Origin of the sequence: Erwinia phyllosphaerae, from assembly GCF_019132875.1 — a bacterium.
Classification (GTDB): domain Bacteria; phylum Pseudomonadota; class Gammaproteobacteria; order Enterobacterales; family Enterobacteriaceae; genus Erwinia; species Erwinia phyllosphaerae.
Genome location: NZ_JAHSPF010000016.1, coordinates 1 through 57,671 on the forward strand (window position 1 = coordinate 1; position 57,671 = coordinate 57,671).

Sequence of the window (57,671 nt, forward strand, 5' to 3'; positions counted from 1 at the left end):
ATACTAAAATACTAAAATACTAAAATACTAAAATACTAAAATACTAAAATACTAAAATACTAAAATACTAAAATACTTTCACATATTTGTGCGAGGCTTAATCAATAAATTATAATTGATTTATCGCACATAAAATGAATTAAAGACATTATGAATAGAATGCAAATCGAAGAACTACTTTTAAAATATATTTTTACATCCAATGAAATCTATCTGATACGTCAGTAGGCTGAGAAGGAAGGTTACCCGTACAAATGGCTTTTTTCCCAGTTAAAGAAAAGATTTCAGTTGCATTAATAATAACAGTTAATCTTTTGAATAGACTCCTTTATACTATTATTGGTGGTGCGCAAGGAAACACTGTCTCTTATTCAATTACGCTTGTAGCTGGCATTGCCATTCTGTATTTTTTATTACTTTGAAGCCTGCATATAAAGGATTTTAATTCTTGAAAAAAACATTATCATACTTTATAAAACACGTTAATAAAAACTTTGACTTCCCCAAGCGAAGAATCGCACCACCTCTTTTTCAAACTGCAATACATTCACCACAGGATACATCCATATAATGTAATATTGGATAAGGCATGCTTTCCATCATCCATGGAAGCTCCTCAGAAAATTTCAAATCTAATGTTAAAATAATTCAAACAGATTTATCATCAAAAGGAGACCACTCAGCTTCATGAAAACGCTCGTCCCAACCTTAACCAGTTTTCTCTGCATATTGTTTGGCAATTTCAATAGCTTCACTTTCAGTCATCATATCTGAACAACCCATTTCTACTTTGTAGTAAGATATCCCCCTTATGCTTTTGGAGGGTATCTAAATCTATTTAAAACGAAAATTATTTAAATATCCACACTTTCTAAATATGAATTTATTTCGTCAGCAAAATCGATGAATGTTGATCCAACCAAAAAATCACCCCTTTTAGGTCTGTGTTCTTTAAATATACCGACAGATTTTAGAGATACTTCCCCGCTCTTTTTATTAATGATCAACTGTGCAATTACACTTCCACTCATACCGGCAAGAGAAGTAACGGTTTTATTAGTACTAACATCTTCGAAACAAATATTTTTTTCCTTACCGTCAGCAACAAAATGGAAGTAAATATCTTCGGTTTCTCTTTCATATAAAAAGCCATGAAAGTTGATATTAAAGGGTGACAAGCCTTTTTCAGGGCGTAGTTTATGCAACTTGTTAGCTTTTGATGGATATCCCATGATTACAAATGAGGATGTTTTCTCATATTTTTCATTATCACATCTATTGTTAAAAAGTATACTTTGGGGTATTTCTTTTATAATTTCTTCAGGCATGGGAATAATAGCGTAATCTTGATCATCATTGAAATAAATTTCTAAGTGCTCAAATTTAAACTTTTTCCCGTCAATAGAAATGAAAGAAAAATCACTCTGTTGCATATCCTTTATTACGTGGGAGGCAGTAACAATGCATGGTATTTGACCACTTAACAGGCAGAGGAACCCACTGCCAATCAGAAAAGCCTCTTGTTTGTGATGAGGTTGAGTAATAAAAAATGATACGAGTGAACTTTGCCATTTTAAAGCTAATCCCGTGGATTTGTTTTCTTCAATCCACGTTGGGGACCAGTGAATAATAGAGGGGTAAGGATAAATTAATTTCGAGTCTTCTAACATTTATATCTCCTTTGAATGGAAAATAATTTTGCTGGTATCCACCAAGCTACATGAGTTATGATCGGTGTAAACACACGATTTTGGTGATTTTATGAACATCATTGAATTTGAAAAAAAACTTGCTGAGAACGGTTTCAATGCAAAAGATATTGCAGCTTTAAGAATGCAAGCCGTAAAAAGTGGAACTACTTCCCCAGCTTTACTTAAAGAGCTTAGTATACGTTTTATTGCCTCCATGCTCCTTATAATCATTCTTGCTATTGTGTGGATATACACGCTTATGTACAAGGATAACCTCGCCATCACCTCATACTCAATAACGATGCTAATCATAGCTCCAATTTTCTACATTTTTACGCCGATGAAACTAGGATATAGAGCATTTCGTTATACGAGAAAAAAATGATCTATTTTTTATTATCGTATATCGATTTAAGGGCGGAATAGTCGTTATATATTTCTACGCCTAATTCAAAGCGGCTCATATCTTTGATACCCCTAACGAAATCGGAGTTTATGTAGTAAAAAAGACGGAATGTTTCAGGTTTTCTTATCAGCCTAAAAATGCCATAGGCAGATAGAGCAAGATCCATACTGCTGTAAGCAATCTGACCTGTTTTTTGGTCAAAGCCTAGGAATTTGGCTGCTCCAATGTAACCGTCTTTTAGGAACCCCTCGGCGTCGTTTTTACCTGTAATAACATTCATAACGCCCTCCTGAACACCATTCACTCCATGAAGTGTGAGCATCGCACCAAATCCAATCCCTATTATATTTCCGGTTGCAGCTGAAGCGGCCATGACTCCAAACCCAGCCACTACCTGTAACCCACTCAGTACTACCCCTACACCATTGATAACATATCCCCAGATATCACCTTGCTGAACGAATTTTACTGAAGCATGCAATGCCGCCTGACCTGTCCGAAGAAACTGATCTTGTCTCATGAGATTACGATGTTCTTCTTTCAGATTTTGTATACATTGCTGGCATTCTTCATCTGTCGTACCTGAACGAATAGCATCCACTTGGGCATTAACGAAAATTTTCATTTCGTCCTGAAACTGAAGCCTGTTGTAGCCATCAGATAAGTGGATCAACGATAAGTGATTAGCAGTACTAAGCAGTTGATTTGCTTCAGCATGAGCCATAGTCAAAAAGTAATCCTTAAATCGGTCTGGTTTCCAGTAGTCCATGACTGTGCCTTTATGTCATTATACATATCATTAAGTTATTTAATCAGATTACCCTTCTCAGGGAAAGCGAAAGGACTAACAATGAGTACTGATCTCTTCTTAAAAATCGATAGTATTATAGGTGAATCGCAGGACAGTAACCACAAGGGCTGGATCAACATTGAGTCATTCACATGGGGCGCGAACCAGCCAGGGAACATGACAGTTGGAGGCGGAGGTGGTGCTGGAAAAGTTCAGTACCGTGATCTCTCGGTTCAGGCCCTCATAGACAAAGCAACTCCAGCAATCATGCGCTATGCCTCTAACGGCAAGCATATCAGTAAGGTTGAGCTTTCGGTATGTAAGGCTGGCGGGAGCCAAATCGAGTACTGTCGCATTACGCTTGAAGACGTTCTAATCACCAATGTGATTTTCAATGGCACTACAAGCCGTGACCTGATAGGGGTCTCTTATCAATTCCAGGCATCAAAAGTTAAAACACAATACTGGGAACAGTCAGCAAGTGGTGGCAAAGGTGCGGAGAGCCAATCTGGATGGGATATTAAATCAAATAGAGAATTATAATTTCATTTCGTTAGATATTTTAAAAATTTATTATCTATAGCTAAAACACAGCATAGGAATATTAAAATTATAAAATTCGGTATTTATGTTATTCATAAACCTTAGAATCTGAAGTCGGTTAACTGATTTAAAAATATTATCTGTTAATTAAGGATATTTTATGACTGATAGAAGTGCAGTAAATACGATAAGAGGTTATTTTTATCAATTTGATCTTACTATTTTAAGTATTTTGAAACTTGAGTCTTTAGACCATGCTATTGAAGTCGAGTGTGTCGAGGATATCGACATCCACACTGCTGATGATATAACCGCAACTCAATGTAAATATTATGCAAAAACAGAATACAACCACTCAGTTATTAAAGATGCTATAAAGCATATGTTATCTCACTTTAAAGAAACTTTATTGGGTTCAAAGCCGAAGGTTTTATACTCAATTTATGGGCATTATCTTTCAGGACATGAAAAACTAAACCTTGAAATTGATATTGAATTTCTCAAAAAGAACTTTTTAACTTACACACTTAAAGATATAAAATATTATCATCATAGAGATTTAAAACTGTCCGACTCCGACCTTTCAGAATTTTTAAGACGACTGACAATTAATATTAATGCCGAAGCGTTTGATGTACAGTTTCAAAATGTCATTGAATCCCTTCAAAATCAGTTTAAAACAACAAAATTCACAGCAGAGTATTTCTTTTATAATAATGCTTTATCCATTATACGTTCTCTTGCCATTCAAGAAATTAAAGAAAAACGCTTAATAACTAAGAAAGACTTTCTCGAAAAAATAAACACATCAAGCATTTTATTCAATGAATGGTTTATACAAAAGAAAGGAATGGAAGCTCACTTTTCAAGATTACGTAAAGAGTACTTCACAGAACTTAATATCTCTCCATTTGAACGATTCTTTTTGATTGAAATTGAAAACTCATCCTACATGCGATATGAAATAAAAAACATTTTGTTTGAAATCTCACGGAAATGGTCAAAATTATCTAGGCGTGAGCCCAATCCATTTTGTCCTTATGTTTATATACAAGGTTTAGCTCATGATGAGTTAGTTTCACTCAAGGGAGAATTGGCAATAGAAAATTTCAAAATCATAGATGGCCATGACTTCAATGGTGCACAGTTTAGCATTCAATCTATGATTTCAAGTGCCACATATGGAAATGGAATAAAGTTAAAAATCATCAACACTCTTGATAATTTACAACAAGTTATAGAGAATATTAACAAGACAAGACGAATTTATCAATTCCACATTAATGATTATTACTTCGATTACAATAATCCTTCAGTGCAGCATATTAAAATTCAATTAAAAAAACACTCAGATATTAATTCAATAATCTAAGGAAGGTGAAAAATGAATCACACTCAGCAAGATGATAAAATTAATGCTCAAGTTATTGCTGTATTCCCTGATAAAGTACGAATAGTTGTTGACGATTTAGAGAATTTCAAATTGGCAGAGGAAACTCTAAAAGTGGGTTCTTATGTTAAGATAGCTGATAATGAAAATGCAATCCTCATCGCTATTATTGAGAACTTTCAAATAGCAGTAAACATAGATGGTAAGCGGGATCACATCATCGAGGCTTTCCCATTGGGTATATTAAGAGATGGAAAATTCGAACGTGGTGGAGATTCTCTTGCAATACCACCAAAGAATGTGTTTCCAGCAAGCATTGACGATATCAAAAAAATTTATGAAGACTCGGTCCCCAAAGAAGCAGCTTTTCTTTTCTCTACTTTATCTTCAAACCTGAGCGTTCCGGTTCCTGTCAATGGAGATAAATTTTTCAATAAGCATATTGCTGTTGTCGGCTCGACTGGTTCGGGTAAATCACATACATTAGCAACTATTATTCAAAAAGCGGTCAATGAAAAGGACGAGAAATTCTCTTTAAATAACTCTCATGTTATCATTTTCGATATTCATTCTGAATATAAGTCCGCTTTTCCAACAGCGAATCTCATTGATATTACAAATTTGACTTTGCCATATTGGATGTTGAACAGTGAAGAATTGGACGAGTTTTTTCTTGATACTGAAGCTAACGATCACAATCAAAGAAATATCTTTAAAGAAGCCATAATAAAGGATCGCCTAGCTAAATTCAATGGTTCAGAAGCTGAGCGAAAAAACATTCATTTAGATACACCTATTGTCTTTGATATTAAAGAAGTGCTTAAATACACTATTGCAAAGAACGAAGAAATGGTCGACACTGGTGAAGTGTATGCCCAAAGCAATAAAGAAAAGGCAGGTCAGCCTAAATTCACACAAGGTAGCCTTCATGGCAAGCTGACCAATTTTATCAACCGGCTAGAAAATAAGTTAAACGATAATCGGCTTAGCTTTTTCTTAGGTGAAAATTCAAAGGGTATAACGTTCGAAGAAACCCTCGAAAGTTTGTTAGGCTACAGCTCTCAAAAAAAATCCAACGTTACTATAATAGACCTTAGTGGTGTGCCTTTCGAAGTTTTAAGTATCACAGTCTCACTAATATCTCGACTCGTATTTGAATATGGATATATTTATAAACGTATACGATGCTTAAAAAACCCAAATGAAAAGATTAATAACGACATTCCAATTCTTCTAGTTTATGAAGAAGCTCATAAGTATGTTCCTAATAGTGAACTTTCTAAATATCGTTCATCTAAAATAGCTATTGAACGAATTGCAAAAGAAGGTCGTAAATACGGCGTCACACTTTTATTAGCAAGTCAACGACCATCTGAGATTTCTGAAACTATTTTTTCTCAATGTAGCAATTTCATAGCTATGCGTCTTACAAATCCAGCTGACCAAGGTTATGTAAAAAAATTATTACCTGATTCTCTCGGTTCATTAATTGATAAAATGACTTCATTTCGTCAAGGGGAAGCCTTACTTGTAGGTGAATCTATTATACTACCATCCATCGTACAAATTGAACCATGTATCCATGCACCATCTTCAAACGACATACCTTACTGGCAGCTATGGAAAGAAGAATGGAAAGATTTAGATATAGAAAATATTAAGAGCGAGTGGTACAAATAGTTTTCATTGCACCCTATGACGAAAAAACAGGAAAGCTAGGTTTTTTATTTAATGATTTACTTAGCTTTCCTCAATATGGATTAGATCCGTGTTCCCCTCTTCTTCCTAGTAGCTATTACTTGATCCAATAGTATAGCTTTCTCATATTTCACACGTTCTTCAAGATACACTCCCTCAGCATCCTCTTCATTATCAATGGCGTAATGAATCATAAAGCGAAAGAAAAAAGTGATTTCATGTTCATAGCCGAGGTGCTGAATGATTCTTGGAGAGCTTGATTTAAGCGCATTTGATAGCATAGATATGATCGTAAAACGATCAGCGAGATCTGTTTTAGATTGTGGAAGGTAGTACTTAATGTAGTAACCGACACAGAAAAGCCAGATATAGCGAATTATCTTATCCTGTGCGAAATCTGATTTTTTTAATCTCTCAATGAACATCTGCAAAAGTAAGAGGAGCTTTTCTTCCTTTGTAAGAGTCTCTGTCTTGTTCATAAATTGCATCCTTGCAAAATTACTCAACCACTCCTTGGTTGTATATACAACATAACATATAAATTAAATTGCGCAATATCTGCGCAAATTAATATTTAATCGGCATTCGTTTCTCTGTCTATACTTGGCAATCCGTTATTAAGTTGCTCAAAACTAATTCCGTGTTTTATAGCATTGTACTGCCATATAATAAACCTCTCTTCCAGATTCCTGAGCTCTTCTGTCAGAATTTTATTTTTAAGTTCAAGATTACAGATACGCTGTGAGGCAATTTTCAAGTTAGCTGGTCGCTTTACTCCGTCATTGCCAGATTTAATATTTTTTTTCTTCAGATTGAAAGCCATGACAATATCTTTGTGAAGTCCCAGTGACTGACGCGTCGGTCGTTTACCAATCATTGGTTCAAGCCTGTTACAAAGATATTCCCATGAAAGCTTACCTGACTTCTCACTGTCCCAACCTGCTATTGTATTTTTAATTATATTGATATCTTTATTGTCTAAATGTTTAGCCATATAGTTCTCCTTTTAATTATGATTTATCCTTTCATTTACATTCAATTCATTCCTGCTCCCGTCTGTGATATTTTTCATATGTGTAAAATCATTACCATCCAGTCTTATCAGCGCACCGTCCTCAAGATTTTTGCTTTTAAGTAGTGCTATCAAACCCAGAAGTCTGGCTTGCATTTTTTCGTGATAGGCCACCCATTTGTCAGCCCCGTATTCGTCCTCCTCGATGTCGAACTTTGCCTTTTCAAGAAGCTGCTCCGTATATGCCGCCGTAGCTTCTAACCTGCCCAGCGAGTCTTTGTCACCTTTCACACACATATGATCGCTGCAATTGATACAGTCTCTAAACTTAGTACATGGGGAGATCACATAGTCATGTGAGCAGTAGCCGAACTCTGTCACGTGAATGGCTGCGTGGCCTGTATCTTTGATATCAATACGCCGTGAAGGGTTTGCTATAGCTCGGGTGGTGGTGTTTTCTGGCTTAATGCCAATTTGTGGGACGCCATGTTTAACTGATACCTGAACCATCTCATCCTGGCTGACGTGGTTGTAGACCCTGTTTTGTGTTTCCCTTACTCGTCCCGACCATTTTGCCAGGTCAAAATTTCCAAGCCCACCATGTTGTGCAATCGTATTAAGTAAGTGTCTTGCCTGGTGAGTTCTGAGTGAAAGATTGTGTCCATGTAGACCTCTGTAGCCGTGCCTGTCAAAGATCGTCTTTTTGGAGTGAGTCCTGCGATATTCAGTGCTGCCCAGATTTTTATTCAGTATCGCTGAGGTTGGTTTAAACAAGCTTTTTTGTGTTTTTATACTATTACTGAGCTGATACCTGAAAAGCAGACACAGTGCGTTGCTATAGAGAATGTTTTTTTCTTTATCATACCAGGGGAAGTCTGGGTAAAGCTCACCATCTTCACCGGAAATTTCAATCTCTCTGGCATATGTTCGGGCACTTTTTGAAAGAGTCTTCAGTCTTCTGATCGCCATTTCAGCAACCGGAACCATGACTTCCGGTATCCATTTCACATTTCCACCAAACCCTTTTTCAGAATAGAATCTCAACCCGTACCTCAGCTTCCCTTCCCTGTCCGCCTCATGAATTTCGCAATCCGCAGGGAGGGTCAGGATTTCAGTTACTCTGGAAGGTGCACACATAAGCAACGCAAAGACGGAGCTAATGAATAAATCCAATTCAGAAAGCTGATTGTCTGGAAGTGCGAAGATTTCAGCGATGGCGCTCAGCGACTCTTTGTCAGGTAATTTTGCCTTACGGGCCTCCTGTGCGGTTTTTGTTAGTCTATTGCTTGCTTCCTGTGCTTTGAATGGGCTCTTCCATAGTAGCGAACGCGTGACCAGAAAATCCCTTTCTCGAAGAAATGAAACCAGTCCTTCAAGGACTTTACCGCAGGCGTACGCTACCGCTTTGGTGTAAGAGATTTTTAAAGTGACAACGCATTGGTCCAGAACAGTCAGGTTAACGTACTGAACATGACTTCGCCCATTAACCTGCAAAAGAGCTGCCTCAAGTGTTCTGAAAACGATATTCAGGCGTTGATTGATTTTCTTCCCCCCGTTCATGTAATGGTAGAGGACATAGCTTTTAGCGAACCCAATAAAATTTACGTCTAAGGGTTCATTTTCAATAACAGAGTTTTTTTTAACGCCATTAATAGGTTTTTTAGTGAAAAGGAAAACTTTTGGCCAGTTAACCTCCTCCCAATTCACAAGATCGTTTTGATTGAGCGTCATCTGACAGTAAGTCACAAAATCATGAATGTTCTGCGCGCAATTTTTTTCTCTGAGAGTTTCCAGCACTTCAATATTGTCACCTATAAATTTATCCATTTAATACCTCCGAGTTTGATTTGATCTCTTTGCATTTTTTTATCACCTCTGATACCGCTATAATGGTTCTGTCTAATATTTGTGTGGTCACAGGATCAGCCAATGTGTCCTGAATTCTGTTACGCTCATTAAGTAAATATTCGAGTAGTTTCTCATGCGGTCCTTCAATCCATGGCCTGAAATGCATGCAGGTGTAACAGGGTATAGGGACGCACGCCGTGCAGGACTTACAACTGGCGCATTGCCCTGACTTTTCACCAGTGTTAATTCTGATGCTTCCTCCAGGATAACTATCCTCATCTTGGTTAACTATTATTCCCTGAAACATCCTGGCGTAATAGCTGAGTTTGCCTGAAACAGCGTCTTCAATTTTATTCAAAATATCTGGACCAGACTGAACATAAACGCCTGTATACATTAAAGTAGAATGATCAAGTAATTCTCCTATGATCACTTCTCCATAACCCTCTCTTGCAAGCCGTGTACCTAACGTATATCGAAACCGCCTGGCATTCATATTTATTATTTCACCCGTTCTCTCCGAAATTACGTTCTCTGTAGTGGCTATTCGTTTGAGCGTTTGAGTACACTTTAGTGAGTATGCATGCAGCCTGTCTGAAGAAAGAATCCTCATTAAGTTTTCACAATCATAAATTTCTCGCAGCCTTTCTTGACAAACAAAAATTGGTAATTCAAATCTCTCCTTCTCAGACAGTTCTCTGCCCAACTGATTTATAAAACTTTTAACGACAATATGTGCCTGTTGATTAAAAATGTTAAATAATTCATGTGTAATCCTGAATCGTCTGAATGAATCTCTGTACCTTTCACCTTGTTTTACTCTCGGGACATTTATATAGCATTCGTTTCTACCCCCCTCTTTAATGAGGTCTTTAATTTTTATCTGTGTGATTTGTAAACTTCTTCTCCCTGTGTGAATCGTGATTAAGGCCATTGCCAAATCAGAATAAGATATCGTGCCCTTTTGGTAAGCACGTGAAACTGCATCATAGAAGTTATCAAACTCCATGTCTGTAAGAGGCCCCTGATAAGGGTCTCGTCTTTTGACGACCTCACCCTTTTTATTATCTTTAATCGTCCAGTTATTAATAAGTTCTATACATTTTTCAGTAACCCCCTTAAAGCCTAATTCATGCCACTTCTTGATTAGGATCCTGAGACAAACAAGATCGTGATTAGAGAATTTTTCATTTGACTTTATTATCACCATAATAGCTTCGTCAATTAATTCAAAGCTCATGAATGAAATCAATTTCATAAAAGCCATGTTAATTTGCTTTACAGATACTGGGCTTATTTCTTCTGCAAAATATCTCATTGTATTCACATAGCTGTATTTGAGATTTTCTGATAGTTTTTCATTGACTTCACCAATATTTAATTTTACATTCCGACTTAATACCCAGAATTTATCATCCATCCTGAATGTGTAACCTTCATTTTTTGCATTACAGATCTCTGCGTGGGCATTTAGTATTTTTATTTTATTCATAAGACACCCCGCTGCGTTTTTGGAAAATAGTATTTTGAATCCCCAGGGCTGCCTGCTCTGATTTTGAAACGATAAATCTTCTGTTGTAAATTCGTGCTGTTCCAGAACCAGGCTCCCAGCCCATATGTCTGGAGCGCATTTGCTCTTGCATTTCTTCACTTACATATTCAGTACTTTCATCCATCTGCTTTGAAAATAAAAAGTTCCAGGTGTGTCTGAACTTATGCCCGGTCAATCCGTTTAAACCTGAGTCAATGTTTCTCAGGCTATAAATGATTTTATGATAAGAAGGAACAGACAAAGGATCTCCACGTGTATAGCCTTCTTTTTGAGTAATAAAGAGGTAACCATGCTTTTTCTTCCTGATATTGGCTTTCCTTTCGCCTGTAATATATGAATGGAGAAGTTTCGTAAGTTGGTCAGACATGGGTAAATCTCTTTCAATAGTTTTTACGAGGGGTTGATTGACTCTTGTGTCTTCAATACTGTCAGCCCTTCGCCTTATGAAGATAATTTGCCCTGCAAAATCAATATCTTCGACCTTCAGGTTCAATAGCTCTCCACACCTTATTCCTAAGGAATGTAATATCATGACGATAAGCTGGTTTCTCTGACGAACTTTTTTATCAAATGGATTTAATTCGCACTCAGGATCAATAACAGAAAGAAGAATTTTCAGCTGTTCGTCTTCTATTGTTTTATAGAAGTTACCTTCTGAATTCCTGAATTTTATTTTCGGCCGTCTGGCTTTTATTTTTGTTACAAAATAGGAAATTTTCCTGTAGCCGTCATCTTTACTTTTAATAGTTAGCTGGCACAACCATTCGAGATATTTTGCTATTGTAGTAAGTCGTATGTACTTTGTCGCGCTGCATACACCAGGGTGAGGATCTTTGATATTGGTAACTTTGGGGATTCTCATCCTCTTTCCGACAAAATCTCGTAGAAGATCAATTTCGTTGTTATCCAAAAATCTGGCTGTTTGAATTCGCTTTTCAATATCTATCTTGCGCATAAAAAGAAACCGATAAAAAAGCGCGATACAACCTGCCTGAGTTTCAATCGTCTTTATCGATTCATTGCTGTTTCTCAGCTGCGTGGTAATAAACAAACACGGATAAAATACAGGAATACCTGTTTTCTTGTTTTTTATAATGCAGTAGCGTTCGCCATTTTTCATTTTAAAAGTTTTAATACCAAATCTGTCCATAAACTCTCCTTTTTTCATTTAAATTCTTTGCAAAATAGGTATAGGTTAAATATTCAAAAACAATGACCTATCAAAATTTTGCAAAAATATTTTATTAATATGCCGTTTAACAACTGTCAATAAAGGAGGAGGCTAAATATTCTTTCCAAATGTTAATCAGGTATATATTAGGACTCTTCTATTTACCTGATACCTTAAAAATACTCCACATAGCTTGGTATAGCTAACCTTGCATTATTTACGTAAAGAATTTTGCAAAATTTAAGCTCTTTTAATAATTAATTCTTTCCATTTTTATCGACAATTTTCACAGCATTAACTTTAAATAACACAAGATTATAATTAGTCAATAGTTGCTTTAATTTCAAAATCGTTTATATAAGGGAATAAACATTTAAGGAGCTTTTATGATTGATATAAACAACAACTTGGACATCATGTGGGTTTACTTTTCTGAGCATGAAAGTGAAATCTTGCGAGAATTAAATGAACTTTCTTCTTTTCAGTTCTACGAACGTTATCTATTGGAGTTATCAGCAAGGGGATTCCACGATTTCTTTCAATATTTACTAGACTATAAAATCGATAATGAACTTGATGATGAAGATGCAATATCTCAACTTATTAGCTATGGCTTAGGTCAGGAATCAACTCTTGACGAAGAATCGCAATTCGAAAACTTTAAATTTATTCAATCTCGTGTTAACGAACTCAAAAACAAACATCTAACTGAAAGAATCAACAATGAAAAAAAATTGTTAGGATTAAAGATTGAACCATTAATTGAAATAATAAAAAAGGAAGATAGGTTATAATCCACACATATAAAAGGCCATGCATTATATGCATGGCCCGATCATACTACTGATATGTTAATTGTAAAATCATACGGCAGAACAAACCTTAGTTAAGACAAGCATAACTAACATGATTGAAAAAAATCAAATGAAAATAATTTTTTCAAAATCTCTATAACCTAAACATCTTAAATTCATGGTCAGATTTAAACAACAGGATGATTTTAGCCAGATTTTCAATATCTGTTCTTTGCTCAAACAAAGACATCCATATTGAAAAAACTGAGTACTGCAATTTGAACTCAAGTTCAAAAATAGTAGACACTGCATCCTTTATGTTTCCTGAAAGATATTCCCCTAACCAGTAAGCAATGCTGTTTGAAAATGCATCATTAAACATGGCTGCAATCGCGTCATGATTAAACCTTTTATCGAAAGATTCTTTTTTCATAAATTTAAAGTATTCATTAGTACTAATAAAATCGTTCAGGTTCATTTTAAATCCCCCTTAAATAGTTTCATTTCGTGATTTAGAGATCAAAGCCTCAATCCATTCATCGATCTCACTCTCAATAAATGCCACCGCACGAGAGCCGATCTTGATAGGTTGAGGAAACTGCTTGAGATTAATGAGCTTATAAATCCATGACTTGCTATAACCTGTTTTATTTATTACCGCACTTAAGCGAATGAGTTTTTTATTTGAAATGTTCATGCTGACGCTCTCTCTTCTGTTTCGATGAGAGCTACATTATCAAGAGGAAGATTGGGAGGGTGAGTGTGGCTCGTGACAAGGGAGCCACTGGAAACTGGGTCAGTTGGAATCCGAGAGTTTCATGACCTCTGAAACTCTCATATTTTTAAGGTGGGGGTTTCGATTCATGAAGAAGTTGAATTGGCGAATGAAATCAATGGTTGCTGCTTTCATAGCCAGTGGTCTATCAGCGTCTTTGATATGGTAGTTAAGACGAATAACGGCCTCGTCGTCTTCGTCTGTGTACAGCAATCTGGAAAGCCTCTCGTCAGAAACTCTGAGGTCATGCATCTTTGCCCAAAGAAGAACGTCGAGCATTGCTATGAGACGATAAGAGATAACCTTCTTGATTGTGCCGTAGCCGAAGCGAACTGTGCCTGACGGCTTCTCCTCCACTCCTATGACTTTGCGCCACTGCGGTAACGCCGTTCTGATTGATTCAGCAATTTCGTCGTCTGTTCCGCTCGCAAGGTCTATCTCTAACAGAACTGTCTTCTCACATATCGCTGACATAACCGTCGATACATAAGCTTCATGGTGGGGAAGATTTACGCAGTACTCGTCACTACCTTGTTCCCATGAAAACAGATTGACCCGGAGACCCGTTACGCTAAGTTGAGCAAGGCGGCTTATGTCTGTAATGAAGATATGCGGTGGGCTTTGAAGAATTTGTTCATCGTGCATGTAGTTAAGCTGTTCGGGCTCGAAGAGAAAAGGCTTGCCGTTGAAGATCTGTCTCATGTACCCACCAAGGCCGATCTTTTCCTCGTCTGTGGGCCAGGGTTTAAAGAGCAAGGCCCTTGCCCACAGCTCATGGTAGAGGCAGTTAAGCGTGGTTTCTTCGAACTTTCTATAGTTTGAAATGTTCAGCCAGGATTTGACTGCTTTGGTATCTTCTGTTGACCAATTTTTCAAAGCTAACTCCTTCACGATCTCTCCATGAAAAGAGTATAATCAACACTGTTCAATCAACGCTATATGGCTGTTTTGAAGAGAAAAGCTTTTGTTGGTATCATTGTTGGTACAAATGATTGCAAATAAAATTATTTCTTTAAAAAAAAGCACTTAAACTAAAGTTCGATTCCTGCAGGGGACACCATTCTACAGTTCGCTCCCATCCGTAGTAGTTCGCAAAAACCCTTTTAAACCAATATCCCCGTAAACCATTAGTTCGCAATAGTCCGTTGACAGCCACGTACTTTGGCGGGTAAAAAACGGGTAAATAATTTTACCCGCCGGAATTTTACCCATGCTGACCATTAAGCAGATCGACGCGGTCAGGTCCAAAGATAAACCCTATCGCCTGCTGAATAGCAATGGCCTGTACCTCTATGTTCCGGCATCCGGTAAAAAAGTCTGGCAGCTGCGGTACAAAATAGACGGTGAAGAGAAAGGGCTGACGGTGGGGAAGTATCCACTGTGTCATTACAGGAGGCCAGGGATAAAGCTTGGCTGGCGAGAAAGGATGTTTCAGTAGGAGTGGACCGGTTAAAGCGAAAAAGCTGGCGATTGCAGACAGCTCCTTCGGTGCCATTTATCAGGAATGGTATGAGCACAAAAAACAGGTCTGGTCGCTGGGATATGCTAATGAGCTGGCGCGGATGTTCCGGGATGATATTTTGCCAATGATTGGCCACCTGAGAATAAACGAAATCGAGCCAATGAAAATACTGGAAGTCATTCGCAGGTTTGAAGAACGCGGCGCACTGGAGAGGGCCAATAAGGCGAGGCGCAGATGTGGAGAAGTTTTCAGGTATGCCATTGTAACCGGGCGGGCTAAATACAACCCGGCACCAGATCTGGCAGATGCAATGAAAGGATACAGAAAACAAAACTACCCTTTCCTGCCAGCGCTGCGTCTCCCGGCTTTTGTAGATAATGTAGTTATCCACGATGAGCATGATGGTTTTTACCCGCCGGTACATGGCTTTAAAATGTTTCAGCGAGGTGATGAACAGCACCGAACTTTTGCTGTTACCGCCAACGTAGCTGGCCTTTCCCGTGCCACTGTGTAACGCCCCGGCAAGACAATATTTTTCATTCTGACCCGGCGTGAACGCTGGTAGCCAAAATTGCCGGGAGCGTGTCTTATCAGCTCACGTAACAATGTGCAGATATGCTCAAATGGCCAACGCCGGGAGCGTCCTGCGGGCAAGAATTTCAGTCCTTCGACACCCGACAGTGTGAACCAGTTAATTCAGCGTCCAACGGATGAACGGGCGCAGCAGAGCGTTCTGGCAACATCTCGCCCCGATGAAGCATCAGCATCGCGGTGAGCCTGCGGGCATGATTTTTATCGCGTGTTTTATGGATAGCTTTCTGCATCAGGCGTCGTTCGATACGGGGTATTGGCACTATGATCGGCATCGCTCAATCCGGTTGGTGGTTTGTGATGTTTGGCGATTGCTCAGATCGCACAATCCGGGCTAAGTTCCCTTCGGGTGATCTATTATTTGGCGCAGCTATTTAGTTATAAAGTAAAACCCCGGCCGTGAGAACTGGGGTTTCTATCAACAAGGTATTATTGCTGGACTAACGGAAGACAAAACATCAATAACATTATTACCTGTAACTATTAAATAATGATTTATAAGGTCGCCATCATGAATATTGGCGCTTTGCTCATTAAACCATGATAAATAGTTAGATCTTTCTACTACGTAGACCCCTTCAACCATCTTACCTTCTAGCTCATCTTGCATCTTTAATAAATCACCTTCATCTGTGACGCGAAAAGAGTGCATCCATTAAAATACCACTCGGAATTTATTATTAATATCCTTATAACTTGATAATAAAGTTAACTCAAGTGCTTCAGAAGAATATTTAAAATCAATCAATTTCTTATTTTTAAAGCGAAATACGTCGTATTCAATATTCAGAATTTTTTCAATCATATGGCATCACTAATCATATCTAAATTGAATTCTATTCTTACCAGACTGTATTTCTAACGTTGGTCTACCATCTGTACTTCTTTCTCTGACAACTATAGTTAGCCCATCAGGGAGTTTACCAACCCTGCCACCAGGAATATCTTAATTTCAGTAGGTTTTAATAGATAAAATTCTTTATTAGCAGCCTCACTACCACCTGATCTTTCAAAAAACTTTGATCGACCTGTTTTTTCCCGACTTTTTGACGATGAAGACATCAGATCATCAACAGTTGTTTTCTGTTCACTATTACGAGCATTGGCTTCATCTTGCGGCTCCCAGCCACCCGGCGTCCCCAATCCTGCTCCACCCAGCTCAGCCTTCTCCGCATCCATCAGATTAGCACTGACATTCGGGCCACCGGACTGTTCTGTATCATCCGTCGAACAGGCCCGGCCAAAGGAGCACTGTGTTGCCTTATCCAGGGTATCAAACAGGTCATCCAGCGCAGACGCCATTTTATCGTTAGCGTCCTGGGTGACCTTATCTCCCGGACTAACCGGAACGCCGGGTACAGGCACCGGAACAGGGGCTGGTACTGCCAGCGCATTATTCTCAACCGCATTCTTCCCGGCCTGTGCTCCGGCAACGGCGCTGCCCGTGCTGTCTTCCGCCAGGCCGCCAGCAGCCCAGCGTGCCCGTCTCCAGCCGCTTCCTGTCCACCGTCGCCGTCGAGCCGATGACCGCCCCGCTGCATGTGCCCGCCCACGCTCACGTCAAAACCGCCTTTGCCCGCAAACTACTCCATGCTCTGCCAGGTGCTGTGCATCTGATCACGGCTCAGGTTCACGTTCATCGAGCCGGTCATTGAGACGAAGGTGAAGCTGCCGGCCGCCCCTGGAGAGGTTTAGACGCTCAAAAAAGTGTGTGATTTTGTGATATTTAAACTAAAGAGTTTCGTGAAGCTTGTAGAAATAATCAAAAGCCACAACGATAGAATGGTAACTAATAAATTAATAAAGTAAAATATCGGTGTGTTGGCCACTTTTTGAGATTAGCAATATGAGTAAAAAGAACACTGATATAAGCAAATTTTTAAGCTATGTATTGCGTCATCATCCAGAAGCTATTGGATTGTCACTTGACCAAAATGGATGGGCAGTTATAACTGATCTAATTCTTTGTGCAAAAAAAGAAGGTTATATATTTGAGAAAAGTATTATTCTAGCGATAGTCACCAGTAGTGATAAAAAAAGATTTACTATTTCAACTGATGGCTTGCATATTCGTGCTGCTCAGGGTCATTCAATGCAACAGGTTAAGATAACTTATAAAGAAAACATCCCTCCTGATATTTTATATCATGGAACAGCCGCGCGCTTTATATCTGAAATCAGGAAGAAAGGCCTGCTTCCTATGTCACGACAGTATGTACATCTTTCTACTAATGAAGTTACGGCAATTCAGGTAGGACAACGTCATGGAAAACCAATGATATTAATTATAAAAGCCCTGAATATGTATGAACAGGGCTTTAAATTTTTTCAGGCTGAGAATGGCGTCTGGTTAACTGAAGCCATTCCTTACCAGTTTATTCAAGAATAATTACATATCGTCTTCAACTCGCTCAACTTTGTTACGGTTTGATTCAAGACGCGCTATTTTTAGCCATTCAGTAAAGTTATCAGTGTGTCCTCTGTCTTCCCAGCCAGCAGACGCAAAAGCATGAACATAGTAAACTTTTGGATCACCTGATGTATCTTCACCATCAAAACATACAATATCATCTGAGTAGCGCCAATTGGCAAAAGGAATTAATTTTCTGTCAGGATAAAGCTCTCTTACTTTCTCACACCAAAAGTCAACATAGTTTGAGGAACTGCAAAAAAGCCACCACGGCTCGATATCCTCTAACTCTGAATGAGATATATAATTAATAAAGCTGTCAGGGAAAGAAAACCCTGAGTATAAATATTTTTGATAAGCCATATATCTATCAATCATTTATTTACCCTTGCCAGTTATTCTTGGTGACTCGGATGATCCATAAGGGTTATTTTTACTAAATCCCCCGCTTTGGTTGTTAATCCTTCCTGTTATCGCCTCTCCCCACGTTGTAGAAGAACCAAAACGACCAGAGTCAATCATATCTTTTGGTAACAAATCGCTGAAGTTTCTGACACTAGCTTCTACTTTAATGCCAGCATCTCTTGCTGCATTTATCCTGGTATTATCCATGCTTGTCATATTGCCATCCGGCATTTTTACAACATCAACCGGATCACCTTTCCAGCCATCTTTTTTCATACTGGAAACAAGATCATCGTAAGTGTATTTCACACCTGTACCTCGATCAGTCTTATTGTAAGAAACAGTATTCTGCGAAAATCGAATTTCGTTAGCATCAAATGAGAAATTATTTCCTGTCGGTTTAACTGTGATTGACTCATTGACTTCTTTTTTCCCTACCCCAGCCGCTATTCCCGCGGCACTCGTTCCAGCCGCCTGAGCCAGCGAACTCATCGCAAGTTGCTTCGCTTCAGGTGAATCACCAGACATCAATGCATTATGAATCGCTGCATTTCTGTCTGCCTCAAGCTGGATTGTAGTCACCTGAAGAATAGAAAGTTCGTTCTGTTCTTCTGGGCTTAAGCCACCATTGTCACGAGCTTTTTTCAGCAACTCATTGGTACGGTTAGCATAATCAGCCTGCAATTTGCCAACTTCATTCGCTTTATCGACACAAACCCGAGCACCAGAACAGTTCACAACGCTTTCATGCTGCTCAGCATTTAATTTCTTATATTTATCAACGACAGCATTACAGGCATTACCCTGGCACTCCGTCATTTCTTTGGCACGTTCCTGGTTTTGCTTCACGCTCAGCGCATTATTCTCAACAGCATTTTTCCCTGCCTGCGCACCCACTACTGCGCCAGCCGTACTGTCTCCGGCAATTCCGCCGCAAGGCCAGCTGCCAGCGTGCTCAGCTCGCTGATATATTGCTTCTGCGCCTCATTCAGTTTATCACGGCTGACTCCCGGATAAAGTTGCTGTGCGATATACTCACCTGTCGCGGCGTCTGCTGCACCAGCCAGCGCTGAATTGCCCTGAACCTGCGCGACCACTGCGCCCAGCACCGCGTGTGCTATCAGGTTAGCAGGCTCGTTAACCACCTCTTTGCCGTCTGGTCCAGTTGTTGTGGTTTCTTTATGGATTAACTTTGCCAGGTAAGGGGCCGAAGCTCCTGCAATCGCGCCCTGTACATTGCCTGCCAGTAAACCCTGTACTGCCGCCGTTGCTACCTGCATACCCTGCTGAATAGCGCTGCCGGTACCGAACTGTTTTTGCGTAGTTTGATAACTTTCAGAATTGACTAGTGCATCATTGTAAGTTTTCCAGTCTTCCTTTGAGGCTTTTTCTCCCGGCTCCTGCACTCCCTTCTTTGCCAGCTCGGCTTTGCCTGCACTGGTTGCACGAATGCTACCCTCAGTGCGTACAATATCCATAGCCTGCCCCGCGATTTCGCCTACCAGCTGCGCGGTCTGCAATCGCTTCTGCTCTTTTTCCTTGTCAAAAATTGGGCTGATGCTGTTATTGGCATTCGCAGCATCGCGGCTCAGCGTGGCCACATCCTGCTGCTGGTTCGCCTGGTCCCGAATGGTAAATGCCGCCCGAACAGGAGATTATGCAGATGCTGAGGAAGGTTTGTAAGCAGTCGACCTGTAAACAGTGGCAGATCATAGAGTTGATCGAGGTAATCAGCAGGCTGCAAGCCAGAACTGATAACTGACTGAACAACAGATAAAAAATCCCGGCTCAATGGCCGGGATTCGAATATTACTTATGAGGAAAATTATTAAATTCGGGCACTTGATAACTTTCAGGACTATCAGGCCAAACTGGCGATTTTAACAATGAATCGGCATCATCTTTAATATCTTCAAAAAAACCAGCAAGGCGCACTGAGCAAACCCTGATATGTACTAATGCCGCTTGCATTGCAACCTGATCGTTAACATTTATTGCATACTTTAATAGCTTCGTTACATCGTGAAGCTTACATATATCCTGATTAAAAACACCATCAAGATTAGCCTCTTTATCAAGGAGATAGTCATTCTTATCATCAAGAAACAAAGTTTCTATAATTTCAAGATAACTACTTTTAATACCTTCAAAAGAAATAATGTTTTCACTTTGATAAAGTCCTCCCTTCAGCAGCAACAGATCGTCGAAATTATCCGGGTAATCGCCACGCCGCAGAAGCGGCCACGCAAGATCCCGGAAGGGACGGTGGAGTGGCGCAGTCTGGATTAAGCGGCTGATTGTTAATGGAAAATCCCGGCGCTGTGACCGGGATTTTTAATTAAGGGCCTTGCCATTGTAGCTTAGACTTTAATTCATCAGGAACCATTTTAAATAATAACTCTATATATTTAACGTGCTGACTATAATTAGGTGATATGTCTTCACTGCATTTCTCAAAATAATATTTTGCTTGGTTATTTAAAAACCATAAATCATGCTCAACGAAGTCTGAGAGAAGCAACGTATGCATTAGGTTATGCACCAATTCAGCTTCAAAGTAACAAGATATATCTCGCCCTTTATGTTTTTTATCCAATGACTGGATATTTCTGATGTAAGGCAGAGAAAGAGATAGCATTTTTACATATATCTCATTTTTTTTCATGAGGATAGTATTCTCCATAAGATCATCATTTCCTTGACGGCATAGATTTAGCCCCTGCTGGAGCATTCTTTGTCTGAGTCCATGAGCCATTTTGAAGTAATTTATCTATGTAAGATTTATCTCCAGTCTTTTTATATATTTCCTGAGCAGCTACCATCCGATGGTTACCTTCCGATATATAATAATTTCCCTTGCTATCTATATATCCAGCTATGCGGCCTTCAGGAGCATTAAATCTATAATTTCCTGACGTCATATCATTTTTTATCTGATCTACTTGCTGAGGATTTCTCAATCCTGTTTGCATACTCTTTATGCCCGTTGCTACTCCACCTTGAGCTATATTTGAAACAGTAGTCTTAGCAAGCTTAAGAAGATCATTGCCCAGTTTCCCCAACGAAGCTACTGCTGCCTGGTTCTCAGGATCTGACACCATTGCCGCAAATTTAGTCCACTGAGGACTGTTTACATCGATTTTCGCCAGATCCTGGCCGTTCCACTGCTGAACGTAAGCTTTGGCTTCTTCGCTGGTCATCACATCAACGCCTGGCAGATTACCTAACCAGTCCGGACGCTCTGCCATGTTGAAGCCGCCTTCAGCAACTTCCTTATCCCATGCCTGAACGGCAACGGGATCGTCCTTCAGCGTGATATCTAACTGACTGCTCTGTTTATCGCTGACCTTCTGCCATTTATCAATAACCGTCTGGCAGTCACCGCCGGATTTCCGGCAGTCTGAGAGTTCTTTATCGAAGGTTAGTGCCTGCGTGGCGCTCAGATAATTATTCTCAACCGTATTTTTACCCGCAGCAGCGGCCGTAACAGTATCAGCACCGCTGTCGCCAATCAACCCGCCGGCAAGGCCGCTGGCTAACGTGGCGAATGTGGAAACCAGCGTTCTCTCCTGTTCGGTCAGTTCGGACGCATTTTTATGATAAATGCTTCCTGCCAGCATCCCCACCAGCTCGCCTGTGGCAGCACCGCCTGCCGCCGCCAGCATGTTTCTATCCTGTGCCGCGGCCAGCGCGGCATTCACCACCGCGTGGGCTATCACTTTCGTTGCCGCGTCGTCGATACGGCTGCCGATTTCATGGGCAATATACGGCGCGGCACCGCCCGCGACGGCGGCTTTAATATCTCCACCCGCCAGGCCCTGAATAACGGCTGCCGCTGCCTGCATCGCCCGCTGGTTTTTACCGCCGGTTTGCCAGCCAGAATCGGTCAGCGCCGTTTCATACGCATCGCTGTAAATCCGGCCGGTTACGTCATCGGCCGTAATCACCTTTGTCGGGTCCTTGTCCTGCAGCGCCTTTCTTACTGCGTTTCTTTCCGACTGGCTGACGTTTTCGACTTTAGCATTTGCCGCCGTGGTGGCGTTGATTTGCGCCTCTGTCGTGGTGATATTCATCGCCTGACTGGCAATCTCGCCCACCAGCTGCGCGGTCTGCAATCGCTTCTGCTCTTTTTCCTTGTCAAAAATCGGGCTGATGCTGTTATTGGCATTCGCAGCATCGCGGCTCAGCGTGGCCACATCCTGCTGCTGGTTCGCCTGGTCCCGAACGGTGATGGTGCCATTGCTGACTGCCGCCTGCGTCACGCCTTCCGCATGGCCGTTGCTGCCTGCTGCTGCAAGAACCGAGCTGGCGACGTTACCCAGAAACTGTGATCCCAGCGTCCCGCTGGTGCTGAACGAAATACCCTGATGCTCAACTTTGTAGTCAGCCTGATTATGGATATCGTCAAAGCCCAGCGTGCCGGTATCCAGACGGTTTTGCGTCGCGTCCGCCGTACTGGCAATGACGGCACCGTCAAGCTGGGTATGCTCGCCGACTTTTAGGTCAAACCCTTTATCCCCGGCAAACAGACCGGTCTGCTCATGCACAGAATCATAAGTGCTGTGCATTTTGTCGCGGTTGTAGCTGAAGCTGGCCGTGCCACTGCCTGTGCCAAACGTCCAGCCAAGGCCGGCACTGACGCTTTGCTGGCTGCTTTTGTAATTGTCACTGTCCTGCAGGCTGCTCAGCGTCAGATTACGCCCGATATCGCCGGTAATCTGTTCTCCGCTCACCTGCGCGCCGCTCAGCGTGGTATCGAGGCCGCTGTTAAGCGCAACCCTTCTACCAGCGTCCAGCACGGTTTCGTTTTGCTTCAGGCCGTTGCCCTTTTCATTACCGCGGGCGCTGTTGGCGCTGGCGGAAACGGAGAGCCCTGTACTTTGCCCACCCGCCATAAGGCCCACACCCAGTGAGCCGCCTTTACTCTCATTTTTACCGGTTGTCAGCTGCGTGTCCTGACCGGAAGACAGCAGAATGTCGCGCTGCGCGTCCAGCGTCAGATCCTGTCCCACTTTTGCTTTAGCACCGACCATCACGATATCGCCGCTGCTGGCGCCGTTGCCTTTTCCGGTGGCGGTAACCGTCAGGTTTTTTCCCGCCGAAAGCGTGCTGCCGGAGGTAGTATCCTGTTCGCTGTGCGACGTGGATTTCGATGACTGGCCGCCGATCGACAGCGATACGCCAAACTCGGGACTGCCTTTATCTCCCTGGGCTTTGCTGAGTCGTGAGGCCTGTTCAGCCTGCACGCCGCTTAACGCGCTCTGGACGCCCTGAAGCGCGGCCAGGCGACCGTCGCTTTGTTTAGCGGCGGCCTGCGCGGTGGAAACCGCCCCGTTAATGGCGCTGCCTACTGCGCCGGAAAGCGCTACCGTCAACCCGCTGGACTTCTGCTCAAAAGACTGGTCGCTGGTACGTTTGTCATGGCCCGGATCGATGATCACGCTGTCGCCGGTCAGCGTCATGTTTTTCCCTGCAATCAGGTCGGAGCCGCCCACATGCGCCTGCCCGCCGGCCGTCACGGTAAGGTTACCGCCGGTGCTGCCTACGGTGCTGGCGCTCTGGCTCTGGGTGGTGCCCTTTTCCCTCAGTTCCTGACGCGTGCTGCTGCTGCCGATAGTAAAGCCGATACCGCCGCTGCTCATCAGCCCGCTTTTCTTTTTCTCGCTCAGTTGCCAGCTGGCATCCGTGTTGGTCGCGGCCACGATATCGACGTTGTTACCCGCTTTCAGCGTGACGTCATTATCGCCGACCACCGAAGAGCCTTTGACCAGCAGATTATTGCCCGCGTTTAACGTCACGCCGTTACCGCTCAGCAGGGTGCCTTTTTCTGCCGTGTCGCTGCTTTCTTTAATGGTGTGCGTGGTGGTTTTTTTCAGGAAGCCGCCTTTAGATTTGGTTTCCTCTTTGTAGCTGTAATCGCTTTCGGTCGCGGTGCCCAGGTTAAGGTCACGGCCTGCATTAACCGCCACATCCTGCGTGGCCGTCACCTGCGCCGCCTGGCTAGTGACATCCCGTCCGGCCGTGATTGCCGTATTTCCGCCGCTGGCGATTTCGGTTCCCTGCTGGCGTACGGACTCGTTGATTTCTGTCTTTTTACCTCCTTTGTTGCTGCTGCCGGAGGTGGTCTGCGCGGCCTGAAGATTCACGTCGCGTCCGGCTTCAAGCGTCACATCACGGTCAGCCACCAGTCCTGCAGCCTGGCTGTTTACGTCGCGGCCCGCCGCCAGCGTCAGATCGCCGCCGCTGGTCAGGGTAGTGCGATCAACGCCGCTGGAATGGCTTTCCCGCTTGCCCTGCACGTCGTTCTGCCCGGTGGCGGCGCTGTTCAGGTTAAGATCGTTACCAGCGGCCAGCGCGGCATTTTTGCCTGCGCTGATATTGCTGGCGGTGACGTCAAGATCGCGACCCGCCTGCATGACCAGATTGCCACCCACGCTGATGTTACTGCCCTGATTAGTGGTTGTAGTAGTGCTGGTGGCGTCAATCTTACGCCAGCCAGTTTTAAACCCGGACTGCGCGTTGCCGCTGGTCAGCTGATTGCTGGTGACCGCAATATCGTTCCATGCGTTCATCAGCAGGTCGCCGCCAGCTTTTACGCTGGCGCCGGTAACAGTGATATTGTTACCCGCCGCCAGGCTGAGGGAATCCAGCGCAGCAATATTAGCCACCGGCCCGCTTAAAGTGTCGGTGAAAGATTTGCTACCGCCGCGGCCATTGCCCACATTCAGCGTCAGTTGTTGAGTGGCGGTGAGGTTATTGATATCGCCGGTTACGCTTTCCAGCGCCACGGTTTTACCACTGATGGTGGACCCGACGTTGTTGATATCGCCGAGTGCGCTCAGCTGTAAATTGCCACCGGCCTCCATCAGGCCCGCGCTCAGGTTGCCGATCTGGTTATCGCTATCCAGTGCCAGATCGTTTTTGGCGATGATACTGCTGCCGCTGTTGGTAAGATTACCTGCCTTCAGCGAAACATTATTACCGGCAATGACGCTGCCGCTTTGCAGGCTGACATCTTTCGGCGAGAGATAGAGCTTCGGCACCATCACCGTTTCGCCGTTTACCGTACTCGCTTCCCACCAGAGAATGCTTTTATCCAGCGCGGCCAGCTGGCCGGCAGAGAGGGAGACGCCAAACTGCAGGCCCAGCGACTGCTGCGCGGCAGCGGCGTTGTCCATCAGATAGCGCATCTGATCGAGCTCTGAACCGACGCCATTCAGGTAGCGGCTGCCCGTCTGGTTAAGCACCACGTTGCTGACGTAGCGGGTATCAAATGCCGCATCGCCAAGAAAACGATAGTCCTGATCGGGTTTCAGATTTAACCGGTCCATGAGATAGGACGAACCCAGGAAGGCGTTTACGTCGGTGTACTGCGTGCGCGTCTCCTGCGCCGCGTTACCTGGATGTTTATTCAACAGCGCGTTGAGATCGCCGAACAGGCTTTGATCGATCTGTCCCAGCCCGTTAAGTTTGGGGTTAATGGTGATCAGGTACGGGCTTTTACTGTCGCGGGACGTAATGAAATAACCGTTGTCACCGGAAGGCAGTGGATAAGCGCTGGTGTCAACTTTTGTGGGCGTAGTGTGTGGCAATGAAGCGGGCATAAGATTGCCCTTTACCAGGTTACCCGCATGACCCAATGCAGCCAGGCCCTGTTGTGCACCTGACAGTTTCGTCAGAGGCGCTTCACCCGGTTTTGTCCCATCCAGCGCCACGCCAGCATTTACCTGCTGTAACGCATTCTGTAACTGCTCCCGCCATGCAGGCGAGTTTACAGCGACCTGACTGCTGCCTTCCATGGTCTGGCGCTGCGTCGTACCTGCCTGGTTCAGCGCGGCTAATCCAGCGACGGCAGGTGCGGTCAGGGTATTGCCGGTCCACCCGGCATTCGCAGTGGTGGAGGTATTGCTGACATCACCGCTGAAACTGGCATTGACGTTGCCGCCAGCCTGAATCACTGAACGATAAAGTTCGCCAGGTGTAAAATCTGACTCATGACCAACTAGTTCAAAATAAATCGTATCGACTTTAGGTTTAGTAGGCACCTTAATGCTGGAAGATATAGTTGCTAAAGTGGGTGCATTTTCACTGTTCTTTAAAGCGTACTTATAAACCAGGTTTTCAACTTTTTTCCCTGCCTGCCAGCTCTGATTATTAAGCTGAGAACCCTGGAGCGAAATATCTTGATTTGCAAGAATGTTGCTGGCCTGGTTGTCGAGTGAATCTGCATGGATAGTCAGGTTGTTACCGGCTGATATACGCCCGGCGCTCCCATTCGCAACGACACTGACATCCGTTTGCGAAGTAGCAAACTTTTGAGTTACGTAATCGGCGAGAGGCGCATAGTAGTAGCTTGTAACTTTCTTGTAACTACAGGCACCATGACCATTACATGGACCTGTCTGATGTATACCTGTTCTCGAGTAATAACCCCAGGTTCCATCCGCCATTTGCATATGAGGCACATCAATTGAAGCGTTACCTACCCCCGAGACAGTGCTGATTTGCTTTGTGCTCTCTTGAACCTGAAGCCCATCACGCGTGTTCAGCAAATGCTCTGTATTAACCGTAATATCGCCGTTCTGCGTTTCGACGGTGCCGGAAGTATTGATCACCTCGCTGCTGGCATTGCCTGCTGCGTCGCGCTGCATCCACAGGCTGTTACCTGCCAGCATATCGGCGCGCTGATTGCGGATGCTGTTGGCATAGAGATAGAGATTATTGCCCGCGTACAGCAGCGCGTTATTAACGATGCTGCCCGGCGCGCTGAGCAGCAGGCTGCCGCGGGTGCCGGTAAAACCGTCGAGAATGATATCGCTGCGGCTGTTGAGGTTAACGTTGCCGCCGCCCTGCAGGGTACCGTTGCCGTTCATGGCGATGCGGTTGCCGCTCAGGCTGCTGTCGCCGGAGCCGGTGGTGAGCTGCCCGTTATTGGTAAAATCGCCGCCCGCGCTGAGCGTCAGCGCCTGGCCCTGCATCGTGCCCTGATTATCAAGGGTGCCGTTGCTGCTGATGCTCAGACGGTTACCGGCGGCAATCACATCTCGTCCGGTAAAGCTGTTGTTCAGTGCCAGCGTGGCATCACCGAGCGCCACCACCTGGCCGGTTTGATCAAAACTATCGCTGTGTAGCAGCAGGTCGCCGCCGCTGAATAATCTGCCCGGCGCCTGCTGGTTCACCTGCGAAGCGGTGATATTAAGCTGATTAGTGCCCAGCAGCGTGCCGCGGTTGGTCAGCTGCTGATAATTTACCGCCAGGTTGCCGCCCTGGGTGGTGCCCTGATTGGTAAAGTCGTTACCGGTTAGTGTGCCCTGCCCGTCGGCAAGCAGCGTACCCGCGTTATTACTGCTGGTGGCGTTCAGGGTCAGCTGCGTCGCCTGCAGCCACCCGCTGTTAACCAGCTGTGGCGTGGTCAGCGTCAGCTCGCCGCCGGAAAGCAGCCTGCCCGCATTACTGGCAATGCCAGTGGCGCGCAGGTTGCTGGTGCCGCCGCCCTGGATCAGCCCGTAGTTGTAAAGTTCCGGCGTGGTCAGCGTCAGCGTGTTTTGCGTCAGCAGAGATCCGCTACCGCTGTTGGTCAGGCGTCCGCTGGCAGTGACCAGCAGGTTATTGTCGCCCTGCAGGCGGCCGTTGTTGTCAATCGCGCCGCTGGCGATCTCCAGCGCGCCACCCTGTATACGCCCTGCGTTATTTACCGAAGCCGAGCGCAGGGTAAGCTTGCCCGCGCTCAGCAAGGTTTTATCCTGCTGCTGGGTCAACGCGCCGGTAAGGGTGACCGCCAGCGCGTCAACGCCGCCGATCTCGCCGTTGTTATTGAGCGTGCCGCCGTTCAGCGTCAGATTTTTTGCGATCCACTGGCCCTGCGCGGCGAGGTTCGACGCCTGTAGCACAGCGGCCCCCCCGGCGGAGATTTTACTGCTCGCCCCGGAATCAAGCCGGTCGCCAAGCAGGAGCTGCATGCCATCGGCACTCTGAATAGCGCCGTTATTGGTCAGCCGCTGCGCATTCAGCAGGATCTGCTGCGCCTGCCAGCTGCCGTTGTTGGTCACCGTATCGCCGCTAACGGTCAGCGTACCCTGCGTTAACAGCGAGCCGCCGCCATTATTGGTCAGCGTGCGGGCCGATGCGGCCAGCGCACGCAGCATCATGCGGCCCGCAGCCTGGGGCAGCGCGCTCAATGTCAGCGCCTGTAAACCGATCAGGCTGCCCTGATTGATAACGGTGGCGGGCGTAATCATCAGGGTGCTGCCCTGCACACTACCGCTGTTGTTCAGCGTGTTACCAGTCAGAGCCATCGCCTGTTCGCTCAGCAGCGAACCCGTATTGTTTAGCGTCTGCGCGCCCACGCGAGCGCCGCCGTGGCTGAGCAGTTCACCACTGTTAGTCAGCTCGCCGTTAACATTCACCTGCAGATCGCTGTTGCCGAGCAGCGATCCCTGATGCTGCCAGCTATCGGCGTTTACCGTCGCCTGCGCGCCTTGCAGAGTGCCCGCCGTGGTCAGCTGCCCGGCATTGAGCAGCAGCGTGCCGCTGCTCAGGGTTTTGCTGCCCGCCGCGGTAGCCAGCGTGTCTGCCTGCGCATCCAGCGATCCGCTGCCCTGCAGCAGGCCGCTGTTGCCAAGCGTGGTAGCGCGCAGAAGCAGGCCGTCTGCACTGATTTTGCCGCCGTTGGTCAGGCTGTCGGCGTGCAGTTCAGCGTCGCCGCTGCTGAGCATAATACCGTTGTTGTTCAGCTCTCCGTGCGTGGTGCCGTCCAGCGTGGTGCTGATGAGCGTGCCGCGGTTGGCCAGCGTATCAAACACAAAGCTCAGCTTTGCCGCCTGCCAGTTGCCTTCATTGCTGGCGTTATTGCCCTGTAACGTCAGCACGTCACCACTGAGCAGCGTGCCGCTGGCAAGGTTATCAAGCGTCCCGAAGCGTGCGCTCAACGCCGCATCGCCCTGCAACAGGCCGCGGTTTTGCAGAGCGTCGCCGGCAGCGGTCATTTGTACGGCCGCCAGCGTACCACGGTTATCCAGCGTTGCTGCGGTCAGGTCGGCCTGCTGCTGCGCAATGATGCGTGCGTCCTGGCCGTTAGTTAACGTACCGCCGAGCCGGGCAGAGAGCGTACCGGCGCTGACCTGGCCATTGTTGATAAAATCGTGGCCGTCAATCGTCAGCGCATCGGCAACCTGCAGCAGGCCATTGTTCTTCAGACTTTCCGGGGCCAGCATCAGCGAACCGCCACTGAGCAGGCTGCCGCCGGCCTGGTTGAAAATCTGCGCGCTGTCGACAGTAAGCGTACTGTTACCCTGTAATAAACCACCGTTGGTCAGCTGCGGCGCGTGCAGGCTGAGGCGATCGGCTGCCAGCGTGCCGCTGTTCAGCAGCGCACCGGCCCGTAAATCCATCGCCTTTTCACTCAGCAAGCTGCCGCTGTTGTTCAGCTCATCACTCACCTCTGCGTTAAGCAGCGATGCGGCGGAGACAGAACCAGAGTTTTGCCAGTGCTGCGCCGTCAGCGTCAGGCTGTCTGCCTGCATGCTGCCCTGGTTATCCAGCGTGTTGCCGTAAACGGTCAGTTCGCTGCCGCTGAGCAACTGGCCGCTGCTCTGGTTGGTGACGTCGCCATCGGTCAGTGCCAGCGATGCCGCGCCCTGAATCAGGCCGCTGTTGTTCAGGTCACCCTGTAGCCTCAACACGCTGGCCATCAGCTGGCCCTGATTATCGGTACGATCGCTCTGCAGGGCGATCGCCTGCTGGCCCAATATATTGCCGCTGTTATTCAGGTGCCCGGCCCGCAGCTGCGCGTCATTCTCGCTGAGCGCATTACCGCTGTTCTGCCATGTGTCCGCCTGAACCTGCAGCCGCTGGCCCTGCAACAGCCCGTGGTTAGTAAGATCGGTAGCGGTCAGATCGAGCAAGCCTGCGCTGAGCAGCGTGCCGTTGTTGTCGAGACCAGCGCCGCGAGTTGTGAGGCTGTTACTGCCCTGCAGCGTCCCGCCATTAGTCATCTGTGCGGCGTCGACCGTTAAATCGCCGGCCGCAATCTGCCCCTGATTATCAAGCTGCTGCAGGCGCAGCTGTAACGTGGTATCGGTCAGCAGCAGCCCGCCTTGCAGATTGCTCAGGCGATTATGGCTGGCACTCAGGCTGGCAGCATTAATCTCTCCGGCATTGACCAGCCTGTCGCCGCTCAGCGTGAGCCCGGCGGCGCTGTGAATCAGCCCACTGTTATTCAGTTCCGGCAGGTTAAGCGAAAAGCTGTTATCAGAACTCAGCGTGCCGCCGGCGAGATTATTAACCTGGTTGCCGCTCAGCACCAGGCTGCGGCTGCCCTGTAACAGGCCGCCGTTGTCGATCTGCGTGCCGGTAAGCTGTAAATCAGGAGCGGAGAAAGTCCCCTGATTGCTGAGATAATTGCCGCTGATGGACAACCGGTTAGCGCTCGTGATCGTCCCTTCTCGGGTATTGTCCAGCCGATCGACCTCTGCCCTTGTCAGCGCGCCGCCAAGCAGCTCACCGCGGTTGGTGATGGAACGGGCTTTAATCTGCAGGCTGTCAGCAACCAGCCTGCCGCTGTTGGCTACCGCATCGGCATTCAGGGTCTGCGCTACTTTTGCACCGAGCATGCCGCTGTTCTGCGCCTGCTGCGCGGTTACAGCGAGGTTATTGCCCGCCATCAGTTGCCCGGCGTTATCGAGCCGGTTTTTTGCGCCAAGCTGAATATCCGCGCCCGCGTTGCCGCTGCTGGACTGGTCCAGCGCCATATCGGCACCGCTGAGCCGGATATCCCGGCCCGCGGTCATGCTGACGCCACTGACGCTGAGGTTATCTTTCGCGGTAACCGCCAGCGTGCCGTCGCTGACCAGCGCGCCGTTACGCAGCGCCACGGCCTGGTCAGACTGCACCGTGATATCACCGGCGGCTTTGTGATCGCCGGTCAGCGTCACGCCCTCACCTTTGATGTTGACCGCCCCGCTGGTCAGGCTGTTATTCAGCGTGAGCCTGCCGCCGGCATCCAGCACCATATCGCCCTGTCGCGCATTCAGATTCCCCAGGTTAACCCCAACGCCCTTCTCGCTGGACACCAGATGAATGCGATTCGCGTACATACCGCCCAGCGCGCCGGTATCCACCGAGACCGCGGGTGCTGCACCTTCGCCCGCAATCGGCGTGACGGAACCGTCCTGGCCGACACGGTTTGCGCCCGTCGTCACCGACAGGTCTTTAGCATAAATGCCCGCGTTAATTTCAGTAGCGCGTGCCACAATCGACACCGCATCCGCGCTGCTGCCGTCCAGCCCCTGCCCTTCTACGATAACCGAGCCTTTGCTGACTTCCAGCGCGGCGAGATTGCCGTTTGCATCCAGCTGCGGTTTGCCGGTGGTCAGCGTGACGCCTGGCGTGTTGATAAAGCCGCAGCCGTTACAGGTAATGCCGTACGGGTTGGCAACCATCACGTTAGCGGCGTTGCCTCCTACCTCGGTATAGCCCTGCAGCTGTGACCGGTTAGCGCCGACAACTTCATTGATGATGGTCCGGGCTTCCTGTCCGGCCTTCAGGTTAGGGTTATTCTGGATAAGTCCACCCAGCTGCGTCTGCGTCAGCCGCCCGGTAGCATTATTCAGGATGAGCCCTTCCTTACCTACGTTGTACTGCTGGTACTGGTTGTGCGAGACGCCCGCCTGGTTTGGCGTGGCAATATTCACCACGGGCACGCCGTTACCCGCCGCATCCAGCTTCGTGCCGGGCGTAACCGGCGTAATCTCAGCGGCAACCGCTGGCAGTATCGGCTGTACGGCCACCAGGCAGCAGATGACATAGCTCAGGGCGCGGCGGATAAAGGAAACAGGCTGACGATCGTCCATAATTTTGCTCTTTTAGAAAACCAGCCCGATGCGGGCGTAAATGCTGACGTGATCCGGCTGGAAATGGCCGGGATAGCTAAGCGGAATACCCAGGGTATAGGAGGTATAAAAATGACGGTGACGGGTATTCAGCCCGACCGCGCTGCCCCAGAGGGTGCCGGTGGCATCACGGTTAAGCGCGTCGCTTTTCAGCCAGCCGCCATCGACAGCGGCCACCGCGCTGACCTCGCCCATTACCGGGAGCGTGAACAGGCTGTAATCAAGCTCGTTGCGCAGATAGCCGCCGGTGTCGCCGGACAGGTACTGCTCCTTAAAGCCGCGTACGGAACTTTCGCCACCCAGCGTCAGGCGCTCGCTGCCGTACAGGCGGTCCGGGGACCACTGGCCATAAACGCTGCTCAGCCACCACAGCGAGCGGGTCAGCGGGCGCTGAAAGCTGCCGCTGACGCTCCATTTGCGAAACTGTGCTTTGGGCAGGTCGCCACTTTTGCCGGCGTCGCTTTCTGCATCGAGCCACGGCATACCGCGACTGAACGTCGGGCTTAAGGTGGCCACGCCGCCCGCGATTTTCTGCGTATGGTTAATGCCGGCCTGCAGGCTGGTCATTTTACGGCTGCTGCTCTGTAACAGCGTGCTGTTAAGGTAGTTGTGGCTGGAATAATGGTTCAGGCCAAGCTGCACGCCGGTTTTGATGTTGCCGTTGCGAAACAGTACCCACGAGCCGTTGAGACGGTGCGCGACGTTGTCGCCGTTGCTGAGCCAGGTGAAGCCGTTGTTAACGAAGCTGCTGTGGTAGGTGCTGCGGCTGTAGCTGTAATCCAGCAGGCCATAGCCCCAGGGAACGCTGACGCCCGCCTGCACATTTTTCGCATCGCGCCACGTGTCGAACACGCTGCTGCGCCCGCCGCTGACAAACCAGCGATCGGCCAGACCCAGCAGATTATTCCCGGTCAGTGAACCGTTAACCTGACCGGTGCCCGTACTTTTTTGTCCGCTGTTATCCATTCCCAGCGAGACGCTAAGGGGGAATTCCGGTTTCGCGGTCAGGTTTATTACCGAATAACCCGGCTTTACTGAAGGCTGAATATCAATCTGCACCGGCGTGCTGCGCACGCGGTTAATTTGCTCCATGCCCTGCTCAATATCGCGCAGGTTGAGAATTTTTCCTTCCAGTCCGGGAAAGACCATGTGCAACATACGCGGCTGCTTTCCCTCCAGGCGAATTGCCTCTAATTTCCCTTCCAGCACCGGAATGATCAGTTCGCCCTGCGACAGGTCCTGCTCCGTTAAAAATGCCCGGCTGGTAATATAGCCGCGCTGCATATACCAGTCGGAAATGCTGTGTACCAGCGCGTTAATTTCCGTTAAGTTAAGGCAGCGATGAATATAGGGTGCGGATACAGCACGCTGCTGTTCCGCCGACATCAGCGAGGCATGGCGAACCGTAATCCGGTTTATCTGAAAGCACTGTGCAGATTGTCCGTAATCTTTAGCGGGTGCGCTCTGTGGCGTGGCAGCATGCCACAACGCGTCACGTTGCTGCTGGTCCTGCTGCAGACGCTCCTGCTGTTGATTCTGAATAAAGTCGCGGTCGCCCGGTGATAAGGGTGCCGCGACGGCGTTGCCCGCTATTATTCCGACGCAGAGCGCCAGCAGCTTCCATGAATTTGCCATTTTAAGACTTAAATAAAATTGATTGTAAGGATTGTGTAAATTTCGGAAAGCAGAATACCACCTTAACAATCAGAAAGTTCCTGGTGAAAGTGAAAAACGATGATTTTCCAGAAAAATGAGTTAGTCAGATATATAATAAAACCTTAAGCCAAATTAAAAGTAACACATAGTTAAGAAAGTTTTATTCAGGCTAAAGAAAAAGTTAGAAAGGAAATTTTCAATAAGAAAATTAGTAGCGTTACGTTTTTTAAGCCGGGGCACCCGCCATGCTCTCTTATGAGCCAGTTTTTTTCTCTGTGATAGCACTGGCCTCTCTCCTGTTTTGTACTTCCACCTTAAAAATATTAAAAAAGATCCCGGTTTTTAATTTGCGATATCTCCTTCCATGAAGAGCCATGCTAATTTCAGGGGTTGACTATTAATCAATAAATATTAAATAACTCCGCAATACTCAGGCAATGAATAAACGTCACGGCCATACCGAACGTATGCTGATAGCCAGAAAGTGCCAGCGCAATAAAATTTCTGCGATACATATCAGATTAAAGCTTTTAAAAGCAGACGTTTACCTGCTCTGAAGAGGATAGCGATACCCGGAGGAAACAATCAACAGGCATGCGCGTCCGCTGGTTCCGAACGGTATTTATCGTCACCAGGAGCACTGATCTTTTATCAGGATTCCCATTGTCATACTTAAGTGTATATTGACCATGGGGTTCTCCCCACGGGCAAGACTACACGCAGGAATAAAAATGAAAAAAGTCATAGCAATCCTTTTGGTATCAGCTTTAGGCATTATGTCAGCTTCAGTTTTTGCATGTCCAAAAGGCCAGCATCCGCATGGCGGAACCGGCTCTCATCATAAAGGAGGCTACTGTTCTTTTGATTAAATCAGGCCGTGACGGGCATGGATTCCCGAAACAAAACCGCAAGGGCCGCCTTATTTATGAGCCCTGTGATATAACGTCCACTCCTCTACTCTCTCGCCGGAAGGAAGCGTACAAAAGCCGCTTTTCCCTTTTTCCGTATCAATAATATCCACTTTACCGCCCTGCTCTACACAATAAACCGACGCCGGATTTTTCATTGCCAGCTTCGCAGGCTTATCCGTTTTAACCGCACAGCCTGTAGCCATTAAGATGCAAATAGCCAGTGTCATTTTGTTCATAAGGTCTCCGGTTCAGAGGGCTCCGATTGCATCAGGCCGTCCCGTAAAGAAAACTAAAAGCGCTCTCGCAAAAGCTTAACGCATTGAACTTCAACAACGGTTCTCTAAAATAGAAACGAATTTTCCAGGATTGGGAATACACTGGCAACTGCCGTCCCGGCTGGCCATTACTCGCCCGGCTATTACGACAAGGAATGCTCCATGCGACCAGCAACCTTTACCTTACGACTTACCCGCAACGTTAGTCAGTTTTTGCTGCCCGATCTTCGTGCCTTACTGCCGCCGGAAAGCGTGCAGTTTTTTTCCAATGAGCTGGACGAAGAGTGGCACTACACGCTGCTCTGTATGCAAAGCGAGACCAGCTGTTCGCTGGCGGTTTCTGCGATATTGATCTGGCATCAGCTAAAAAGAATCAGCGTGATGCGCTACAGCTCACCTTCACAACAGCTGGATGTTTCCGGTTACGCCTCGGCGGAGCTCTACGCACTACTCAGAGCGCCAGACGCCGTTCTTTATCTTTCGTAATTTGCCCGCCGCAAGGATTTGAGGGCGTTTTCTTACGGTATTCCAGTGATTGAAATTCAGCCAGCCTGCGTAAACTTATCGCATTACCCGCGTAATCTTATTGCATCGCCTGCGTAACCTGGCGCATTGACTGAAAAATCGTACCGGAGTTTCCCATGTCAGAAAAAGATCCTGTTGTTGAAAGACTTACCGTAGAACTGCTGGCGTTAAGGCAGATTGTTCAGATGCTGATTGCTTACGGTAACGTGCCGACCGGCGGCAAGCTGAACAAATATCTGCAGAAAGTTGCGGATGATACTGAACAACGCGAAGACCATCGTGGCCCTAATAAAGCCATTGCGGACGCTATCCGCAGCTACATTAAATAGTCCACTACGCAAGCTAGCCCGCTATCTTGTCAATACAAGGCTCGGGATAGAGTACCGATCGCGGCTCAGCACCTGAGCCGCATCGCCTGTATAGCCTGCTTCTCTCTGACCTGTTTCTCGTACTGTAACCATACATCTTACCTTCGCCAGCCCTTTCCCTGTCGCTTTCCCGATCCTTTCCTTTGATTTTGTTACATTTCCTTCCCGGCAATCCCACGCGCTTTCTACCAGGCTTAAACATTATTAAGCAGGTTTTGCCATTTATATTTTGACCAGTAAGGGAAGGTAATGACCACAGAGATATTAAATTCCGCCACGCGCAACAAAGATACCGCCTTTAATAAAAAGGAAAGAGAAGAAGCGCAGTTGGAAGGTTTACTGCCGCCGGTGATTGATTCACTGGAAACGCAAATGCAGCGTGTTCTGGAGCATCTGCATAATAAGCCGGACGACATCGAAAAATATATCTATCTGCAGGAGCTGGCGGACCGCAACGAAACGCTATTTTTCGCTACCCTGATGTCCGACCCCGTCACCTTTATTCCGCTGGTTTACGATCCGACCATCGCCGATGCCTGCATGAAATATGGCCATATCTATCGTCGTCCAAAAGGCATGTATTTAACGCGCGAAATGAAAGGCCGCCTGAAAGACGTTTTGCGTAACTGGCCGCAAAAAGAGGTGCAGTTTATCTGCGTCTCTTCGGGTGGGCGCATTCTGGGCCTGGGCGATATTGGCGCTAACGGCGCGCCCATCCCCGTAGGTAAACTCCAGCTTTATACGGCCTGTGCCGCAGTGCCGCCGCAAGGACTACTGCCGATTCACCTGGATATTGGCACCGGCAACAAAAAGCTAAAAGACGATCCGCTCTATACCGGTTTGCGGGAGGCGAAGCTGGAACAGCAGGCGCTGGATGAGCTGCTGGATGAGTTTGTGGCCGCCGTTCAGGAGGTTTTCCCCGGCTGCTGCATCCATTTTGAAGACTGGGAAGGTAATGACGCGATTCGTTATCTGCAACGCTATCAGCAGCAGGCGCTGGTTTATAACGATGATATTCAGGGAACGGCCAGCGTGGTGCTTGCCGGTTTAATTACCGCGCTGCAAACCACCGGCGGCAAGCTTTCCGACCAGCGCGTCGTGTTTGCCGGAGCAGGTTCCGCAGGTACCGGCATCGCTAATATGCTGGTAGAGGCAATGGTGCAGGAAGGCGCAGATCGCCATAAGGCGCAAAGTGCCATTACCCTGTTTGATAAAAACGGCCTGATCGTTGCAGATCGTGACGATCTAAACGATTCGCAACGGGCCTATGCGCATGACATGCAGCCAGAAAGCGATCTGCAAAAAGTGGTCGAGCGTGTAAAACCTACCATGCTGATTGGCGTCAGCACGCAGGGCGGCCTGTTCGATGAGGGCGTGGTGAAGGCTATGAGCAAGCTTAACGATCGGCCGATCATCTTTGCGCTGTCTAATCCGACCAAAAATGCGGAATGTACCGCCAGCCAGGCCTACGAATGGAGCGACGGCAAAGCGCTGTTTGCCGCTGGCGTACAGTTTGATGAAGTTAAAATCAAAGACCAAACGCGCTATCCCGGCCAGGCAAATAACTTTTATATTTTCCCGGCGGTCAGCCTGGCGATTTACGCGGCCAGACCCGCGCGGGTTGATGACAAACTCTTTATAGAAGCGGCTCGCCTTTGCTCGCAGCAGGTCAGTAAAGCGGACCGCGAGAAAGGCAAGCTGTACCCTTCCCAGGCCGATATTGTTAAAACAGAAGTCGCCATTGCTACCGGCCTTGTGCGCTATTTGTTTAAGCACGATCTGGCTGGTGTAGAGCAACCTAAAGATATTGAGAGCTGGATGCAGGGGCTGATTTATCAGCCGAGCTATTCATCCTGAAAAAACATGCTTAGCGGTTGCAAGACGGGCAGCATCCCTGCTGCCCGCTGTTTACGAGACTTTAAACGCCGAAATATCCTGTGCCAGCTGGGAAGCTTCTGCACGCAGCGCCTCGGTGTTTTCCGCCGTTTGGGTGATCAGCAGCAGGTTTTGCTGAATGCTGCGCTCCATCTGCGACACCGCCAGCGTGACTTCGCTGATGCCTTTGCTTTGCTCATCGCCTGCGACGCGAATTTCACCGACTACTTCTTTCACCTTCAGCACGTCATTGACCAGGCCTTCCAGCTTTTCACCCGCGCCTTCCACCAGACGGCTACCGGCCAGTACCGTACTGTCAGACTGCCCAATCAACTCTTTAATTTCGTGAGCTGCTGCGGCGCTACGCTGCGCCAGCGCGCGAACTTCCGCCGCTACCACGGCAAAGCCACGCCCCTGCTCGCCCGCTCTGGCCGCTTCAACCGCCGCGTTCAGCGCCAGGATATTGGTCTGGAAAGCGATGCCGTCGATCACGCTAAGGATTTCACCCACGCGGCTGGAGGAGGCTTTGATCGAGGCCATCGTCACGATAACCTGGTTCATCACCTCGCTGCTGCTGCGGGCGATCTGCGCCGTTTGCTCGGTAAAAGAGTCGGCCAGACGCGTGTTTTCCGCATTGAGCTGGACGGTGGCGTTAAGCTGCTCCATCGCGGCCGCGCTTTGTTCCAGCGCTGAAGCCTGATCGCTGATTTTCGCCGAGAATGCCTGGTTGCTTTCCGCCAGCGAGCTGGCGTTGGCGGCTACGTTAACGCCGCTGGCCTGCACGCTGGTGATGACGCCAGCAATTTTATCCACGAACTGGTTAAAAGAGACGGCGATATCGGCTATTTCGTCTTTGCCCGTGGTGGTTAAGCGGCGGGTTAAATCGCCGTCACCGTTGGCAATTTCGTCCAGCGCGGCGCGGGTAGACTCCAGTCGGGAGGCCATACTGCGCGCAAACAGCCAAACCATAACGATAAGCACCAGCAGTACCGGGATCAGCACCATAAAAATATCCTGCACAATATTGTCCGCCAGCGCGGTAACTTTCGCTTCCGGCGTTACCAGCCCAATTATCCAGCCGGTAGCTGGCATTTTAAACAGCGTCACCTGGCTCGGCGTGTGCAGGACGCCATCCTGAATATTATTGAGCGTCGTGCTGGCCTGGCTGGAGGTGATGCCTTGTACTACGGGCGTTAGCCAGGGCTGTTCGCTTGCCAGCGCGCTGAATTTTTTCAGCGCTTTATCCTTGTTACCGGGAAAATAAAGCACGTTACCTGCACTATCCAGCGCAAAAGCATAGCCGCCGGTCAGGTTGCCGTGGCTCTGCATAAAACCGGAAAGGTTATCCAGCAGCACGTCAAACGTCGCCACGCCGCCAAACTTTGCGCCCTGATCGTAAGGCACGCTACAGGTCACCATGTTCACCAGCGAAACGGGATCCTGGTAAACTTCTGACCAGTCGCATTTGTTGCGCGGGGCTTCTCTGGCAGAGGTATACCAGCTTTCATTGTGGTAACCCGTGCTGTCAGCCGCGTTGTAGCCGTCGGAATAAGCCAACGTGCCGTCTGCGCCGCGAGACCAGAAAAAGCTGCGCCGCGCGGTGCCTTCAGTAAAAGCGCCAGGCTCCGGCCAGACGCCGCCGCCTGCAATACTTTTGTCACCTTTGCTGTCGATAACCTGCGGCAGAATGCTTTTAAACAGCGCTTCCTGATGCGGCAGAACTTCCGCCAGCCGCGCCATGCTAACGACTTCCCCTTCGATACGCAGCAGCTGCTGGTTAAGCTGGCCGACGATATTTTCGCCGGTTTGCTGGATCAAACTGTTACTGGCCTCCACCACGCGCGGCTGCCCGCGCAGGGAAATAGCAAAATAGACCAATAACATGGTTAACAGCAGCATCGAAACACCGCCAAAAATCAGTTTCCCTGCAACACGAACTGGTATCCCCGGCATAATAAATTCCTTACGTTGACGCTGCGGCAGAACTAAGCCTTAGTGGTTATGAACGATATTTAATCATCGCTTAGTTTGCTTATCGGCATCGGCCAGCAAAATTTGAGCAGCCCAGCGAACCGGCGAGCCGCTGCCGCCAGCATAAAAAACTAAGGAAAATCCGATTTGATTTTGCCGCTGCGGTCGGGCTACCCTGACGCGCCGCGAAACGTCTGTTTTTCAGTCATTCCGCCTTATTTTCACGTTTTGCCGGAGAATTCTGGAAGCCTGACTAAAGGGAGCTCAACCTATGTATCATTTAATTCTTACGCAGCTCAACGCGCTTGATCTGCCCTATGCTTCGCTGATTGCGCTGGCCGCTGTGCTTGGCGTTATCCTGCTTATTTCGCTGATGGCGCACGGTATGCTGCATCGCGTGCTGCTGCCGCTATTACGGCGCATGGCCGAAAAATCAAGCCGTCAGTGGCCTAAATCGCTGATCGACAACAAGCTCTTTAGCCGCTTTGCTTTACTGATGCAGGGCGTTTTTTTGCAGATCCAGCTGGAACTGTTTTTGTCCGGTATTGAGCCGATTTACAGCGTGCTGATGATCTTAAGCCAGGTCTGGGTCATGGCCTTTGGGCTGTTGATGTTTTTCTCGCTGCTGGATATTTTCCTCGATTTGTCCGAAGAGAGCGCCATCGCCCGCCAGATGCCGCTGCGAGGTATTTTTCAAAGCCTGAAGCTGATCGCTGCGCTGCTGGTATCGCTGATGATTATTTCGGTGCTGATTGGTAAATCACCGCTGGTGCTGCTGACCGGTTTAGGCGCGATGACCGCCGTCCTGATGCTGGTATTTAAAGATCCTATTTTAGGGCTGGTGGCCGGTATTCAGCTCTCCGCCAACAATATGCTCAAGCTTGGCGACTGGCTGGATATGCCAAAATATGGCGCGGACGGTTCGGTCGTGGATATCGCGCTGACCACGGTTAAGGTGCGTAACTGGGATAACACCATTACGACTATCCCTACCTATGCCCTGATTTCTGACTCTTTTAAGAACTGGCGCGCCATGTCGGAGTCCGGCGGCCGCCGCATTAAACGCAGCATTAATATTGATGCCACCAGCATTCATTTTCTTTCCGGGGAGGAAATGGCAGGTCTGAAACGCGCCCAGCTACTGACGCCTTATCTGGAAAGCAAAAGCCAGGAAGTTTCTGCTTACAACGCCGGGCTGGATACCAGTACGCCGCTGAATGGCCGCCGGATGACCAATATCGGGACGTTCCGTGCCTGGCTGGAAGCGTGGCTGAAGGCGCATCCCCATATCCATAAAGGTATGACGCTGATGGTACGCCAGCTGGCACCGGGTTCAGAAGGCTTGCCGATTGAGATTTACGTGTTTACCAACACCACGGTCTGGCTGGAGTATGAAAGGATCCAGTCCGATATTTTCGATCATATTTTTGCCGTGCTGCCGGAGTTTGGCTTACGTGTTCATCAAACGCCAACCGGAAACGATCTGCGCAATTTGCGCATTCATTCGGCAAGCTAATTTCCCTGCCGCCGTCTGCTGACAACGACAGGCGGCGGCGATTCATTCCCTTCTGGCGGCATTTCATTCCGCGCTGGCGGCAGTTCATGCCGGGAATCCCCGCAGCGTTAAACCCCGCATTACTATGTGCTTAATTTCTCTTACTCCGCGGGAGTTTCCCATGAGCACACAAGCCGTCAGTCATCGCGTTCGCTGGTTAACGCTAATCGGCACCGTTATTACCCAGTTCGCGCTGGGTTCGGTCTATACCTGGAGCCTGTTTAACGGTCAGCTTTCCCATAAGCTGGACGCGCCGGTAAGCCAGGTCGCTTTCTCTTTCGGTTTGTTGAGCCTGGGTCTGGCGGTGGCTTCCTCCCTTGCCGGAAAGCTTCAGGAGCGTTTTGGCGTGCGCAACGTGACTATCGGCGCTGGCGTGCTGCTGGCGTTCGGTTTTTTCCTGACCTCGCATGCCAATAATCTGTTTATGCTTTATCTCAGCGCGGGCTTGCTGGTAGGTTTGGCCGACGGCGCGGGTTATCTGATGACGCTGTCGAACTGTGTGAAGTGGTTTCCGGAACGTAAAGGCGTCATTTCAGCCTGTGCTATCGGCGCTTATGGGCTGGGTAGCCTGGGCTTTAAGTTTATCTGTAGCTATTTACTGAGCGTTAACAGCCTGGAAAACACGTTTTTAATCTGGGGCTGTCTGGCGATGGCCATGATTATCTGTGGTGGCCTGCTGATGAAAGACGCACCAAAACAGCAAATGTCTGCCAGTTCTCACAGCGCGCGTGACTTTTCGCTGGCTGAAGCCGTCCGTCTGCCGCAGTACTGGATGCTGGCAGTGATGTTTTTAACGGCCTGCATGAGCGGTTTATACGTCATCGGCGTGGCGAAAGATATTGGTGAAGGCCTGGTGCATCTGTCAACGCAGACGGCGGCCAGCGCGGTTACGGTCATCGCCATTGCTAACCTGAGCGGACGCCTGGTGCTTGGCGTGCTTTCCGACAAGCTGGCGCGTATCCGGGTGATTACGCTGGCGCAGGTCGTATCGCTGGTGGGAATGAGTATTCTGCTGTTTACGCAGATGAATGAGAACACCTTCTTTATTTCTCTGGCCTGCGTGGCGTTTAGCTTTGGCGGCACCATCACCGTTTACCCCTCACTGGTCAGCGACTTCTTTGGCTTAAACAATTTAACCAAAAACTACGGGCTGATCTATCTGGGCTTTGGGATTGGCAGCGTGCTGGGATCGCTGTTCGCCTCGCTGTTTGGCGGCTTCGTTGCAACGTTTGGCTTGATTATGGCGCTGCTGGCGCTCTCTTTGATTATGTCATTAACGATTCGCCTGCCGCATCGCCCGGCAAAAGAGAGCGAGGCGCTACGTTCGGTGCAGACGCTTTAAGCGGATAATTACCTGCACTCTGCAGGACGCTTATTAAATAACCGGACGCGAAATTATTCAGGGCCTGGCTGGCGTAATGCAAGCCAGGCCCTGTTTGCTAACCGGCTACCTTGTACAAGAAAGAGCTCCCGGCACAACCGCTCACCAACGGGCTATTTTCTGCAAAACAGCGGCTCCGGCAAGCCTGCAACCGCTACCTCCACGGCGAAAACGTCGCCGGACTGTGGGTAAGCGGCCAGTTCCTCTGCCGTGCGGTCTTCGCGTGAGCTGGTGATATAAAGCGTTTTCAGATCCGGTCCGCCAAACGCGACCATGGTTGGCCAGCGTACCGGCAGCGGGATCTCATCCACAATTTCACCGTTGGCAGGGTTCAGGCGGATAACGCGCGAGCCGTCAAACATCGCTGCCCAGTAAAATCCTTCGCTGTCTACCGCCGCGCCGTCCGGCAAGCCGCCTTCTTCCTGCACAAAGCGTTGCAGCACTTCACGCGGGCCGATATCGCCTTTTTCATCTACCGGATAGCGATAAAGTACGCCGTTAGGCGTGTCGGTGTGGTACATCCATTTATTATCCGGTGAGAACGCCAGGCCGTTGGAAATTTTGATATCTTCCGCTTCAACGGTCAGGTTCAGATACTCGTCCAGCCGACAAAGCTTGCCGCCGTTGCGATCCTGCGGCTCCCACAGGCTGCCGCACCAGAAGCGCCCGTGCCTGTCCACGCGGCCATCATTGAAACGGCTGAAGGCCGCTTCTCCGGGATTGTCGGCCACTTTTTGCGTGACTACCCCATCTTCATCCAGCATGCAGACGCCACTGCGCAGCGCTGCCACAAAGCCGCCCTGCTCGTTCAGGCCGAAACAGCCAATGTGTTCCGGAACCGGCATGACTTTATGTTCTCCGCTGCGGGGATCGAAGCGATGCAGCTCGGGAGCCAGAATATCGACAAAGTAGAGCACCTGCTCACGTACGGACCAGACCGGGCATTCGCCCAGCTCTGCCTGAGCCGCCAGCACATTTTTAACCTGATAACGCATAGCATTTCCTTGTAATGAAGAGCTGCCTTAAGTCTATCGCAGAAATTCCTCTCTGATAAAATTAAGGCAAATTTTAAGGAAAATACCGCGCGGCGGAGTGCTGTTTATTTAAGAACATTCTGGAGGGAAAGGCGGTTTTTTAAGCCTTCTCTTATTTATTAATAAAGCAATAACCAGAAGAATAGCACTACTGAATTATTTGGAAATATTTATTCTAACAACTCTACAAAAGCGGCATTATTCCTCCACTTTTGTCTTGTAAATTATCAGTTATTGGAAAGTGATGGAGTAACGATCATGAAATTAATAAAATCTCTGGCGATTCTGGGCGTCGTTAGTATGCTGAGCGGCTGTATTATCCACGATGGCTATCGCGGCGGCGGACACCACGGCCACGGCGGCCCTGGCTATCATAACGGTTATCATCACGGCTCTGGACCGCACCGGGGCTGGTAAAGAAGTAGCAAGGGTGGAGTTTCTTCATTCTTAAGCGGGCAAAGCCTGCACACGGCAATATAAAAATAAAATGCAAGATTTCAGGCGGGTAATTACCCGCCTTTTTTATTAGCTTTTAACGCTGTAATTACATTGATACCAGGCTTTCATTAATCCAGGCAGGCGGCTTTCCTGCGGCTTAATGGGTTCCACCTTATCAAAACCACGCTCTTCGCAATAATGTTCTACATCTTGTTCCATCGCGGTTTTGTTTACCTTGTCAGGATCGAAACGATACAAAACGCTATTTACCGCCGGGTCTTCGCCGACTTTTTCAAAGGCACCTGGTTTGCCGGATGTACAGCCTACCGACAGCAGAACAGCAAGCGCTAAAGCGCCAGTCATTATTTTTTTCATCTTAACTCCTTACTTCGCCGCCGCATCATACTTGAGCGACATCACGACGCCATCGGAAAAAGCCACATTTGCGATTTTTTTAAAATGCTTTGCAATATTTTACCGATTGAATCGATTCAGGATGCCATGTAGCGCCAGGCGAAAATGAATGCGAATATAGCTCCAGACACAGCGACATGTCTGCACGACACCAGGTTTTTTATTTATAATTACAAAGATTTACAGCCCGCGGCGAGCGGGCTTTTTTTTGCGCTACATTCAGGCTGCGAAGGGAATTATACGTAAAGCCGCGGTACGGAAATTAACCTGAAGTGCCGTTATTATGAGACGGCACCGCTAATCAGCCCGCACATCTACCAGCACCGGACAGCTGGCCCGTTCGATCACGGCCGCGCTAACCGAGCCTTTAAGCAGGCGGTTAAAGGAAGAGAGATGGCGTCGTCCCATAATGATCATAGCGGCACCCATTTCGCTGGCATGCGCGACGATAGTTTCGGCAGACTCTCCTGCCAGTACGCGTCCCGTGGCGCGAACGCCTGCCTTTTGCAACGCTGCCAGGGCCTGCCGAACCGCCGCTTCTGCCGTATTTTGCTCATCCTGTGCGCTGCCAAAATCGCCGGGATCTTCGCCTGCCTCAATAACGTAATCGCCGATGGTGCTGGCATAGCTGGCATCGACACAACATAAAACCACCACGTCCGCATCAAGCGCGTGCGCCTGCTCCGTTGCCAGAGAAACCACTTTGCGCGCCAGCGCCGAGTTATCAACCGCCACTAATAGCTTTTTCATTTGCCACTCCTGTTAGTCACGTAAGGCCGCTTTGCCAATCTCGTCCACCAGGGCTTCTTTGCACTTTAAGATCTCTGCGCGATAGAGCGCCTCGTGCTTTTGAAAACGGGTAGAAGGCACCAGTAAGCTGACAGAAAAGCGTCCCAGTATGGTATCGATAGCCACTGCCATAGTAGAAATTCCTTCCAGCGTTTCGCCACGATCGTAAGACACGCCGGTGCGACGAATCTCCTGCAGCCGCTCCAGTAAATCAGGAAACGCCTTAACGGTGAGCTCGGTCATCGCTTCATAAGCGTCGCCGACCAGCGCCCTTGCCTCTTCATCGCTGTCCAGCGCCAGCAGCGCCCTGCCGCCGGAGGTGCTGTAAAGCGGCAGATTCAGCCCGATGCGCGGCACCACGCGCAATTCACGATCGGCAACCACGTAATGCACGATGGCCAGCTGTAAGCCACTGGCGCGCGCCAGGGAAACCGTTTCGCCCGTCGCATCGCTTAGCGCCTGTAGCCAGGGTTGCGCAATCGCCACGACGTCAGTATGCACGCTGGCAATCAGCCTTAGCAGCGCCGGGCCAAGCCGCACGCCTCCTGCGCCCTGAGTACGCACCAGCTGCACGGAATCCAGCGCGCTTACGATGCGCTGCACGGTCGAGCGCGGCAAATCGACGGCCTGCGCTATCTCTCCCAGGCTCATGCCGTTGGGGCTGTCGCCCAGGGCATCCAGAATTTTAGCCGCGCGCGAGATAACCTGGATACCGCCGGTACGCTCTTCGTCACGTAAAGCTGCAGGGTCAGACATAAGATCTCCTTCCTTGTTGATGGCGATACTGTAGCACTCTTTTTTCACGCGCCGTATCACATTGCAATACAGTGCATCAGCATGTAATATCAGCGGCGAATGTACCACAATGCAATACAGTGCATCACTCTATCTTTTCTTTGCGGAGCACCTGCTATGACTGCTCAACCCGCAGCACCCCAACCCCATCCTTTTACCCTGCGTCTTGCGCTGGGCCTGGTGGGCGTGTTGATTGCTGCGTTGACTTCCGGATTAAACGATCGCGTTACCGATCTGGCGCTGGCCGACGTGCGCGCCGCCATCGGGTTTAGCTACGACCAGGCTAGCTGGATAACCTCGGTCTATCAGGCTGCTGAAGTGGCGGCGATGATGATTGCGCCCTGGTTTGCCGTCACCTTTTCGCTGCGCCGCTTTGCGCTGGTGGTTGCCTTTGGTTTCGCGCTTACCGGCGCGCTACAGCCCTATGCCGCCACGCCCGCGCTGTTTATCGGCCTGCGCGTTATTCAGGGACTGTTTGGCGGCGCGTTGCCGCCGCTGTTGATGACCGTCGCCCTGCGCTTTTTGCCACCGACTATCAAGCTGTATGGCCTGTCGGCCTATGCCCTGACCGCCACTTTTGGCCCAAACGTTGCCGCTTCGCTGGCCGCTTTCTGGACCGATGCCGTCGGCTGGCAGTTTGTTTTCTGGCAGGTTATTCCGCTGATGCTTATCGCCAGCGTGCTGATCGGCTGGGGGCTGCCGCAGGATCCGACGCGGCTGGAACGTTTTAAGCAGATGGACTGGTTCGGCATGCTGACCGGCTGTAGCGGTATTGCGCTGATGATATTAGCGCTGTCGCAGGGCGAACGCCTGGACTGGCTGAATTCCCCGCTGATTATTGGCATGCTGCTCTCTTCCGTCGCGCTTTTGGTGGTTTTCTTTATTAACGAATGGTCGCATCCGCTGCCGCTGTTTAAATTGCAGCTGCTGCAGCGCAAAAACTTGACCCACGGGCTGCTGGTGCTGGCCGGCGTGCTGCTGGTAGCGCTTTCCGGCTCGGCGTTGCCTTCGGCCTATTTTGGTCAGGTGGAAGGTTTTCGTACCGTGCAGTTTGCCCCGCTGGCGCTGACTATCGGTCTGCCGCAGCTGCTAATCGCCCCTTTTATGGCTTTCCTGCTTAACCTGCGCTGGATTGACTGCCGCTGGATGCTGACCTGCGGCGCGGCGTTGCTTAGCGTCTCCTGCCTGATGGGTATGCAGCTAACCGATGAGTGGGCCAGGCAAAATTTCTGGCTGATCCAGATTCTGCAGGCGTTTGGCCAGCCGATGCTGATCCTGCCGGTGTTGATGAGCGCCACCAGCGTGGTCCTGCCGCCGGAAGGCCCTTATGCTTCGGCCATGTTTAATACCGTGCGCGGCTTCTCCAGCGTGGCGGCAGGCAGCCTGGTGGAGAATTTTTTAACCCATCGGGAAAAATTTCACTCGCATAACCTGGTGGACCAACTGGGCAATCGTCCCTGGCTGATGACAGCGGATAATTCTGCCGGCGCTTCGGTGATGCAGCCGTTGCTGCCGGACGGTTCGGTCAGCTCGGTAGAAAACCTGAGCCGCTTCGCCACGCTGCTGAAGCACCAGGCGGTGATCCTTAGCATTAGCGACGCCTACCTGCTGATTATCGCTTTCGCTCTGCTGCTGGTGCTGCTGACCGCCTGGCTGCCTAAACGCGTCTGGCCGCCGCAAACCCTTATTCAATCTAAAGCCACGAGATAATAATGATGAGCTTCACACCTGCCAAAAGAACCTTAACGCTAGCCGTGCTGCTGGCGGTCCTGCTGGGGATTGCCTTTTTCGTCTGGTCGGCCATGAGCCGTCATCAGGCCCGTACCGACGATGCCGTGGTAACCGCGGATTACACCTCAATTGCGCCAAAAGTGTCCGGCTATATTCGTACCGTAAACGTCGGTGATAACCAGCAGGTTAAAGCGGGCGATACGCTGGCAACGATTGATGACAGAGATTACCGGGTTGCGCTGGAAACGGCCGAGGCTAACCTGCAGGTCAGCCAGGCGAAATTAACCAGCGTGCAGGCACAGCTTGAACAGCAGCAGGCGACGATTGCGCAAAATGATGCCGCCGTTGCTGCCAGCCAGGCGACATTAAACTATGCCGGACAGAATGCCGAACGCTATCGCCGCCTGTTGAAAAGCGGCACTGCCACCGCCGATGAACAGCAAAAAACCAGCGCTTCAATGCAGGAAGCGGCCGCGCAGCTGCGCCAGAGCCAGGCCGCGGCGCTGGCCGCCCGTAAAGAAGTGGGCGTACTACAGGCCAGCCTGCGCCAGGCCCAGGCGGATATCGCCGCTTCAAAAGCCAACGTCGATCAGGCCCGGCTGAACCTCTCCTATACCGTCGTTACCGCCCCCGTTGACGGTGCCGTCGGCCAGCGCTCTGCCCGCCGTGGTGCCTGGGTTTCTGCCGGTACGCGCCTGATGGCCGTGGTGCCTTTGCAGCAAACTTACGTGGTAGCGAATTTTCTGGAGACCCAGTTGACCAACGTGCACCCTGGCCAGCCCGTTACTCTCAGCGTCGACGCGCTGCCTGACGTAACGCTGCACGGCCACGTTGACAGCATAGCGCCCGCCACCGGCTCTACCTTCGCCGCCATCACCGCCGATAACGCAACGGGCAATTACACCAAGGTTGCGCAGCGTCTGCCGGTGAAAATTTTGCTGGAGCCGGGCCAGGCTGCGCTGACGCGTCTGAAGGTGGGCATGTCGGTCGTACCCGAAATTAGTGACTGAAAACAGAGATGATTCCTGGCAGAGACGGCTTTATTTTGCCGTAAAGAGCGGGTAAATTAGCGGACGATCCCGTGGGCTTTCAGGGCCTTTGCCACACGATAAGGCGTGCTGCACAAGGATCGCCGCAGTCGTTAACCGCTCAGAGGAGTTTTTTGGTGAAATATGCGTTAATGGGCATCTCTTTTCTGTTTCTGGCCTGGGTTGGCACCTTCTATCTGATGCTGTAAAGCGGCCAGAGCAAGAGCGGGCAGGCAAGGCGCCTGCCCTTTTATTATCCTTCAGGCTAAACCGCTTATCCCGCCGCCTCTTCATTTTTCAGCGTGCCCGGCAAAATGCCGTCGGCGCGGAACATCGCTTTAATCCCTCTGACCGCCTGACGAATACGGTCGCTGTTTTCAATCAGCGCAAACCGCACGTGCGTGTCGCCGTAGTCGCCAAAGCCCACGCCTGGCGAAACGCAGACTTTTGCTTCCTGTAACATGTGTTTGGCAAACTCCAGCGATCCCATGTGTGCATAGTGAGCGGGGATTTTCGCCCAGACATACATGGACGCCTTCGGCAATTCCACCATCCAGCCAGCCTCATGCAGCCCTTTTACCAGCACGTCACGGCGCTGTTTGTACTGCTGAGCGATATCGCGTACGCACTGCTGATCGCCCTCAAGCGCGGCGATGGCCGCCACCTGCAATGGCGTAAAGGTGCCGTAATCGTGATAGCTTTTAATTCTTGCCAGCGCGGCCACCAGCTCTTTGTTGCCCACCATAAAGCCAATACGCCAGCCCGCCATATTGTAGCTTTTAGAGAGGGTAAAGAACTCTACGGCCACGTCGCGAGCGCCCGGAACCTGCATGATCGAGGGCGCTTTCCAGCCGTCGTAGACGATATCGGCATAGGCCAGATCGTGGATAACCAGCACGTTATACTGTTTGGCCAGCGCGATAACGCGTTCAAAAAAGTCCAGCTCCACGCACTGCGCCGTCGGGTTTGAAGGGAAACCCAGGATCATCATTTTCGGTTTTGGATAGCTTTCCCGAATGGCGCGTTCCAGCTCGTTAAAGAAATCTACGCCTTCCACCAGCGGCACGGATCGCACCTGAGCGCCCGCAATCACAGCGCCATAAATATGAATGGGGTAGCTTGGATTGGGTACCAGCACGGTATCGCCATGATCGAGCGTGGCCAGCATCAGGTGCGCCAGCCCTTCTTTCGAGCCGATGGTGACGATGGCTTCTGACTCCGGATCGATGTCGACCTGGTAGCGGTCGGCATACCAGCGCGAAATGGCGCGACGTAAACGAGGTATACCGCGCGAGGTAGAATAGCCATGCGTATCTTCGCGCTGGGCGACCGCGCAAAGCTTTTCGACAATATGAGGCGGTGTAGGTCCATCCGGGTTACCCATGCTGAAATCGATAATATCTTCGCCACGACGACGCGCGGCCATTTTCAGTTCGGCCGTGATATTAAAAACATAGGGAGGAAGACGTTCGATACGGGAAAAACGGCGTGCGGAGCTGATGTCAGCCATAGAGACCTCTTAACGTTTGCGCCCGGAACCGTCCGAGCGACGCTGACCAGAAACTGGTCGAACAATGAACATAGCGCACAAGCGGTAAGGCTGTCGAGCCGTTTTAATCCGAAGCCAGTTTGCCGAACAGCCAGTCATTAACCCACTGACCGCGCAGCAGATAATTTTCTCGCAGCGTGCCCTCCAGCCGGAAGCCGTTTTTTTCCAGCACGCGCCGTGAAGCCCAGTTGCCCTCCACAACCTGCGCTTTGAGCTTGTGAAAGCGGCTTTCTGCAAGCAGCCAGTCGCTCAGCGCGCCCACTGCCTCTGTCCCGTAGCCTTTGCCGATATGCTGGCTCAGGAGCGAATAGCCGACTTCTGCCTGTCGCCACGGCGACCATTCCGCATTGGCGCCAATCAGGCCAATCGACTCATGACTCTCTTTCAGCCGTATAGTCAGGCAAAGCATATGCAGGCTGGTCACTTGCCAGGGCTGTAGCCGCGTTTGAAAGCGCTGGCGAATGTCAGCCAGCTGCGGAATGGCGCTGATAAACTGCATGCTGACCGCATCGCTGTGTACCTGATGAAACAATGACCAGTCATCTGGCTGAAGTAACGTCAGCCGCAATCTTTCGGTGGTGAGTTGCATCTTCGCCTCAAAAGCCGGTTCCGTTTTCTTATCAGTCCTGCTTTCCGGCGTAAACAGGGCCTTTTGCATCTGGAAAATATCCTGTAGCACGGCGATAAAGTAAAGCGACGGCGGGCGCAAAAAAACCATCCCCTTTTTGTTACCAGGATTTCCTCATTTGTGATAAAAAAACGCTATGTCGTTATTCCCTTTCACTTTTAATCATTAATCACGACAAAATTGATCCAGATGGGCACGGCGCGCGCACTTGCCTGGCACATTCCGCTCGCTTTCCTTATGATGAAGCCCACTTTTCTTTAACAGCCGAGGCGTGCCGTGCATCCCGTATTTGAAATGCTGCTGGCGGTATTAGATCGCGCCGCGTTAATGCTTATCTGCCTGTTTTTTATGACGCGTATCCGCCATTTTCGTCAGCTATTGCAAAAGGATGAGCATTCGCGTCAGGAGCTGATGGCGGTAACGGCGATTTTCTCTTTATTCGCGCTGTTCGGTACGTGGAGCGGCATTAACGTTGACGGCTCGCTGGTTAACGTACGTACCATCGCCATTATGTCCGGCGGCATTCTGTTTGGGCCGTGGGTTGGCATTGCCACCGGCGTGATTGCCGGGCTGCACCGTTTTTTAATCGATATTCACGGCGTTACCTCCGTTCCCTGCCTGATAACCAGCATTATCGCCGGTTTTGCCGCGGGCTGGATCAATCTGCGGGTGCGTAAAGAAAAGCGCTGGAGCACGGGTATTATTGGCGGCATGCTGTGCGAGTCGCTGACCATGATATTGATTCTACTGTGGGCGCGGCCGCAGGCGCTGGGCCTGGCCATTGTGGAAGAGATTGCCGTGCCGATGATCCTGGGCGCGGTCAGCATTGGGCTTATCGTACTGCTGATCCAGAGCGTCGAAGGCGAAAAAGAGGCCATCGCTGCCAGGCAGGCTAAGCTGGCGCTGGATATCGCCAATAAAACGCTGCCGCTGTTTCGTCAGGTTAACAGCCACTCTCTGCGCAAGGTTTGTGAAATTATCCGTGATGATATCAACGCCGATGCCGTGGCTATTACCAATAAAAACCAGATTCTGGCCTATATTGGCGTCGGCGAGCAAAATTACCGGGAAGGCGATGACGGCATTAGCCCAACGACGGCCAGAGCGATTGCCAACGGCGAAATTATTATCAGAAACAACGATGAGGCGCACCGCACGCCGGAAATTCATTCGATGATCGTCATTCCGCTACGGGAGAAGGGCGAAGTCACCGGCACGCTGAAAATTTACTACCGCCACGCGCACCGTATTACATGGTCACTGCGGGAAATGGCCGTCGGCCTGTCACAGATTATTTCTACGCAGCTGGAAGTTTCGCGCGCGGAACAGCTACGGGAAATGGCCAATAAAGCGGAACTCCGCGCGCTGCAAAGTAAAATTAATCCCCATTTTCTGTTTAACGCGCTGAACGCTATTTCCTCTTCTATTCGTATTAATCCGGACACCGCTCGCCAGCTGATCGGCAACCTTGCGCGCTATCTGCGCTATAACCTGGAGCTGAACGACGACGAAATTATCGATATTAAAAAAGAGCTTTATCAGATCAAAGATTATATCGCTATTGAACAGGCGCGTTTTGGCGACAAGCTGACGGTTATTTATGAAATTGACGAAGACATTAATTTTTCACTGCCCAGCCTGCTGATCCAGCCGCTGGTCGAAAACGCCATTGTGCACGGCGTTCATCCCTGCCGCGGCAAAGGCGTGGTGACGATTAGCGTAAAAGATTCCGGCGACCGCATTCGCATTGCCGTGCGGGATACCGGCAACGGCATCAGTGAAGAAGTGGTGCAGCGCGTGGAGCGTAACGAGATGCCGGGCAACAAGATTGGTTTGCTTAACGTCCACCACCGCGTAAAGCTGCTGTACGGTGAAGGGCTGCATATCCACCGCTGCAATCCGGGTACGGAAATCGCCTTCTATATCAGTAAAAACGGGGCGATTTTGCCCGAGCGCGTCTCGCTAACGGCTTAATGCTGTTGCAGGCTTAAGAGTACGGTGTCAACAGCCTACGGCCTGACGCCGTTTTGACCAGGAAAACGATGTGAAAGCCATCATAGTGGAAGATGAATTTCTGGCGCAGCAGGAGCTGAGCTGGCTGATCCGCCAGCATAGCCAGATCCAGATTGAAGCAACCTTTGACGACGGTCTGGACGTGCTGAAATACCTGCAAAACCACCAGCCGGACGTGATTTTTCTGGATATTAATATTCCCTCGCTGGACGGCGTGCTGCTGGCGCAAAACATCAGCAAGTTTGCCCATCGGCCGCTGATTGTTTTTATCACCGCCTACAAGGAGCACGCCGTAGAAGCGTTTGAGCTGGAGGCGTTTGACTATATCCTTAAGCCTTACCACGAGATGCGCATTATCACTATGCTGCGCAAGGTGGAAAACACGTTGCAGCAGGCGACGCAAGGCAGCGTCGACGGCCCGCGTAGTCAGGTGCATACCATTAACCTGGTGAAAGACGAACGCATCATCGTGACGGACATCAACGATATTTATTATGCCGAAGCCCACGAGAAAATGACGTTTGTGTATACGCGGCGGGAAGAGTACGTGATGCCGATGAATATAACGGAGTTTTGTAGCCGGTTGCCTGATGAGGCTTTTTTTCGCTGCCACCGTTCCTACTGCGTCAATCTGAGCAAGATCCGCGAGATAGAGCCCTGGTTTAACAACACCTATATGCTTAAGCTGCGCGACCTGGACTTTCAGGTGCCGGTCAGCCGCAGCAAGGTGAAAGATTTCCGCCAGCTGATGCGGTTATAGATTGCGGCACGGCTGGTCGGTCGTTCGACGCCTCGCCAGATAAAACAAAGGCCGGAAAATCCGGCCTTTACTTTACAGAATGCTGCCCAGCGTCTGGCGCAGATGCGCCCCGGCGCCCAGCAGGCCTGGCTTATCGTGGGTGATCAGATAAACCGGGATATTCTGCACGTAGTCTTTGAAGCGGCCTTTGTCTTCGAACGCGGCGCGGAAACCGGAAGCTTTAAAGAATTCCAGGAAGCGCGGCACGATACCGCCAGCGATATAAACGCCGCCGAAAGTGCCCATCGTCAGCGCCAGGTTGCCGCCAAAACGTCCCATAATCACGCAGAACATGGCCAGTGCACGACGGCAATCGGTGCAGCTGTCATCCAGCGCGCGCTGCGAAACGTCTTTTGGCTTTAAGTTTTCCGGCACGCGCTGGTCGGCTTTGACAATAGCGCGGTAAAGGTTAACCAGACCCGCACCGGAAAGGATACGCTCGGCTGAAACATGGCCCAGCTCGGCGCGTAACACTTCCAGGATCATATCTTCTTCGTCGCTGTTAGCGGCGAAATCGACGTGACCGCCCTCGCCCGGCAGGCTAACCCAGCGCTTATCCACATGCACCAGATGCGCCACGCCCAGACCGGTTCCGGCACCGTAAACGGCAACCGGCTTATCCTTGACCGGCGAAGTGCCGCCGAACTGCATGACGTCCTGCTCGCTCAGCATAGGAATGGCCATCGACACGGCGGTAAAGTCGTTGATGATCTCCAGATGCTCAAAACCCAGGTTCGCTTTCATTTTGCTGGTGGAAAAAGCCCAGTCGTGATTGGTCATTTCAACCCAGTCATCGGTAATTGGGCAGGCGATGGCGATGCAGCCATCCGTGACATCCTGCTGCTGCTCGGCAAGATAAAAACGGATGACGGCCTCAAGGCTATCGTAGTCTGCTGTGGAGAACGTTTTGGCTTGTGAGATAGCACCGTTCTCAACTTCACACAGTGCCAGGCGCGCGTTGGTGCCGCCTACATCACCTACCAAAGCATACTTAGTCATTATTGTTTTGCTCCGCTTACGTCATATGTACACACTATAAATTTCCCCCACTCAAACAACAACGCCCACCCGGCAAAAGGTGACGCCGCAACCGACTACCTTACCTGCACTGGCGGCAGTTTCCCACGGGCATCAATCTGAATCTGTTAGTAAAGCCAACATTTCAGGATGCGTTGCGCTCGTGAAGCGCCGTCGTCACCGCTTTTAACAGAGGCGGCACGTCAAGCTGCGGCAGCATAACCTCCACCAGCGAGAGACGCGAGGTCTGTTCAATCACTTTCATCACTTCCTGCAATTGGGCAGTCTCTGTTACTCGCCAGCTTTGCGCCTGGCACTGTGCGCTGAACGCCTGCGGTAGCTGCGTCCAGTTCCATGCGGCTATATCATTGTAGCGCTGCCGCTCGCCGTGGATGGCCCGCTCTACAGTATAACCCTCATTATTGAGCACAAAGATGACAGGCTTCAGGCCATCGCGCAGCATGGAGCCCAGCTCCTGAATCGTCAGCTGCGCAGACCCATCGCCGCTCAGCAGGATCACGCGGCGCTCAGGGCAGGCAATCTGTGCGCCCCATGCGGCGGGCAGCGTAAAGCCTATCGATCCCCACAGCGGCTGGCAGAGGAAAGTGACGTTATCGGGCAGGCGTAGCGCCGCCGCGCCAAACGCCGTGGTTCCCTGATCGGCCAGTACAATGTCGCCAGGCCGCAAAAAATCCTGCATAGCGTGCCAGAAGCCGTTTTGCGTCAGCGCGCCGTCCGCACAGTCGACAAGCGCCGGAGGTTGTGCGCCAGCATTATGCCAGTCGCGACCGTAGCGTTTTGTTAATCGATGCAGCGCCGCGACGGCATCCTTCATCGCCAGCTGCGTAAACTGTTGGCTGCCTATGCGGCTAACGTAAAGACCAACATCAATATTACGCAAGGAATCAATTTGCTGGGTAAAGCCCGCTGTGATGGTATCCGTCCAGACTGCGCCAACGGTGATAATGACATCGCACTGTTCAATTATCGGTTGCGTATCCCCCGCGCTGGCCGCTCCGGCATAGGTGCCAACAAAGCCTTTCTGCTGTTCCGGCAACACGCTTTTACCCATCAGCATGGTGGTAAAAGGCAGCGGGACGTCCGTGACCCACTGTTTTAGCGCATCGCGCAATCCGACACGATCTGCCAGAAAATCAGCAAGTAGCGAAACGCTTTTCGCTTTCGCCAGCAAGGCTTCCGCCGCTGCGGTAAAAGCGTCCAGGCTGCTTTGCAGCGATTCCGGCCGGTATGAAAGCGAACCTTCAGGCGGCGCTATCTCTGCTTCTGCCACGTCAGTCGGCAAAAAGAGGTAAACGGGACGGTGTTCACGCAGAGCGGTAATCAACAGCCTGTCGATTTCTGCCGCGGCGTTCTCTCTGCTCAGGATGGCCTGCGCTACGGTAACTTCGCGCGCAACGCGCACAAAATGGGTAAAATCGCCGTCGCCCAGCGTATGGTGCAGCAGCAGTTTTTCCGCCTGCGCCGCGCTGGATGGCGCGCCAACAATATGGATAACCGGCAGATATTCCGCATAGCTACCGGCCACGCCATTTAGCGCGCTTAACTCACCAACGCCAAAAGTGGTCAGCAACGCCGCCGCGCCGCGACAGCGCGCGTAGCCGTCGGCAGCATAGGCCGCGTTCAGCTCGTTGCTGCTACCCATCCATCGAATGTCTTCACTGGCAATAACATGATCCAGAAATTGCAGGTTGTAGTCGCCAGGCACGCCAAACAGATGAGCAATACCGACCTGCTGCAGCCGGGTTAACAGATAATCGCCAACGGTGATGTTTTGCATAACGGTTCCCTTAAGGTGTGCATTCCCTTGAGTATTGCTGATTTTTTCAGCGCCATTGGTAATGTGTCGCCAGAAAAAGTGGCAAGGAAACGTGCCGCCCGGTGCTTTTCCTTAAGTTGCGATCTGTCACGCGCTCCGTTTCGGTGTAAACGTATACACTACTATGCTTATTTAGCTTTTAACCCTGAACCCGGGAGTTTTCATGGTTTACCAGCCTGACGCAAAACGTTACCAGACAATGAGTTATCATCGTTGCGGCCATAGCGGACTAAAGCTGCCGGCCGTTTCGCTCGGCCTGTGGCACAACTTTGGCGACAGCACCCTGGTGGAAAACAGCCGCACGCTGTTACGACACGCCTTTGACCAGGGCATCACGCATTTCGATCTTGCCAATAACTACGGGCCACCGCCGGGTTCGGCAGAAGAGAACTTTGGCCGTATCCTGCGTCAGGATTTCCACTCGCTGCGCGACGAGCTGATCATCTCTTCTAAAGCGGGCTATACCATGTGGGATGGTCCTTATGGCGACTGGGGCTCGCGTAAGTATCTGATCGCCAGCCTTAACCAAAGCCTGAAAAGAATGGGGCTGGACTATGTCGATATTTTTTATCATCACCGTCCGGATCCGGAGACGCCGCTGGAAGAGACCATGACCGCACTGGATCATCTTGTGCGTCAGGGCAAGGCTCTCTAC

The 57,671-nt window shown here is 49.4% G+C and carries 46 protein-coding genes and 5 pseudogenes (1 of these 51 running past the window's edge); 20 read left to right on the plus strand and 31 right to left on the minus strand.

The genetic code is table 11. The features are described from left to right. Positions 1-854: 854 nt before the first annotated feature. Complete coding sequence (locus KUE00_RS20450) at positions 855-1,670, minus strand: serine protease (RefSeq protein ID WP_246762051.1); 816 nt, start codon at positions 1,668-1,670, stop codon at positions 855-857. Between the two features lie 91 nt (positions 1,671-1,761). Between KUE00_RS20450 and KUE00_RS20455 the strand changes: the two genes are divergently transcribed. Further along, positions 1,762-2,076 (plus strand): hypothetical protein, encoded by a 315-nt coding sequence (locus tag KUE00_RS20455; RefSeq protein ID WP_246762052.1) that lies wholly within the window; start codon positions 1,762-1,764, stop codon positions 2,074-2,076. Position 2,077: 1 nt separating this feature from the next. On the opposite strand, the gene KUE00_RS20460 is transcribed toward KUE00_RS20455, so the two are convergent. Further along, positions 2,078-2,866 (minus strand): DUF4225 domain-containing protein, encoded by a 789-nt coding sequence (locus tag KUE00_RS20460; protein ID WP_246762054.1) that lies wholly within the window; start codon positions 2,864-2,866, stop codon positions 2,078-2,080. 81 nt (positions 2,867-2,947) lie between these two features. Between KUE00_RS20460 and KUE00_RS20465 the strand changes: the two genes are divergently transcribed. The 3 genes from KUE00_RS20465 to KUE00_RS20475 all read left to right on the plus strand — a co-directional run bounded on the left by KUE00_RS20465 (position 2,948) and on the right by KUE00_RS20475 (position 6,500). Beyond that, positions 2,948-3,430: an Hcp family type VI secretion system effector gene (locus tag KUE00_RS20465; RefSeq protein WP_246762056.1), complete on the plus strand. Its 483-nt coding sequence runs from the start codon at positions 2,948-2,950 to the stop codon at positions 3,428-3,430. A gap of 160 nt (positions 3,431-3,590) precedes the next feature. Continuing rightward, positions 3,591-4,802 carry a DUF4297 family anti-phage-associated protein gene (locus tag KUE00_RS20470; RefSeq protein ID WP_246762057.1) on the plus strand — a complete coding sequence of 404 codons (1,212 nt, stop codon included), beginning with the start codon at positions 3,591-3,593 and terminating at the stop codon, positions 4,800-4,802. 12 nt (positions 4,803-4,814) lie between these two features. Beyond that, positions 4,815-6,500: an ATP-binding protein gene (locus tag KUE00_RS20475; RefSeq protein ID WP_246762059.1), complete on the plus strand. Its 1,686-nt coding sequence runs from the start codon at positions 4,815-4,817 to the stop codon at positions 6,498-6,500. An 80-nt stretch (positions 6,501-6,580) separates the two neighbouring features. On the opposite strand, the gene KUE00_RS20480 is transcribed toward KUE00_RS20475, so the two are convergent. From KUE00_RS20480 to KUE00_RS20500, 5 genes are all read right to left on the minus strand, one after another. After that, positions 6,581-6,997: a hypothetical protein gene (locus tag KUE00_RS20480; RefSeq protein ID WP_246762061.1), complete on the minus strand. Its 417-nt coding sequence runs from the start codon at positions 6,995-6,997 to the stop codon at positions 6,581-6,583. A gap of 95 nt (positions 6,998-7,092) precedes the next feature. Beyond that, complete coding sequence (locus KUE00_RS20485) at positions 7,093-7,512, minus strand: hypothetical protein (RefSeq protein WP_246762063.1); 420 nt, start codon at positions 7,510-7,512, stop codon at positions 7,093-7,095. Between the two features lie 12 nt (positions 7,513-7,524). Next, the gene (locus KUE00_RS20490) at positions 7,525-9,357 is read right to left on the minus strand and encodes a hypothetical protein (RefSeq protein WP_246762064.1); all 1,833 of its coding nucleotides are present in this window, start codon (positions 9,355-9,357) and stop codon (positions 7,525-7,527) included. Continuing rightward, entirely contained in the window at positions 9,350-10,870 is a 1,521-nt protein-coding gene (locus KUE00_RS20495; protein ID WP_246762066.1) for a site-specific integrase, read from the minus strand. Before KUE00_RS20495 ends, KUE00_RS20490 begins: the two co-directional genes overlap by 8 nt. Beyond that, complete coding sequence (locus tag KUE00_RS20500; protein WP_246762067.1) at positions 10,863-12,098, minus strand: tyrosine-type recombinase/integrase; 1,236 nt, start codon at positions 12,096-12,098, stop codon at positions 10,863-10,865. Before KUE00_RS20500 ends, KUE00_RS20495 begins: the two co-directional genes overlap by 8 nt. A gap of 389 nt (positions 12,099-12,487) precedes the next feature. On the opposite strand from KUE00_RS20500, the gene KUE00_RS20505 reads away from it, so the two are divergent. Further along, positions 12,488-12,895: a hypothetical protein gene (locus tag KUE00_RS20505; protein WP_246762069.1), complete on the plus strand. Its 408-nt coding sequence runs from the start codon at positions 12,488-12,490 to the stop codon at positions 12,893-12,895. Between the two features lie 154 nt (positions 12,896-13,049). On the opposite strand, the gene KUE00_RS20510 is transcribed toward KUE00_RS20505, so the two are convergent. The 3 genes from KUE00_RS20510 to KUE00_RS20520 all read right to left on the minus strand — a co-directional run bounded on the left by KUE00_RS20510 (position 13,050) and on the right by KUE00_RS20520 (position 14,546). Then, a complete protein-coding gene (locus KUE00_RS20510) occupies positions 13,050-13,373 on the minus strand; it encodes a hypothetical protein (RefSeq protein ID WP_246762071.1) in 324 nt (107 codons plus the stop codon). Positions 13,374-13,385: 12 nt separating this feature from the next. Continuing rightward, entirely contained in the window at positions 13,386-13,592 is a 207-nt protein-coding gene (locus tag KUE00_RS20515) for a helix-turn-helix transcriptional regulator (protein WP_246762073.1), read from the minus strand. Positions 13,593-13,691: 99 nt separating this feature from the next. Continuing rightward, a complete protein-coding gene (locus KUE00_RS20520) occupies positions 13,692-14,546 on the minus strand; it encodes a DUF6387 family protein (RefSeq protein WP_246762151.1) in 855 nt (284 codons plus the stop codon). 334 nt (positions 14,547-14,880) lie between these two features. On the opposite strand from KUE00_RS20520, the pseudogene KUE00_RS20525 reads away from it, so the two are divergent. Beyond that, positions 14,881-15,502 (plus strand): annotated as a pseudogene (locus KUE00_RS20525) (tyrosine-type recombinase/integrase); the annotation flags it as partial. On the opposite strand, the pseudogene KUE00_RS20530 reads toward KUE00_RS20525, so the two are convergent. The 5 genes and pseudogenes from KUE00_RS20530 to KUE00_RS22015 form a co-directional block, all read right to left on the minus strand. Next, positions 15,446-15,998 (minus strand): annotated as a pseudogene (locus KUE00_RS20530) (transposase); the annotation flags it as partial. The pseudogenes KUE00_RS20525 and KUE00_RS20530 overlap by 57 nt on opposite strands. Before the next feature lie 143 nt (positions 15,999-16,141). Then, positions 16,142-16,333 carry a hypothetical protein gene (locus KUE00_RS20535; RefSeq protein WP_246762075.1) on the minus strand — a complete coding sequence of 64 codons (192 nt, stop codon included), beginning with the start codon at positions 16,331-16,333 and terminating at the stop codon, positions 16,142-16,144. Positions 16,334-16,626: 293 nt separating this feature from the next. Then, complete coding sequence (locus KUE00_RS20540) at positions 16,627-17,025, minus strand: hypothetical protein (RefSeq protein WP_246762077.1); 399 nt, start codon at positions 17,023-17,025, stop codon at positions 16,627-16,629. 96 nt (positions 17,026-17,121) lie between these two features. Further along, a pseudogene (locus KUE00_RS22010) lies at positions 17,122-17,184 on the minus strand (VENN motif pre-toxin domain-containing protein); the annotation flags it as partial. 10 nt (positions 17,185-17,194) lie between these two features. Beyond that, a pseudogene (locus KUE00_RS22015) lies at positions 17,195-17,402 on the minus strand (VENN motif pre-toxin domain-containing protein); the annotation flags it as partial. A 167-nt stretch (positions 17,403-17,569) separates the two neighbouring features. Between KUE00_RS22015 and KUE00_RS20545 the strand changes: the two are divergent. Then, positions 17,570-18,112, plus strand: a complete 543-nt coding sequence (locus KUE00_RS20545; RefSeq protein ID WP_246762078.1) for an RNA 2'-phosphotransferase — start codon at positions 17,570-17,572, stop codon at positions 18,110-18,112. Here KUE00_RS20545 and KUE00_RS20550 read toward each other — a convergent pair whose 3' ends face one another. The 6 genes and pseudogenes from KUE00_RS20550 to KUE00_RS20585 all read right to left on the minus strand — a co-directional run bounded on the left by KUE00_RS20550 (position 18,113) and on the right by KUE00_RS20585 (position 34,062). After that, complete coding sequence (locus tag KUE00_RS20550; protein ID WP_246762080.1) at positions 18,113-18,511, minus strand: SMI1/KNR4 family protein; 399 nt, start codon at positions 18,509-18,511, stop codon at positions 18,113-18,115. Further along, positions 18,512-20,169, minus strand: a pseudogene (locus tag KUE00_RS22020) (VENN motif pre-toxin domain-containing protein); the annotation flags it as partial. A 178-nt stretch (positions 20,170-20,347) separates the two neighbouring features. Then, positions 20,348-20,734 carry a hypothetical protein gene (locus KUE00_RS20570; RefSeq protein ID WP_246762084.1) on the minus strand — a complete coding sequence of 129 codons (387 nt, stop codon included), beginning with the start codon at positions 20,732-20,734 and terminating at the stop codon, positions 20,348-20,350. A 142-nt stretch (positions 20,735-20,876) separates the two neighbouring features. After that, on the minus strand, positions 20,877-21,221 hold the full coding sequence (locus KUE00_RS20575; protein WP_425523595.1) for a zinc ABC transporter substrate-binding protein: 345 nt from the start codon (positions 21,219-21,221) through the stop codon (positions 20,877-20,879). A 7-nt stretch (positions 21,222-21,228) separates the two neighbouring features. Next, a complete protein-coding gene (locus KUE00_RS20580; RefSeq protein WP_246762086.1) occupies positions 21,229-32,388 on the minus strand; it encodes a hemagglutinin repeat-containing protein in 11,160 nt (3,719 codons plus the stop codon). A gap of 12 nt (positions 32,389-32,400) precedes the next feature. Next, positions 32,401-34,062, minus strand: a complete 1,662-nt coding sequence (locus KUE00_RS20585; protein ID WP_246762087.1) for a ShlB/FhaC/HecB family hemolysin secretion/activation protein — start codon at positions 34,060-34,062, stop codon at positions 32,401-32,403. Between the two features lie 752 nt (positions 34,063-34,814). Between KUE00_RS20585 and KUE00_RS20590 the strand changes: the two genes are divergently transcribed. Further along, positions 34,815-34,952: a hypothetical protein gene (locus KUE00_RS20590; RefSeq protein WP_246762089.1), complete on the plus strand. Its 138-nt coding sequence runs from the start codon at positions 34,815-34,817 to the stop codon at positions 34,950-34,952. Positions 34,953-35,002: 50 nt separating this feature from the next. On the opposite strand, the gene KUE00_RS20595 is transcribed toward KUE00_RS20590, so the two are convergent. Further along, positions 35,003-35,230 carry a putative hemolysin gene (locus KUE00_RS20595; RefSeq protein ID WP_246762091.1) on the minus strand — a complete coding sequence of 76 codons (228 nt, stop codon included), beginning with the start codon at positions 35,228-35,230 and terminating at the stop codon, positions 35,003-35,005. Positions 35,231-35,431: 201 nt separating this feature from the next. Between KUE00_RS20595 and KUE00_RS20600 the strand changes: the two genes are divergently transcribed. The 3 genes from KUE00_RS20600 to KUE00_RS20610 all read left to right on the plus strand — a co-directional run bounded on the left by KUE00_RS20600 (position 35,432) and on the right by KUE00_RS20610 (position 38,019). Then, on the plus strand, positions 35,432-35,755 hold the full coding sequence (locus KUE00_RS20600; RefSeq protein WP_246762093.1) for a hypothetical protein: 324 nt from the start codon (positions 35,432-35,434) through the stop codon (positions 35,753-35,755). Between the two features lie 155 nt (positions 35,756-35,910). Beyond that, positions 35,911-36,123 carry a hypothetical protein gene (locus KUE00_RS20605; protein WP_246762094.1) on the plus strand — a complete coding sequence of 71 codons (213 nt, stop codon included), beginning with the start codon at positions 35,911-35,913 and terminating at the stop codon, positions 36,121-36,123. Between the two features lie 288 nt (positions 36,124-36,411). Continuing rightward, on the plus strand, positions 36,412-38,019 hold the full coding sequence (locus tag KUE00_RS20610) for an NAD-dependent malic enzyme (RefSeq protein ID WP_246762096.1): 1,608 nt from the start codon (positions 36,412-36,414) through the stop codon (positions 38,017-38,019). 51 nt (positions 38,020-38,070) lie between these two features. Here the strand turns inward: KUE00_RS20610 and KUE00_RS20615 are convergent, their stop codons facing one another. Next, positions 38,071-39,990: a methyl-accepting chemotaxis protein gene (locus tag KUE00_RS20615; RefSeq protein WP_246762098.1), complete on the minus strand. Its 1,920-nt coding sequence runs from the start codon at positions 39,988-39,990 to the stop codon at positions 38,071-38,073. Between the two features lie 289 nt (positions 39,991-40,279). Here KUE00_RS20615 and KUE00_RS20620 point away from each other — a divergent pair, with 289 nt between their 5' ends. Then, entirely contained in the window at positions 40,280-41,524 is a 1,245-nt protein-coding gene (locus KUE00_RS20620) for a mechanosensitive ion channel family protein (protein WP_246762100.1), read from the plus strand. Between the two features lie 160 nt (positions 41,525-41,684). After that, complete coding sequence (locus KUE00_RS20625; RefSeq protein WP_246762101.1) at positions 41,685-42,905, plus strand: L-lactate MFS transporter; 1,221 nt, start codon at positions 41,685-41,687, stop codon at positions 42,903-42,905. A gap of 152 nt (positions 42,906-43,057) precedes the next feature. Here KUE00_RS20625 and KUE00_RS20630 read toward each other — a convergent pair whose 3' ends face one another. Then, positions 43,058-43,939 carry an SMP-30/gluconolactonase/LRE family protein gene (locus KUE00_RS20630; RefSeq protein WP_246762103.1) on the minus strand — a complete coding sequence of 294 codons (882 nt, stop codon included), beginning with the start codon at positions 43,937-43,939 and terminating at the stop codon, positions 43,058-43,060. A gap of 297 nt (positions 43,940-44,236) precedes the next feature. On the opposite strand from KUE00_RS20630, the gene KUE00_RS20635 reads away from it, so the two are divergent. After that, a complete protein-coding gene (locus KUE00_RS20635) occupies positions 44,237-44,395 on the plus strand; it encodes a hypothetical protein (protein WP_246762105.1) in 159 nt (52 codons plus the stop codon). Positions 44,396-44,503: 108 nt separating this feature from the next. Here the strand turns inward: KUE00_RS20635 and KUE00_RS20640 are convergent, their stop codons facing one another. The 3 genes from KUE00_RS20640 to KUE00_RS20650 form a co-directional block, all read right to left on the minus strand. After that, positions 44,504-44,791: a hypothetical protein gene (locus KUE00_RS20640; protein WP_246762106.1), complete on the minus strand. Its 288-nt coding sequence runs from the start codon at positions 44,789-44,791 to the stop codon at positions 44,504-44,506. 336 nt (positions 44,792-45,127) lie between these two features. Continuing rightward, a complete protein-coding gene (locus KUE00_RS20645) occupies positions 45,128-45,580 on the minus strand; it encodes a universal stress protein (protein WP_246762108.1) in 453 nt (150 codons plus the stop codon). Between the two features lie 12 nt (positions 45,581-45,592). Further along, on the minus strand, positions 45,593-46,375 hold the full coding sequence (locus tag KUE00_RS20650) for an IclR family transcriptional regulator (RefSeq protein ID WP_246762109.1): 783 nt from the start codon (positions 46,373-46,375) through the stop codon (positions 45,593-45,595). 156 nt (positions 46,376-46,531) lie between these two features. Between KUE00_RS20650 and KUE00_RS20655 the strand changes: the two genes are divergently transcribed. The 3 genes from KUE00_RS20655 (at position 46,532) to ypdK (ending at position 49,382) form a co-directional block, all read left to right on the plus strand. Next, positions 46,532-48,124: an MFS transporter gene (locus tag KUE00_RS20655; protein ID WP_246762111.1), complete on the plus strand. Its 1,593-nt coding sequence runs from the start codon at positions 46,532-46,534 to the stop codon at positions 48,122-48,124. A 5-nt stretch (positions 48,125-48,129) separates the two neighbouring features. Further along, entirely contained in the window at positions 48,130-49,155 is a 1,026-nt protein-coding gene (locus KUE00_RS20660; RefSeq protein WP_246762154.1) for an HlyD family secretion protein, read from the plus strand. A gap of 155 nt (positions 49,156-49,310) precedes the next feature. After that, positions 49,311-49,382 (plus strand): membrane protein YpdK, encoded by a 72-nt coding sequence (ypdK, locus tag KUE00_RS21905; RefSeq protein WP_246762156.1) that lies wholly within the window; start codon positions 49,311-49,313, stop codon positions 49,380-49,382. Positions 49,383-49,447: 65 nt separating this feature from the next. Here ypdK and alaC read toward each other — a convergent pair whose 3' ends face one another. Further along, positions 49,448-50,683: an alanine transaminase gene (gene alaC, locus KUE00_RS20670; protein WP_246762113.1), complete on the minus strand. Its 1,236-nt coding sequence runs from the start codon at positions 50,681-50,683 to the stop codon at positions 49,448-49,450. Between the two features lie 103 nt (positions 50,684-50,786). Further along, a complete protein-coding gene (locus KUE00_RS20675) occupies positions 50,787-51,311 on the minus strand; it encodes a GNAT family N-acetyltransferase (protein ID WP_246762158.1) in 525 nt (174 codons plus the stop codon). 333 nt (positions 51,312-51,644) lie between these two features. On the opposite strand from KUE00_RS20675, the gene KUE00_RS20680 reads away from it, so the two are divergent. Next, positions 51,645-53,324: a LytS/YhcK type 5TM receptor domain-containing protein gene (locus KUE00_RS20680; RefSeq protein WP_281434711.1), complete on the plus strand. Its 1,680-nt coding sequence runs from the start codon at positions 51,645-51,647 to the stop codon at positions 53,322-53,324. Between the two features lie 70 nt (positions 53,325-53,394). Then, complete coding sequence (locus KUE00_RS20685) at positions 53,395-54,123, plus strand: LytR/AlgR family response regulator transcription factor (protein WP_246762116.1); 729 nt, start codon at positions 53,395-53,397, stop codon at positions 54,121-54,123. A gap of 72 nt (positions 54,124-54,195) precedes the next feature. Here the strand turns inward: KUE00_RS20685 and glk are convergent, their stop codons facing one another. After that, the gene (glk, locus tag KUE00_RS20690; RefSeq protein ID WP_246762118.1) at positions 54,196-55,161 is read right to left on the minus strand and encodes a glucokinase; all 966 of its coding nucleotides are present in this window, start codon (positions 55,159-55,161) and stop codon (positions 54,196-54,198) included. A 163-nt stretch (positions 55,162-55,324) separates the two neighbouring features. Beyond that, positions 55,325-56,977, minus strand: coding sequence for an alpha-keto acid decarboxylase family protein (locus KUE00_RS20695; RefSeq protein WP_246762119.1), 1,653 nt, complete (start codon positions 56,975-56,977; stop codon positions 55,325-55,327). Positions 56,978-57,179: 202 nt separating this feature from the next. On the opposite strand from KUE00_RS20695, the gene mgrA reads away from it, so the two are divergent. Then, positions 57,180-57,671, plus strand: the 5' end (the start) of a protein-coding gene (mgrA, locus tag KUE00_RS20700; RefSeq protein WP_246762121.1) for an L-glyceraldehyde 3-phosphate reductase. Its footprint extends 498 nt past the window's final position; 492 of the gene's 990 nt are visible here — the first part of the coding sequence; it begins with the start codon at positions 57,180-57,182; its stop codon lies beyond the right edge, outside the window.

Excerpts from the sequence above, each read along its gene's own strand:
- alaC (WP_246762113.1), bottom strand. The coding sequence starts at position 50,683 with ATGGCTGACATCAGCTCCGCACGCCGTTTTTCCCGTATCGAACGTCTT.
- KUE00_RS20550 (WP_246762080.1), bottom strand. The coding sequence starts at position 18,511 with ATGATTGATAGATATATGGCTTATCAAAAATATTTATACTCAGGGTTT.
- KUE00_RS20660 (WP_246762154.1), top strand. The coding sequence starts at position 48,130 with ATGAGCTTCACACCTGCCAAAAGAACCTTAACGCTAGCCGTGCTGCTG.
- KUE00_RS20500 (WP_246762067.1), bottom strand. The coding sequence starts at position 12,098 with ATGAAAAAAGGAGAGTTTATGGACAGATTTGGTATTAAAACTTTTAAA.
- KUE00_RS20505 (WP_246762069.1), top strand. The coding sequence starts at position 12,488 with ATGATTGATATAAACAACAACTTGGACATCATGTGGGTTTACTTTTCT.
- KUE00_RS20480 (WP_246762061.1), bottom strand. The coding sequence starts at position 6,997 with ATGAACAAGACAGAGACTCTTACAAAGGAAGAAAAGCTCCTCTTACTT.
- KUE00_RS20470 (WP_246762057.1), top strand. The coding sequence starts at position 3,591 with ATGACTGATAGAAGTGCAGTAAATACGATAAGAGGTTATTTTTATCAA.
- KUE00_RS20650 (WP_246762109.1), bottom strand. The coding sequence starts at position 46,375 with ATGTCTGACCCTGCAGCTTTACGTGACGAAGAGCGTACCGGCGGTATC.
- KUE00_RS20510 (WP_246762071.1), bottom strand. The coding sequence starts at position 13,373 with ATGAACCTGAACGATTTTATTAGTACTAATGAATACTTTAAATTTATG.
- KUE00_RS20585 (WP_246762087.1), bottom strand. The coding sequence starts at position 34,062 with ATGGCAAATTCATGGAAGCTGCTGGCGCTCTGCGTCGGAATAATAGCG.
- KUE00_RS20540 (WP_246762077.1), bottom strand. The coding sequence starts at position 17,025 with ATGGCGTCTGCGCTGGATGACCTGTTTGATACCCTGGATAAGGCAACA.
- KUE00_RS20495 (WP_246762066.1), bottom strand. The coding sequence starts at position 10,870 with ATGAATAAAATAAAAATACTAAATGCCCACGCAGAGATCTGTAATGCA.
- KUE00_RS20695 (WP_246762119.1), bottom strand. The coding sequence starts at position 56,977 with ATGCAAAACATCACCGTTGGCGATTATCTGTTAACCCGGCTGCAGCAG.
- KUE00_RS20455 (WP_246762052.1), top strand. The coding sequence starts at position 1,762 with ATGAACATCATTGAATTTGAAAAAAAACTTGCTGAGAACGGTTTCAAT.
- KUE00_RS20675 (WP_246762158.1), bottom strand. The coding sequence starts at position 51,311 with ATGCAACTCACCACCGAAAGATTGCGGCTGACGTTACTTCAGCCAGAT.
- KUE00_RS20515 (WP_246762073.1), bottom strand. The coding sequence starts at position 13,592 with ATGAACATTTCAAATAAAAAACTCATTCGCTTAAGTGCGGTAATAAAT.
- KUE00_RS20485 (WP_246762063.1), bottom strand. The coding sequence starts at position 7,512 with ATGGCTAAACATTTAGACAATAAAGATATCAATATAATTAAAAATACA.
- KUE00_RS20640 (WP_246762106.1), bottom strand. The coding sequence starts at position 44,791 with ATGAAAAAAATAATGACTGGCGCTTTAGCGCTTGCTGTTCTGCTGTCG.
- KUE00_RS20605 (WP_246762094.1), top strand. The coding sequence starts at position 35,911 with ATGTCAGAAAAAGATCCTGTTGTTGAAAGACTTACCGTAGAACTGCTG.
- KUE00_RS20645 (WP_246762108.1), bottom strand. The coding sequence starts at position 45,580 with ATGAAAAAGCTATTAGTGGCGGTTGATAACTCGGCGCTGGCGCGCAAA.
- KUE00_RS20610 (WP_246762096.1), top strand. The coding sequence starts at position 36,412 with ATGACCACAGAGATATTAAATTCCGCCACGCGCAACAAAGATACCGCC.
- KUE00_RS20630 (WP_246762103.1), bottom strand. The coding sequence starts at position 43,939 with ATGCGTTATCAGGTTAAAAATGTGCTGGCGGCTCAGGCAGAGCTGGGC.
- KUE00_RS20490 (WP_246762064.1), bottom strand. The coding sequence starts at position 9,357 with ATGGATAAATTTATAGGTGACAATATTGAAGTGCTGGAAACTCTCAGA.
- glk (WP_246762118.1), bottom strand. The coding sequence starts at position 55,161 with ATGACTAAGTATGCTTTGGTAGGTGATGTAGGCGGCACCAACGCGCGC.
- KUE00_RS20615 (WP_246762098.1), bottom strand. The coding sequence starts at position 39,990 with ATGCCGGGGATACCAGTTCGTGTTGCAGGGAAACTGATTTTTGGCGGT.
- KUE00_RS20680 (WP_281434711.1), top strand. The coding sequence starts at position 51,645 with ATGCTGCTGGCGGTATTAGATCGCGCCGCGTTAATGCTTATCTGCCTG.
- KUE00_RS20600 (WP_246762093.1), top strand. The coding sequence starts at position 35,432 with ATGCGACCAGCAACCTTTACCTTACGACTTACCCGCAACGTTAGTCAG.
- KUE00_RS20620 (WP_246762100.1), top strand. The coding sequence starts at position 40,280 with ATGTATCATTTAATTCTTACGCAGCTCAACGCGCTTGATCTGCCCTAT.
- KUE00_RS20635 (WP_246762105.1), top strand. The coding sequence starts at position 44,237 with ATGAAATTAATAAAATCTCTGGCGATTCTGGGCGTCGTTAGTATGCTG.
- KUE00_RS20590 (WP_246762089.1), top strand. The coding sequence starts at position 34,815 with ATGAAAAAAGTCATAGCAATCCTTTTGGTATCAGCTTTAGGCATTATG.
- KUE00_RS20475 (WP_246762059.1), top strand. The coding sequence starts at position 4,815 with ATGAATCACACTCAGCAAGATGATAAAATTAATGCTCAAGTTATTGCT.
- KUE00_RS20450 (WP_246762051.1), bottom strand. The coding sequence starts at position 1,670 with ATGTTAGAAGACTCGAAATTAATTTATCCTTACCCCTCTATTATTCAC.
- KUE00_RS20545 (WP_246762078.1), top strand. The coding sequence starts at position 17,570 with ATGAGTAAAAAGAACACTGATATAAGCAAATTTTTAAGCTATGTATTG.
- KUE00_RS20655 (WP_246762111.1), top strand. The coding sequence starts at position 46,532 with ATGACTGCTCAACCCGCAGCACCCCAACCCCATCCTTTTACCCTGCGT.
- KUE00_RS20595 (WP_246762091.1), bottom strand. The coding sequence starts at position 35,230 with ATGAACAAAATGACACTGGCTATTTGCATCTTAATGGCTACAGGCTGT.
- KUE00_RS20580 (WP_246762086.1), bottom strand. The coding sequence starts at position 32,388 with ATGGACGATCGTCAGCCTGTTTCCTTTATCCGCCGCGCCCTGAGCTAT.
- KUE00_RS20460 (WP_246762054.1), bottom strand. The coding sequence starts at position 2,866 with ATGGACTACTGGAAACCAGACCGATTTAAGGATTACTTTTTGACTATG.
- KUE00_RS20535 (WP_246762075.1), bottom strand. The coding sequence starts at position 16,333 with ATGCAAGATGAGCTAGAAGGTAAGATGGTTGAAGGGGTCTACGTAGTA.
- KUE00_RS20465 (WP_246762056.1), top strand. The coding sequence starts at position 2,948 with ATGAGTACTGATCTCTTCTTAAAAATCGATAGTATTATAGGTGAATCG.
- KUE00_RS20575 (WP_425523595.1), bottom strand. The coding sequence starts at position 21,221 with ATGGAGAATACTATCCTCATGAAAAAAAATGAGATATATGTAAAAATG.
- KUE00_RS20625 (WP_246762101.1), top strand. The coding sequence starts at position 41,685 with ATGAGCACACAAGCCGTCAGTCATCGCGTTCGCTGGTTAACGCTAATC.